Genomic DNA, 54,507 nt, shown 5'->3' with positions numbered 1-54,507 from the left:
AGTGCGGCTACGAGTCCCCGAAGTGGCTGGGGAAATGTCCGGGCTGCCAGGCATGGAACAGCTTTGTAGAGGAGATCGAAACCGTATCCAAAACGGCAGGTGTTCCTGCCTTTGCAAGTCGAACGAAAGAAAAAGCAGTTTCGATCATAAATATAGAAAGTAGTGAGGAAGCACGGGTCGTAACGGACAACAAGGAGCTGAACCGTGTCTTGGGCGGAGGGATCGTTCCGGGCTCTCTGATTCTGGTCGGGGGCGATCCGGGGATCGGGAAATCCACGCTGCTGCTGCAAACCTCCTATGAATTAGCGAAAAAGCAGCAAAAGGTGCTGTATATATCCGGCGAGGAATCGGTTAGGCAAACGAAGCTGAGAGCCGACCGTCTGCAGGCGGTGTCTCCATTATTATTCGTGCTCAGCGAAACGAATCTGGAGCATATCGAAGCGGTGATTGACGAGATCAACCCGGACTTTATGGTTATTGACTCGATCCAAACGGTGTTCCACCCGGCGGTTACTTCGGCTCCGGGCAGCGTGTCTCAGGTACGTGAATGTACGGGGCATTTTATGCGAATCGCCAAAATTAAAGGGATTGCAACGGTCCTGGTAGGCCATGTTACTAAGGAAGGCGCAATCGCCGGCCCACGTTTGCTGGAGCATATGGTTGACTGCGTGCTGTATTTCGAGGGGGAGCGTCATCATTCCTATCGGCTGCTGCGGGCGGTGAAGAACCGCTTCGGCTCGACGAATGAGATCGGAATCTTTGAAATGAGAGAAACGGGCCTGGTTGAAGTGAACAATCCGTCCGAGCTTTTTTTGTCCGAGCGTCCCCTGGGGGTAGCCGGCTCGACGGTTGTTGCCAGCATGGAAGGAACCAGACCGGTACTTGTGGAGCTTCAGGCTCTTGTGGCATCTACGAATTTTCCTTCTCCGAGAAGGATGGCAACCGGCGTCGATCATAACAGACTTAACCTCATGATCGCCGTGCTGGAGAAGCGAATGGGCATGTTCCTGCAAAATCAAGACGCCTACCTCAACGTCGCAGGCGGGGTGAAGCTCGATGAGCCGGCGGTAGACCTAGCTATCGCCGTATGTATCGCCTCTAGCCTGCGAGAGCAGCCTACGCGCCCCTACGACGTGATCTTCGGCGAGGTAGGGCTTACGGGCGAGGTTCGCGGGGTTTCCCGCGTCGATCAGCGCGTGCGCGAAGCGGAGAAGCTGGGCTTCAAGCGGGTCATTCTCCCCGAGAAAAGCCTGAAGGGCTGGACCCCGCCAAACGGCATCCAGATCATCGGTGTCAACACAGTGGCTGAAGCGCTCAAGGCCGCTTTCGAATAATATCCGCGGCTTCCTCTCCGGAAGCCGCACACTTACTAAATATCTGCATTTGGTTGAGCAGTTGCTTGGCGGAAGGGTCCATAGGAGTCCGTAGAGTTTACGTGCTGCCTTTGAAAACAAGTTTCACCCGCTATCGGTATTGAAATGAAACTTGTTTTCAAGAGCAGCCGGAGGAGCCTATGGAGCCCTGAAGCCACGTCGACTGTCGAACAACCAAATGCCTCCGGAGGGAACAACACATGAGCAAAGAAGAAGCGAAGCGGGATGTCATGAGCCAGCTCCTGCAGCTGGTCGCTCCCGGCACTGCGTTTCGCGAAGGCCTGGAGAATGTACTGCGGGCCAAGACCGGCGCTCTTATCGTCGTGGGCTACAGCCCAGAGGTGATGGAGCTCGTCGATGGGGGCTTTTCCATTAATTGCGATTTTTCCCCGAATTACTTATATGAGCTGGCCAAGATGGATGGTGCCATCATCCTGAGCGAGGACTTGAAGCGGATTCTATATGCCAACACACAGCTGATCCCTGATTCCTCCATTCCTTCGATTGAAACGGGGATTCGCCACCGAACGGCCGAGCGGGTAGCGAAGCAAACCTCCAAGCTGGTCGTATCGATCTCGCAGCGCAGAAACGTTATAACACTATACCAAGGTAACCTCCGCTATGCCCTGAAGGACATCGGCGTCATTCTCACGAAGGCGAACCAGGCAATTCAAACGCTGGAGAAATACAAATCCGTCCTGGATCAGGCCATGACCAACCTGGGTGCATCCGAATTCGAAGAGCTCGTCACCCTCCATGATGTCACGAATGTCATTCAGCGGGTAGAGATGGTGCTTCGCATTAAATCCGAAATCAAGCGCTACATTAATGAGCTTGGAACCGAAGGTCGACTAATCAGCATGCAGCTGGAGGAGCTTGTAGGCAATACGGAGCAGGAGGCACTGCTTCTTATCAAGGACTATGTGCGCGAGCAGCATGAAGATAAATTCAAGGAAATCATGCAATCCTTCCGACGGCTGGCTACGGATGAAATGCTGGATCATTATCATATCGCCAGACTTCTTGGGTACCCGAGTGCCCCTAATAGCGCAGAGGAAACCGTATCGCCGCGCGGCTACCGGGTGCTTCATAAGATTCCGCGTCTTCCCTCTGTCATTATCCAGAACCTGGTGGAACGCTTTCAAGAGCTTCCCCAGCTGATGACAGCTACAATCGATGATTTGGACGACGTGGATGGCATCGGCGAGGTACGGGCTCGGACGATAAAAGAGGGGCTGAAGCGGATTCAGGATCAGGTTCTTATCGATCGACATATTTAAGCTGGTTCAGGTTCTCATTGACAGACCTATATAACTTGCATACAATCAGAGGGTAGCCTAATATAATACATTAGATTGGGGTACAGTATAACCAGAGGTGGATAAAAAACATGATAGCGAAATCCCTCCCGAACTTGTTTACCGTAGGGAACTTGTTTTTAGGAATTATTTCGATCATTCTCGTCTTCAACAACAACCCTGAACTGGCAGCGATAATGGTTATTGTCGCCATGCTGCTGGACGGTTTGGACGGTCGGGTAGCGCGTGCGCTCAATGCGCAAAGCGAGTTCGGCAAGGAACTGGATTCACTCTCCGACGTCATTTCCTTTGGCGTTGCGCCGGCATTTATCATGTATGTTGTAGCGTTCAGCAGCATGAATCCGGCAGCGGCTTGGATCGTAACGGCAATTTTTCCGATCTGCGGCGCTCTGCGTTTGGCTCGGTTTAACGTTGTGGCCGGTACACCGGGATATTTTATCGGCTTGCCGATTCCTGCTGCAGGCGGTGTTCTTTGTACGCTGGCGCTGTTCCACAATGAGCTCAATACGTATGTATTGTTCTTATCGACGCTGCTGCTTTCCTACTTGATGGTCAGCACCGTGAAATACCCGAACTTCAAGAAGGTCGGCATTCCGAAGGCCGCGATCTGGATAACCCCGATCGTAGTCATTGTAGCGGTTGGACTGGCAATTATGTTCCCAGGACTGCTGTCGAAGATGATCTTCGTACCTCTTGTGCTTTATGCGCTGTACGGTTTAAAAAAAAACGTTGATCGGCTCTTCTTCCGCAAGCGAAAAGGAAAAGCATTAGACGAGGCGGAGTCCAAGACGACAACGCTGTAAATGACAATTGGATATGGTTTTTAGAAAATGAAAAGCATTTATTTTCCGGACACTCAGGTTCGGAGAATGAATGCTTTTTTGTTTTTTTCCGAACCACGATTAGGCAGGAAAGTTTTGGTTCATAATGATAACGAGTAAGTAATGAGTATAAGAAGGTACGGAGGTGATTCTATGTTGAAAAGATGGTTACAGCTACTGTTTGCAGTTATCGGCGGAGTACTTGGAGTACAATGGAGTAATACAATCGGACAGCCATTTTTTGCCTTCATAGAACCGGTATTGGGAATGGAACCTATCGGAGGACGGGCTTTGTGGATGTTTGCGCTGGGAGCTTTGTTGTTCTATTCGGTAAGCTCCGCTGTTGTCACTTATGTCATGCGTGTACTTCAAGAAGGAGAGGACCGCATCACATCAGTACCTGTGGCGGATCTGCTGGCAGGCACCATTGGCATGGCTGTGGGTCTGCTCGTATCGGCCTTGCTGCTGGATCCGCTTCGGGGGACGGCACTGTCGAATCCGCTGCTGCACGTGGTGGGAATCGGATTGTTCGCTTACGCCGGGTATCGGTTCGGAAGGACGAAGCGAGAGGAATTGATCGCTTTGCTTGGCAAGCCGCGGGGCTCAGGGCGCAATAACAACGGGGAGGCCAAAGGCTTCGAGGAGCATAAGATCCTAGATACCAGCGTTATTATTGACGGCCGCATTGCGGATATTTGCAAAACCGGGTTTATCGAAGGCACCTTGGTGATTCCCGAGTTCGTGCTGGAGGAGCTTCAGCATATCGCCGACTCCTCGGATCTCTTGAAGAGAAACCGCGGCCGGAGAGGTTTGGATATTTTGAATAAAATCCAAAAGGAGCTCGATGTGAAGGTTCTCATCTACGAAGGGGACTTCGAGGAAATTTCAGAGGTCGACAGCAAGCTCGTAAAGCTGGCTAAGGTGCTTCAGGGTAAGGTGATTACCAATGATTTCAACCTGAATAAGGTATGCGAGCTGCAGGGAGTATCGGTACTGAACATCAACGATCTGGCCAATGCGGTAAAACCTGTGGTCTTGCCGGGAGAAGAAATTCTTGTGCAGGTGATCAAAGACGGCAAGGAGCATGGACAAGGCGTCGCCTATCTGGATGACGGAACGATGATCGTTGTAGAAGGCGGTCGGGAGTTCATCGGCACTACGCTGGATGTCCTTGTAACGAGCGTGCTGCAGACATCGGCGGGACGAATGATTTTCGCCAAGCCCAAGCTATTGGAAAAAGCGCTCTAAAGCGGTATGATAAGAGAGATGCGCTTAGGGGCTTGCTGGGTAAGATCCTGAGCCAATACCGTAGTGGCAGGTGGCGAGGGAATGTCGGGTAAGCTCGGAATAGTGATCGTTGCGGCGGGCAAGGGCTCGCGCATGCGGTCGGAGGAAAGCAAGCAGTACTTAATGCTCGGCAGCAAGCCGATTCTAGTACATACGCTCGAATTATTTCAGGGCATGGATGCCGTGGACGAGATTGTGCTCGTAACTGGAGCGGAAGACATCCGGCGCTGTAAAGGCTATAAGGAGCAATACGGGTTACATAAGATTCAATCGATTGTAACCGGGGGAAAGGAACGGCAGGACTCCGTCCATCTGGGCTTGAAGTCGCTAGGCTCCCAGATCGAGTGGGTGATGGTCCATGATGGAGTCAGGCCGTTCGCTGCAGAGGAGCACATCCTGGCTTGCTGGGCGAAGGCGCAGGAGGCGGGGGCGGCTGTGCTCGCGGTGCCTGTGAAGGATACGATCAAGGTCGTAGATGCACAGGGAACGATTCAAGCGACTCCGGACCGGCGCAGCTTGTGGGCGATTCAAACCCCGCAAGCTTTTCGTCTTTCCTTGCTGCTGGAGGCATATGAGCATGCTTCGGCCGAAGGTTTTCTGGGGACGGACGACGCGATGCTCGTGGAGCGGCTGGGAACCGCGGTTCAGGTCGTCGAGGCCGATTATTACAATATCAAAATCACGACACCGGAGGATCTGCCCTGGGCGGAATGGATCCTTCAGAACGTCAGGGGAGAGAAGAAATCATGATTCGTGTAGGACAAGGCTTTGATGTGCATCAGCTGGTAGAAGGACGCAAATGCATCATTGGAGGGATAGAGATTCCCTACGAGAAAGGCTTGCTGGGGCATTCCGATGCGGACGTGCTGCTTCATGCGATTAGCGATGCCATCCTGGGCGCGCTTGGGCTTGGCGATATCGGCAAGCATTTCCCGGATACGGCATCGGAATTTAAGGATGCCGACAGCTATGAGCTGCTGGTGCATGTATGGGGACTGGCTAAGGAAGCGGGATATCGTCTAGGCAATGTGGATGCAACGATTATCGCCCAAAAGCCGAAGATGGCGCCGCACATTCCCGCGATGGTGGAGCGGATCGCTGCTGCCTTGGAAGCGGAGGAGCTGACCCAAGTGAATGTAAAGGCCACGACGACGGAGCAGCTCGGCTTCACGGGCCGTGGTGAAGGGATTGCATCGCAGGCGGTTGTCTGTCTGGTAAAAGGTGTGCTATCATAACAATTATTATTTTTTCGGGGAGCTAACCACTATGACCACGTTTCGTGTAAGATACGCACCGAGTCCGACAGGCCACCTGCATATCGGGGGCGCAAGGACCGCATTGTTTAACTACCTGATCGCCCGCAAGATGGGCGGACAATTCATCATCCGCTTCGAGGATACGGATCAAACCCGCCATGTCGAGTCGGGCGTGTCCAATCAGCTCGACGGCTTGAAGTGGCTTGGCGTCGAATGGGATGAGAGCGTCGATATCGGCGGACCCTACGGGCCGTATCGCCAGCTTGAGCGCCTCGAGTTGTACCGGCCGTTCGTGGATCAACTGCTCCGTGAAGGCAATGCATACCACTGCTATTGCTCCGAAGCCGATCTGGAGCAGGAGCGTGCGGAGCAGGAAGCGAAGGGCGAAATGCCTCGCTACTCGGGAAAGTGCCGTCACCTAACCGCCGAGCAGATAGAAGCGTTCCAGGCCGAGGGCCGCAAGCCGTCCATCCGTTTCCGTGTTCCGGAGGACCGCATCATCGGCTTCACGGATAAGATCCGCGAGGAGGTCGAGTTTGAAACCAACGGAATCGGCGACTTCATCATCGTACGGCCGGATGGCATTCCGACGTACAATTTTGCCGTGATTTTGGACGATCACTTGATGAAGATTACACTTGTCATTCGCGGGGAAGAGCATTTGACCAATACACCGCGGCAGATCATGATGTATGAAGCGCTCGGCCTGCCTGTACCTGAGTTTGCTCACCTTGCTCTCATCTTGAATCAAGACCGGAAGAAGATGAGCAAGCGCGATGAATCGATCATTCAATTTATCCAGCAGTATCAGGATCTCGGCTATTTGCCGGAGGCGGTCATGAACTTTATTGCCCTGCTCGGCTGGTCGCCAAAGGGCGAAGAAGAGATGTTTACCCGGGAAGAGCTGATCGAGCAGTTCGATTTGGATCGCATGTCCAAGAGCCCCGCCGTGTTCGACATGGATAAGCTGAACTGGATGAACAATCAGTACATCAAGAAGGCGGATACTGCCCGTATCGTAGCCTTAGCCGTACCTCACCTGCAAAGAGCGGGACGATTGCCGGAGACGCTGACGGCCGAGCAGCAGCAATGGGTTCATACGCTCGTAGCGCTGTATCAGGAGCAGCTCGGCTATGCAGCCCAAATCGTGCCTCTGTCCGAGCTCTTCTTCCGTGATGAGGTTACGTTCCAGGACGAGGAAGCGGCCGCCATGATGAAGGAGGAGCATGCTCCGATCGTGCTTGGCAGCTTCTTGACGCAGGTGGAGCAAGCGTCCGAGCTGAACGTGGATGCGCTGAAGGCCATGATGAAGGCTGTGCAAACGGAAACCGGCTATAAAGGAAAACAGCTGTTTATGACGATTCGTGTGGCGCTGACCGGGCAAATGCACGGTCCGGATCTGAATGTGACGCTGCATCTGCTGGGCAAGGAGACGGTAATCAGCCGCTTGAAGAAATTATTGTAAACCGAAACGGTTTCCGATATACTTGAACATAATATAGCAAAGGCGAAGACCGGGAAAGTACGCGATGCGAGGATTTTCAGAGAGGATTACGCAAGGTGGAAGTAGTCCAATCCTGTATCGACGGAAGTGCACCCGCGAGCCGTAAGGATGACCTGCCGTTCTAATGCAATAGTCCTTGCCGTACCGTTCACGATACGAACGATTCAAGATGAAGCGCCTCGACCGGGGTCGTACGCTTCAAGCAGAGTGGAACCGCGTCGTCACGCCTCTGCAGCCTTTGGGCTGTGGAGGCTTTTCTTTTTTTGCTTGGGAGAGAAGGTGGGGAAGATTTATGTTCAAGAGAATGAAGGAAGATATCGAAACCATATTCGAAAATGACCCCGCCGCGCGGAGCTGGTTCGAGGTAGTATTTACCTACTCCGGCTTGCATGCCTTATGGGCGCATCGGCTGGGGCACTGGTTCTATAAGAAACGCATGTTTACGATTGCGCGTATCATCTCTCAGACCAGCCGGTTTATGACTGGAATTGAGATTCATCCGGGCGCGGTGATCGGTCGGCGGTTTTTTATCGACCACGGCATGGGGGTAGTGATTGGGGAAACCTGCGAGATCGGAGACGATGTCCTCCTGTACCATGGAGTAACGCTGGGGGGAACCGGCAAGGAGAAGGGAAAGCGCCATCCGACGGTCGGCAACAATGTGGTCATTTCGGCTGGGGCGAAGGTGCTTGGCTCCTTCATGGTAGGAGATAACTCCAGGATAGGTGCGAATGCAGTTGTCTTATCGGAGGTTCCTCCGAACAGCACCGTGGTAGGGATACCAGGGCGTATTATTAAGCGGGACGGCGTGAGAGTGGGACGGCTGGACCATGCCAATCTGCCGGACCCGGTGATCGAAATGTTCCGTCAGCTGCAGCAGCAGCTTGACGAAGTGAAAGCGGCACAGACGCCGAAGGTAAAGCAAACTATTGGAGGAAACGATACTCATGACGCTTAAAGTGTACAATACGATGACTCGAACGAAGGAAGAGTTCAAGCCGATCGAGCCGGGCAAGGTGCGAATGTATGTTTGCGGGCCCACCGTATATGATTATATTCATATCGGGAATGCCAGACCAGTCATTTTCTTTGACGTTGTAAGGCGGTACTTGGAATCGATCGGCTATGACGTAAATTACGTGGTCAACTTTACAGATGTTGACGATAAGCTGATCCGCAAGGCGAATGAAATGGGATCCAGCGTACCTGATATTGCGAATCTCTTTATCCAGAAGTTTTATGAGGATACGAAGGGTCTGGGCGTGCAGGAGGCAACGCTGAATCCGCGGGTGACCGAGAACATTCAGGAAATCATTGCGTTTATCGCCGGCTTGGTGGAGAAGGGATATGCCTATGAAAGCGAGGGTGACGTCTATTTCCGTACCTCCCGGTTCCCGGAATACGGCAAGCTGTCCCATCAGAACATGGACGAACTGCAGTTCGGTATCCGGGTTGAGGTAGGCGAGCGCAAAGAAAACCCGCAGGACTTCGTGTTATGGAAGGGAGCGAAGCCGGGGGAGATCAGCTGGTCGAGCCCCTGGGGAGAAGGCCGCCCCGGCTGGCATATCGAATGCTCTGCAATGGTTCACAAGTATCTTGGGGATACCATCGACATTCACGGCGGCGGACAGGATCTGACGTTCCCGCATCATGAATGCGAGATTGCCCAGTCGGAATGTACGACCGGCCATCCGTTGGCCAACTACTGGATGCATAACGGCTTCGTCAACATCAACAATGAGAAAATGTCGAAGTCGCTGGGCAACGGGGTGAACGTGAACCAGCTGCTGAAGACGATTAGCCCTCAGATCATTCGTTATTTCATGTTATCCGGTCATTATCGGAATCCGCTGAACTTTAGCGACGACGCTGTTGAGCAGGCGAAGGGAAGTCTGCAGCGCATTGAGAACTGCTTAGCCGGGCTGAAGCATCGTTTGGCGGGAGCTGAAGCGGGAGAGGCGGAGCCCGCGGTGCAGGCTGCCGTTACAGGGGTCAAAGAGCAGTTCGAACAGAAGATGAACGACGATTTCAATACGCCGGATGCGATTACGGCCGTGTTCGAGCTTGTGAATGCGGCAAACCAATACATGGCGCAAGACACCGTGACTGCAGGCTCTCTGCAGCTGCTGCTTGATCAGTTTGCTGCGATGGATCGGGTATTGGGCATACTAGCGCAAGAAGAGCCAGCGCTCTTGGACGAGGAAATCGAGCAGCTGATAATCGAACGTACGGAGGCAAGAAAATCCAAGAACTGGGCTCGTGCGGACGAAATTCGGGATTTGCTTACCGAAAAGGGAATACTGCTGGAGGATACTCCTCAAGGCATTCGTTGGCGGAGAAAATAATGAAAAGTGATAACACGGCATTTCCGCCGCTGGACGGCAATTTGTTTGCGTTTCCCCCTTCCAAGGACCCCAAGCTCTTGAACCCGATCGTTCTAGCCTACTTAGGGGACGCCATTTATGAAGTGTTTGTTCGCCAATACGTCATCGGGCAGCCGAATCATCGCCCGAATCATTTGCACCGCGAGTCTACGCAGTTCGTCTCTGCGAAGGCGCAGGCTCGCGCTTTGACCGAGTGGCTCCCAAGGCTCACGGAGGAGGAGCTTGACATCGTGAAGCGGGGGCGCAACGCCAAATCCGGCACGACCGCCAAGAATGCGGATGTGCTGGAATACCGGCATAGCACGGCCTTTGAATGCCTGCTGGGCTACTTATATTACACAAAGCAATGGGAGCGGCTCCAAGAGCTGATGCTGCTTTCCCTAGAAAAGCACAATTCGAAAGAAAATCAATGAATCTATAAAGGAGGAGTGTTGTTTCATGGATGAGCAAGAAGTGCTGGCGGGAAAACACTCCGTGCTGGAAGCGCTGCGTTCCGGACGGAGCATCAACAAGATATGGATTGCCGAGCAGGCTCAGAAGCAGCTGACCCAGCCTATTATCGCCGAGGCCAAGCAGAACGGAGTCATCGTTCAGTTCGCCGATAAAAGGAAGCTGGATCAGATGGCTGCAGGCGTCCAGCATCAGGGTGTGGTAGCCCAAGTGGCGCCCCAAGCGTACGTGGAAGTGGACGACATTCTTGCCCGCGCCGCGGAGCGGGGAGAACAGCCGTTTATTCTCATTCTCGACGAGATCGAAGATCCGCACAACCTGGGATCCATTCTCCGGTCGGCCGATTGCACGGGAGTTCACGGCGTGATTATCCCGAAGCGGCGCTCGGTCGGATTAACGGCTACGGTATCCAAAACGTCGGCAGGGGCCGTCGAATATGTCCCTGTAGCAAGGGTGACGAATATTTCCCAGACCATAGAAGAGCTGAAAGAAAAGGGTGTATGGGTGGCCGGAGCGGATGTTGGGGCAACGCAGCCGATTTATGAGACGAATCTGAATTTGCCGCTCGCCATCGTTATCGGCAATGAGGCGAAAGGAATGGGGCGACTGATCAAGGAAAGATGCGACTTCCTGCTCAAGCTGCCCATGTTCGGGAAGATCAACTCCCTGAACGCTTCCGTTGCCGCATCCGTATTTATGTACGAGGTTGTGCGACAACGAATGGCCGCCCGATAGGGCGGCAGATTCCCTCGATGATTCAAGAAATTTTAATCGTAGACGGCTATAACATTATCGGCGCGTGGCCCGAGCTTCAGCGGCTGAAGGAGCTCAGTCTCGAGGAGGCCCGGGATCGGCTTATCGACATTATGGCGGAGTATCAGTCTTTTTCGGGGATGAAGGTGATCGTGGTCTTCGATGCATACTACGTGCCCGGGCTTGGCAAGAAGTATTTGCAGCGGAAGCTATCGGTCTACTATACCAAGGAAAAAGAGACAGCCGACGAATTGATAGAGCGCTTGGTTACTGAGAACATCGGCCGCCGCAAACAAATTTACGTGGCGACGAACGACATGACGGAGCAGCATGTCATTTTCGGCAAGGGGGCGGCGAGGCTTCCGTCCGGAGAGCTGCTGGTGAAGGTCCGTCAATCCAGACAGGAGATCAGGCAGCGAATTCACGAGAACAAAAATGTGCGCCCCGGTGCGGTGGAAGGCAGGCTGAAAGAGGACGTTCGCGACCTGCTCGAAAAATGGCGCAGAGGGCGGTAGAACGCTGTCAAATGTAGCTTTTACTAGCGGAAATCCGGTTGACGATAATAGATTACATAATGTATACTAATCCTATCTTTTCAAGAGTAGGGCCGGAGGGATTGTGGTGAGTGTCGACGTCAAAGAGTTGAGAATGTACGAATACGACCTCAAGGCCGACGAAGATCTTGTCGAAGCGGTCCGGGACGGTAACAGCGAAGCGCTCGAATACTTGATCAACAAGTACAGAAACTTTGTTCGTGCCAAGGCGCGTTCCTATTTTCTGATAGGCGCCGACAGAGAAGATATCGTGCAAGAAGGCATGATTGGCTTATACAAGTCCATCCGAGATTTCCGCGGCGACAAGCTCGCCTCCTTCAAGGCGTTCGCAGAGCTCTGTATCACACGCCAAATCATCACGGCTATCAAAACGGCTACTCGCCAGAAGCATATTCCTTTGAATTCCTATGTGTCGTTGGACAAGCCGATTTACGACGAGGATTCCGACCGGACATTGCTTGATGTCATTTGCGGATCCCGCGTTTCCGACCCTGAAGAGCTCATCATTAATCAAGAGGAGTTCAGCGGGTTAGAAGATAAGATGGGCGAAATTCTAAGCGATCTGGAGCGAAGAGTGTTGATGCTGTATCTGGACGGGCGCTCCTATCAGGAGATTGCTGTCGATCTGGACCGTCATGTCAAGTCGATTGATAACGCGCTTCAGCGGGTTAAGCGTAAGCTCGAGAAATATTTGGAAGTAAGAGACGCATAGTTTGGGCACCGTTGCTTGATGCAAGGTGCTTTTTTTGTGGGATGGAGTTCGAGATCCCCTTTGTCTGGGTTTAGAGGCGCGCTTTATGGTGAATACTGGAGAAAATGAGGCTTGAGGCGGCTCCTTGTTAATCTCTTTTCCTTGACATGGTGTTACGCGTGTGCTAAAGTGTTCAGGTAGCCTTAATCCGCGAGGCGTTTTTTTTGCTGATCGTTTAAGGTTGTAAATCTTAAGGCTAGACGTAGGAGGTGTACATCATGCGGGTAATTATCACGTTAGCGTGCACAAACTGCAAGCAAAGAAACTACGCAACTACCAAAAATAAGCGTAACCATCCAGACCGCATGGAGTTGAAGAAATTCTGTCGGTTCTGCAATGAGCAAACCGCTCATCGCGAAACCCGCTAAGTTTTTGGAGGTGTAGTTGTGTCCTTTTTGGCTAGAGTTAAGCAGGGATTCGGCAACACATTTTCCTTTTTTGCGGACAGCTGGTCCGAATTGAAAAAAGTAAAATGGCCTACGCGCAAGGAGCTGACAAGCTACACGCTGGTGGTGCTTTTTACAGTCGTCTTTGTGACGGTGTACTTCTACGTTCTGGACTTGGGTATTTCTGAGCTGATTCGCCTCGTGTTCGAATAATTTAAGTGTCGGGTGGCGAACGTATGGAAATGGAGAAAAGATGGTACGTCGTACATACCTATTCCGGGTATGAGAATAAAGTAAAGGCGAACTTGGAAAAGCGCGTCGAATCCATGGATATGAAGGACAAGATCTTTCGCGTGCTGGTTCCCATGGAAGAAGAGCTTGTGAATAAAGACGGCAAGAAGAAGACGGTGATGCGCAAGGTGTATCCCGGCTATGTTCTGGTGGAGATGATCCAAACGGACGATTCTTGGTATGTCGTGCGGAATACGCCTGGGGTGACGGGCTTTGTTGGTTCGACCGGTTCCGGTTCGAAGCCGACGGCTTTGCTGCCTGAGGAAGTAGAATCGATTCTCAAGCACATGGGCATGGAAGAGCCGAAGCCGAAGATCGACTTCGAGCTCAAGGATAGTGTGCGTGTGAAAGTCGGACCTTTTGCCAATTTTGTCGGATCCGTGGAAGAGATTCTGGTCGACAAGAGCAAACTCAAGGTTCACGTCAACATGTTCGGACGGGAGACTCCTCTGGAGCTCGACTACCACCAGGTAGAGAAGCTTTAGTTGATAGAACCCGGCCATACTACGTACGAGGAGGTGTCACACAATGGCAAAAAAGGTTATCAAAATGGTAAAGCTGCAGGTTCCTGCAGGTAAAGCAAATCCGGCGCCGCCAATCGGTCCTGCACTTGGTCAAGCAGGGGTTAACATCATGGCATTCTGTAAGGAGTTCAACGCTCGTACAGCAGACCAGGCTGGTTTGATCATTCCAGTTGTAATCTCGGTGTTCGAGGATCGTTCTTTCACGTTCGAAACAAAAACACCTCCAGCGGCTGTATTGCTTCGTGTAGCTGCCGGTATCGAAAAAGGTTCAGGCGAGCCTAACAAGAAGAAGGTTGCAACCGTAAAGCGTTCGAAAGTTCGCGAAATCGCTGAGCAAAAAATGCCTGACCTGAACGCTGCATCCGTAGAGGCTGCTATGCGTATGGTTGAAGGTACGGCTCGCAGCATGGGCGTAGTGATCGAAGACTAATTCGAGAGCTCGTCCTAAGATTCCGACGGCCGGTCCACCGGAGTAGGAACACACAGTGGGAGGATATTCCGCTAATACCACATAGGAGGAAAAGTGAATGCCGAAACACGGTAAGAAATACGTAGAAGCTGCCAAGCTGATCAACCCAGAGACTTTCTATGAGCCTGCTGAAGCGATCACATTGGTTAAGCAAGCTGCTCGCGCGAAATTCGACGAGACAGTAGAAGTGGCAGTACGTTTGGGCGTAGACCCTCGTAAACAAGACCAAGCTGTTCGTGGCGTTGTTGTATTACCGCACGGTACTGGTAAAACTCAACGTGTTCTTGTATTTGCTAAAGGCGACAAAGCCAAAGAAGCGGAAGCAGCTGGCGCTGATTTCGTAGGCGATCAAGACATGATCAACAAGATCCAGCAAGGCTGGTTCGAATTCGACGTTTGCGTAGCGACACCTGATATGATGAGTGAAGTAGGTAAGCTGGGTCGTATCCTGGGTGGTAAGGGCTTGATGCCTAACCCTAAAGCCGGTACGGTTACGTTTGACGTAGCTAAGGCTGTTCAGGAGATCAAAGCAGGTAAGATCGAATACCGTCTGGATAAAGCGGGTCAAATCCACGCTCCAATCGGTAAAGTATCTTTCGATGCTGAGAAGCTTGCTGAAAACTTCAAGGCGCTTGTGGATGCACTAAACCGTGCGAAGCCGGCTGCTGCGAAGGGTGTATACCTCAAGAACATTGCGGTATCCTCCACTATGGGTCCTGCAGCTCGCGTAAACGTACAAACCTTTAGATAAGCTGCGTTTGCAGCGTGGAATAGCTTGGCAGTTGACTTTCCGAAGTCGCCATGCTAATCTAACTAAGGTTCTGACAAACGAATATAACTTACCGAAGACAGCAGGTGCTTCGCAAGAAGCTTAATCTCCTGCCGAGGTGTTATGATATAAGATCGTATTTCTTTGCTTAATTGCGAGAATTCGTGTATCATCATGCCTTCGCCGAGTCTGCGGAGGCATTTTGCTTTTTCGGAGGCGAAATGTCTCGCAGACCGTGAACTCGAGCGGATCATGTACAAGGGTCTGGTAAGTTTTCCAGTTGTGGTTAAAAGTAAGTATTTTCAATTGTAGGAGGTGCAAGAATGGCAAACGCGAAAATCATCGAGCAGAAATCTCAACAGGTTGCGGAAGTAGTGGAGAAGCTGAAAGACAGCTCCTGCACAATCGTAACTGACTATCGCGGTCTTAACGTAGCTCAAGTTACTGAGCTCCGTAAGCAGCTTCGCGAAGCAGGCGTTGAATTCCAGGTTCTGAAGAACACTCTGGTACGCCGCGCAACAGCGGGTGCTGAATTGTCTGAGCTTGACGAGTACTTGAGCGGTCCAACCGCCATTGCTTTCAGTAAGGACGATATCGTAACTCCAGCCAAAATCTTGACGGATTTCGCTAAGAAGAACGACAAGCTGGAAGTAAAAGCTGGTGTTGTTGAAGGTCGAGTTGTTGATTACAGCCAAATCAAAGCACTGGCAGATCTGCCTTCCCGCGAAGGTCTCCTGTCCATGTTGCTCAGCGTGCTTCAAGCTCCTATGCGCAACTTCGCCCTTGCGGTTAAAGCTGTTGCAGAGAAGAACGAAGGCGGCGCTCAAGAAGCTTAATCGCTTCGAACTCGTAAGTTAAAACTAATCTATTACTATATTGGAGGTTCAACCATGAGCAAAGAGCAAATCTTGGAAGCCATTAAAGGCATGACTGTATTGGAACTGAACGATCTCGTGAAAGCAATCGAAGAAGAATTCGGCGTAACAGCAGCAGCTCCTGTAGCTGTAGTGGCTGGCGGCGCAGTTGCAGAAGTAGCTGAGCAAACTGAGTTCGACGTAATCTTGAACAACGCTGGTGCTTCCAAAATCAACGTTATCAAGGTTGTTCGCGAAATCACTGGTCTTGGTCTGAAAGAAGCAAAAGACCTGGTTGACGGCGCACCGAAGCCTTTGAAAGAGAAAATCGGCAAAGAAGAAGCAGAATCCATCAAAGCAAAGCTGGAAGAAGCTGGCGCTTCCGTAGAAGTGAAGTAATTCAAGCCTCAACCGCCCCTTGTAGAGCTAACCCTCTCCAAGGGGTTTTGCTTTAAGACCGAAATTGAGGAGGTGATCTAGTGTCGGAGCACTATTATTCGTCTAAGCCTTCGACGGCGCATGACATTCATACGATCGAAGAGACTCTTCGCGGCAAACGCTTCACCTTTCAGACGGACGCGGGTGTCTTCTCCAAGAAGGGAATCGATTTCGGATCGAAGCTCTTAATTGAAACCGTAACTTTAGAGCCTAATGCGAAAGTGCTGGATGTGGGATGCGGCTATGGGCCGATCGGCATTTCCTTAGCGACATTAGTCCCCCAAGGTCATGTAACGATGGTCGATATCAATGAGCGGGCTATTGCTCTAGCCAAAGACAATGCAGCGCGTAACCGTGTATCCCACGTTCGGGTTCTTCAGAGTGATACGCTGAATGAAGTGATGGATGAAACCTTTGATGCGGTCGTGACGAATCCTCCGATTCGGGCGGGTAAGGAGATCGTGCATCGAATTTTTGAGCAGGCTAGCAGGGTTCTTGTGGAAGGTGGAAGCCTGTGGGTCGTGATTCAGAAAAAACAAGGCGCGCCGTCAGCCTTCGCCAAGATGGAGACGCTGTTCTCTTCCGTGGAGGAAGTAGATAAGGACAAGGGTTATCGGATTCTCAAAGCTACCAAATAATTTGCAAGGAATATATCGTTTATCTAAAGGGCCTTGTAGTGGAATGAAGATAAACGATATATTCCTTACATGGAATTATCCTTGACTTGAATTTTTATATATGGTATTATCATATAATGTCAGTATAAACAATGGGATATTTGTCTTTAGTTTGCTAAAATGTCAAGAATTATTTTCATACCCAGGGTGAATAAAAATTTAACTTATTACGTATAATGTTTAAATTTTAAGTAAACCCTACCAAGTATGGAGAAAATTGCGGTGACATGAAATTTCGTCTAACCATGCGGCGCGGAAGCTTCCTTATGAAGAAATACTTCGGCGGTCCTACCTTACGAAGACTTCGGTTAGGGGCTTTTATTTTGTTCTATTGAGTAGACACGAGGGGTGAATCTAAGTTGGCGGGTCATCTTGTTCAATTAGGTCGACGTAAGCGCAGGTCATATGCTCGGATTCATGAGGTTTTGGAAGTTCCGAACCTGATTGAAATCCAACAGAAATCATATCAGTGGTTTCTTGATGAAGGATTGCGTGAAATGTTTCAGGATATTTCCCCGATACAGGATTTTACGGGGAATTTAGTGCTGGAATTCATCGACTATAGCTTAGGAGAGCCTAAGTATTCGGTAGACGAATCCAAAGAGCGTGACGTCACGTTTGCCGCACCGCTTCGAGTAAAGGTACGGTTGATTAATAAGGAAACCGGCGAGGTCAAAGAGCAAGAGGTCTTCATGGGAGACTTCCCTCTGATGACGGAAACCGGTACATTCATTATCAACGGCGCCGAACGGGTTATCGTCAGTCAGCTGGTTCGTTCTCCGAGTGTATACTTCAGCACGAAGGTTGATAAGAACGGAAAGAAAACATATACCGCTACCGTCATTCCAAATCGCGGTGCATGGCTCGAGCTCGAAACGGATGCGAAGGATATCATCTATGTAAGGATCGACCGTACACGCAAAATTCCGGTAACCGTGTTGCTGCGTGCTCTCGGTTTCGGTACGGATGCGGAAATCATAGATTTGCTGGGTGATGACGAGTACATTCGCAACACCCTGGATAAGGATAACACGGACTCTACGGATAAGGCTCTCATTGAGATTTACGAGCGTCTTCGTCCGGGTGAGCCTCCTACACTGGATAACGCGCGCAGCCTGCTCGTTGCCCGTTTCTTCGATCCGAAGCGCTATGATTTGGCAAATGTAGGTCGTTACAAGATTAATAAGAAGCTTCACATCAAGAATCGTTTGTTTAATCAACGCCTGGCTGAGACGCTAGTAAATCCGGAGACGGGTGAAATTCTAGCGGAAGCCGGCCAATTGATTGACCGTCGTTTGTTAGATGAGATTCTGCCGCATTTGGAAGATAACGTAGGCTTTAAGGAGTACGCTGTTGTCAACGGCGTTACGGAGTCCGATCGTATTCCGCTGCAGAGCATCAATGTATATTCGCCTCTGGAAGACGGCAAGATCGTCAAGGTGACGGCGAACGGGAAGATTGATAAGTCGGTCAAGCATATTACGCCTGCTGACATCATCGCTTCTATCAATTACTTTATTAACTTGTTGCACGGAATCGGCAACACGGATGATATCGACCACCTGGGTAACCGTCGTCTTCGTTCCGTAGGCGAACTGCTCCAGAACCAGTTCCGTATCGGTTTGTCCCGGATGGAGCGCGTGGTACGCGAGCGGATGTCGATTCAAGATGCCAATGTCATTACGCCTCAGGCTTTGATTAATATTCGTCCGGTTATCGCTTCGATCAAGGAGTTCTTCGGAAGCTCCCAGCTGTCGCAGTTTATGGACCAGACGAACCCGCTAGCCGAGCTTACGCATAAGCGTCGTTTGTCGGCACTCGGTCCCGGCGGCTTGACGAGAGAGCGCGCAGGCTTCGAAGTCCGCGACGTTCACCACTCCCACTATGGCCGTATGTGTCCAATCGAGACGCCGGAAGGTCCGAACATCGGTCTGATCAACTCCTTGTCCACGTTCGCGCGGATTAACGAATATGGCTTCATCGAAGCCCCATATCGTTGGGTTGATCCTAAGACGGGTCGTGTTACGGATCAGATTGCTTACCTGACAGCGGATGAAGAGGATAACTACGTTGTGGCTCAGGCGAACGCCGAGCTGGACGAAGAAGGCCGCTTCAAGAACGATACTGTTATCGTTCGTTACAAGGATGATAACCTCGTTCTACCTAAGGATCGCGTTGACTACATGGACGTATCGCCTAAACAGGTTGTATCCGTTGCAACAGCGCTCATTCCGTTCCTGGAGAATGACGACTCCAACCGTGCGCTCATGGGTTCCAACATGCAGCGGCAGGCCGTACCACTATTGATCCCTAAGGCGCCTCTCGTAGGTACCGGTATGGAGCATAAATCGGCTAAGGACTCTGGGGTTTGTATCGTTTCTAAGGTGAACGGCTTCGTAGAACGCGTCTCGGCGAATGAGATTTGGGTTCGTCGTCAGGATATGGTCGACGGCAAGCTTGTAACCGGCGATCTGGTGAAGCATAAGCTTCATAAGTTTATGCGCTCCAACCAAGGTACTTGCATCAACCAGCGTCCGATTTGCCGCAAGGGCGAGCAAGTTCGCGTCGGAGATATTCTAGCCGACGGTCCATCCACGGAGATGGGCGAATTGGCTCTTGGACGTAACGTCGTCGTTGCCTTTATGACTTGGGAAGGCTACAACTACGAGGATGCGATCCTGCTTAGCGAAAAGCTTGTGAAGGAAGATGTGTACACTTCCATTCACATTGAAGAATATGAGTCCGAAGCGCGGGATACCAAGCTGGGGCCGGAAGAAATTACACGCGACATCCCGAACGTAGGGGAAGATGCGCTGAAAAATCTCGACGAGCGCGGAATTATCCGCGTGGGTGCTGAGATTGCTGCCGGCGACATCCTTGTCGGTAAGGTAACGCCGAAAGGGGTAACCGAGCTGACGGCGGAAGAGCGTTTGCTCCATGCGATTTTCGGTGAGAAAGCACGTGAAGTCCGTGATACCTCCCTGCGTGTGCCTCACGGTACCGACGGTATCGTTGTTGACGTGAAGGTGTTCACCCGTGAGAACGGCGATGAGCTGCCTCCTGGTGTGAACCAGCTCGTACGTGTCTACATCGCTCAGAAGCGGAAGATTTCCGAAGGCGATAAGATGGCGGGACGTCACGGTAACAAAGGGGTTATCGCCCGTATTCTGGCCGAAGAGGACATGCCGTTCCTGCCGGACGGCACACCGGTGCAGGTTGTATTGAACCCGCTCGGGGTTCCTTCCCGGATGAACATCGGTCAGGTGCTTGAGCTTCACTTAGGTATGGCAGCGAAATATCTGGGTATTCATACAGCAACCCCGGTATTTGACGGCGCGCGCGAGTATGACGTGTTCGATACCATGGAAGAAGCCGGTATGCAGCGTAACGGGAAAACCCTCTTATACGACGGTCGTACAGGTGAGCCATTCGAACGCGAAGTTACCGTCGGCGTCATGTACATGATTAAGCTGGCGCACATGGTTGACGATAAGATCCATGCCCGCTCGACAGGTCCTTACTCGCTTGTTACGCAGCAGCCGCTGGGTGGTAAAGCGCAGTTCGGCGGTCAGCGCTTCGGTGAGATGGAGGTATGGGCGCTTGAAGCCTATGGTGCCGCTTATACACTTCAAGAGATCTTGACCGTCAAGTCTGACGACGTCGTAGGGCGCGTGAAGACTTATGAATCGATTGTCAAAGGTGAGAACGTTCCTGAGCCGGGCGTTCCGGAATCCTTCAAAGTATTGATCAAAGAGCTTCAAAGCTTGGGTATGGACGTGAAGATCCTGACCGAGAACGAAGAAGAGATCGAAATGAAGGAAGCGGACGATGATGATGAGGTAACAAGCGATAAGCTGAACCTTAATCTTGAAGGCGCGGAAATGGGTGTAGAATAACTTTTTACATGCTTGTTACACCACAAATGAGGAGGGTTGCTCCTTCATGGACGTCAACAACTTTGAATTTATGAAAATCGGCTTGGCCTCTCCGGATAAGATCCGGTCGTGGTCCCGAGGTGAAGTAAAAAAACCGGAGACGATTAACTACAGAACGCTGAAGCCGGAAAAAGAAGGCTTGTTCTGTGAGAAAATTTTCGGGCCGACCAAGGACTGGGAGTGCCATTGCGGTAAATATAAACGTGTACGTTATAAAGGCGTTGTCTGCGATCGCTGCGGCGTCGAAGTAACTCGTCAAAAGGTGCGTCGTGAGCGGATGGGTCACATCGAGCTCGCGGCCCCTGTATCGCATATTTGGTACTTCAAAGGAATTCCGAGCCGTATGGGTCTTGCACTCGATATGTCTCCCCGTTCCTTGGAAGAAATCATTTACTTCGCTTCCTACGTAGTGACGGATCCAGGAGATACACCTCTGGAGAAGAAGCAATTGCTCTCGGAGAAGGAATACCGCAGCTATCGTGAGAAGTACGGTTATGCTTTCCAAGCCGGTATGGGCGCTGAAGCAGTCAAGAAGCTCCTTATGGATATCGACATCGAGAAGGAAGTCGATATGCTCAAAGAAGAGCTAAAAACAGCGCAAGGTCAACGTCGTAACCGTGCGATCAAGCGTTTGGAGGTAATGGAAGCATTCCGGAACTCCAAAAACTTGCCTGAGTGGATGGTACTCGATGTGCTTCCGGTCATCCCGCCGGAGCTTCGTCCGATGGTTCAGCTCGATGGCGGTCGTTTCGCCACCTCCGACTTGAACGATCTGTACCGCCGCGTAATCAACCGGAACAACCGTCTGAAGCGACTGCTAGACCTCGGCGCACCGGACATCATTGTTCAGAACGAGAAGCGGATGCTGCAGGAAGCGGTCGACGCTTTGATCGACAACGGTCGTCGCGGCCGTCCTGTTACCGGACCGGGTAACCGTCCGCTGAAGTCCCTAAGCCACATGCTTAAGGGTAAGCAGGGTCGTTTCCGGCAAAACCTTCTGGGTAAACGTGTTGACTACTCCGGCCGTTCCGTTATCGTAGTAGGACCGAGCCTGAAGATGTATCAATGCGGTCTGCCGAAGGAAATGGCACTCGAATTGTTCAAGCCTTTCGTAATGAAGGAGCTTGTGAATAAAGGCTTGGCCCACAACATCAAGAGTGCGAAGCGCAAAGTAGAGCGCGTGAGCCCTGAGGTATGGGACGTTCTTGAAGAAGTCATTAAGGAGCATCCGGTTCTTCTGAACCGTGCCCCCACTTTGCACAGACTCGGGATTCAGGCGTTTGAGCCGATTCTCGTAGAAGGTCGTGCGATTAAGCTGCATCCGCTCGTATGTACAGCGTATAACGCTGACTTTGACGGGGACCAGATGGCCGTTCACGTACCATTGTCTGCGGAAGCGCAAGCGGAAGCACGAATTCTGATGCTTGCAGCAGGCAATATCTTGAACCCTAAGGACGGCAAGCCGGTTGTTACTCCGTCTCAGGATATGGTTCTCGGTAGCTTCTACTTGACGATGGACAGCAAGACTGCTAAGGGAGCAGGAACGATTCTTCGTACCGTTCATGAAGCCGTGTCCTTGTACCATCGCGGAGATGCATCCCTGCACGCGCGTGTTGCCATTCCGGCAAAAGCTTTGGGTAAAACCAGTTTTACTCCGGAGCAGCAGGAAGCGATGCTCGTAACAACGATCGGTAAGATTATCTTTAACGAAATCTATCCGGCCGATTTCCCATTCATTAACGAGCCTACAAAGCAAAATCTGTTGAACGGCATTCCTGACACCTTCTTTGTATTCGAGAAGGGCGGAGATATCCGCAAGAAGTTTGAGGAACTGCCGGAGCAGAAGGCGGTAGGTAAGGATTATCTGGGAACGATCATTGCAGAGTGCTTCCGTCGTTATCACACGACGCAGACATCCATCATTTTGGATAACATTAAACAGCTCGGCTTCACCTATTCAACCCGTGCGGGTATATCGATCGCCGTTGCCGACGTTACGGTACCGGAAGAGAAGGAACGCATCTTGGGAGAATCGGAAGAGAAGGTTCGGGTAGTTACGAATCAATATCGCCGCGGTCTCATTACGGACGAAGAGCGTTATGATCGCGTAATTGCCATCTGGAGTAAAGCGAAGGATGAAATCACGGATATCCTGATGAAATCCTTAGACAAATACAACTCCATCATGATGATGGTGGAATCCAAAGCGCGGGGTAACAAATCGCAGATCACCCAGCTGGGCGGTATGCGGGGTCTTATGGCCAACCCGTCCGGTAGAATTATCGAGTTGCCGATCAAATCGAACTTCCGTGAAGGTCTGACGGTATTGGAATACTTTATCTCCACGCACGGTGCACGGAAAGGTTTGGCTGATACGGCGCTTCGTACGGCGGACTCCGGTTACTTGACTCGTCGTCTCGTAGACGTTGCTCAAGACGTAATCGTTCGTGACGAAGATTGCGGTACGGATAAAGGCTTTATTGTTAGCCGTATTCAGGATGGCAAGGAAGTTATTGAGGATCTGTATGACCGTATTGAAGGACGCTATTCGTTCGAGACGATCCGTCATCCGCAAACCGGTGAAGTTATTGTGTCCAGAAACGAGCTAATTACATCTGGAATTGCAGATGCAATTGTTGACGCCGATATTCAGAAGCTGCAAATCCGTTCTGTTCTCAGCTGCCGCACGCGCCATGGCGTATGTAAGAAATGCTACGGACGTAACTTGGCTACAGGCCAGCATGTAGAGATCGGAGAAGCGGTCGGTATCATCGCAGCCCAGTCCATCGGGGAACCTGGAACTCAGCTCACGATGCGTACGTTCCATACCGGTGGTGTTGCCGGAGATGATATTACGCAAGGTCTTCCGCGGATTCAGGAGCTTTTCGAAGCTCGGAATCCAAAAGGGCAAGCGATCATCACCGAGATCGACGGTGTGGTTAAAGATATCCGTGAAGCGAAAGAGCGCCGCGAGATTGAAGTTAGCGGTGAAGCGGAATCCAAGGTATATTCCGTACCTTACGGCTCCCGTGTTCGTGTGACGGTCGGTCAGAACGTAGAGGCGGGCGACGAGCTCACCGAAGGTTCCATCGACCCGAAAGAAATGCTGCGCATCAAGGGGATCCGCGGCGTGCAGAACTATATCCTACAGGAAGTTCAGCGCGTATACCGGAACCAGGGCGTAGAAATCAACGACAAGCACGTTGAGGTTATGATTCGTCAGATGCTGCGGAAGATACGTATTGTGGATGCAGGGAATACTACTTTGCTTCCAGGATCGTTCGTTGACATTCATGAATATGAAGAAGCGAACAAGGTGGCGCTCTTTGCTGGAGAAGAGCCAGCAGTCGCTAAACCTGTTCTTCTCGGTATTACCAAAGCTTCTCTCGAGACGGACTCCTTCTTATCTGCAGCGTCCTTCCAAGAGACGACCCGCGTTCTCACGGACGCGGCGATCAAAGGTAAGGTTGACCAGTTGCTAGGTTTGAAAGAGAATGTTATTATCGGTAAGCTGATTCCTGCGGGTACAGGGATGTCGAGATATCGCAACATCCGTATCACCAACCCGAATGAGGATGAGACGGAAGCGGTAGAGAACGAAGTGGAAGCTGTAACCGTAGAGTAACAATGGGAACTGCTGGTCTTCTTGTGAATTTCCAAATAAATTCTTTGTGAAGACCAGCTGCTTTCCTTGACACTGCTTTTTCTAAGTGCTAATATATCAAAGTGTGCCATTTTATATGAATCACCTGTCCCTCTGAAAGGATGTTTCTATGTCTTATGAAGAAGTGAAACAGGCGGCTAATATAATTACCGGCACGAAGCAGGCAACCAAGGTCGTGGAGCTAGGCAAGGCCACGGAAGTGTTTGTTGCGAAAGATGCAGATCCGCGAATTACGATAAAGATGGTTAACCTCTGCAAGAAGTTGGGGGTTAAAGTAACATACGTGGAATCCATGAAAATGCTAGGTAAAGCGTGTGGAATTGAAGTAGGCGCTGCTATGGCGGCGGTAGTGAATGAATGAAGTCATCATGTTTTTGTCGTGAAAACTTGTTCTGAGTCTTGGCGGCAAAAACTTTTCCTTTGTTCATTTACGATTCGCCTGGATCTGTGGGCTTGGAATCAGAAAGGACTTATTTCTTAGAAGGAGGTGGCCACATGCCAACAATTAACCAGCTCGTTCGTAAAGGACGTCAAGCAAAAGTTGTAAAATCCAAATCCCCTGCTCTGCAAAAAGGCTTCAACGCCTTGAAGAGAGAAGCGACGGATTTGAGCGCTCCTCAAAAGCGTGGTGTATGTACTCGTGTAGGTACAATGACGCCGAAGAAACCGAACTCCGCTCTTCGTAAATATGCGCGTGTTCGTTTGACTAACCGTGTTGAGGTAACTGCTTATATCCCGGGTATCGGACACAACCTGCAAGAGCACAGCGTAGTGCTGATCCGCGGCGGTCGTGTTAAGGACCTTCCAGGGGTTCGTTACCACATAGTTCGTGGTGCGCTTGATACTGCAGGCGTGAACAACCGTAAGCAAGCTCGTTCCAAGTACGGCGCTAAGCGTCCGAAAGTGAAGAAGTAATACACTAGAATGACAGAATGAATTTTTTGAGAAAGGGGGATAACTATGCCTCGTAAAGGTCCAGTTACTCGCAGAGACGTATTGCCAGATCCAATTTATAATAGCAAATTGGTTACCCGTTTGATCAACAGAATGATGCTTGATGGTAAAAGAGGTACTGCACAACGCATCCTTTATAATGCCTTCAACCTGATTCAAGAGCGTACGGGTAAAGAACCAATGGAAGTGTTCGAAACAGCGATTAAGAACATCATGCCTGTTCTTGAAGTTAAAGCTCGCCGTGTTGGGGGTGCTAACTACCAAGTACCAGTAGAAGTTCGCGCTGAGCGCCGCACTACTTTGGGACTTCGTTGGCTTGTAAACTACTCCCGCCTGCGCGGTGAGAAGACGATGGAAGAAAGACTTGCTCAAGAAATCATCGACGCAAGCAACAACACTGGCGCATCGGTTAAGAAGCGCGAAGACACACACAAAATGGCAGAAGCCAACAAAGCGTTCGCGCACTATCGTTGGTAGAATCCAAATTCAAATTCCTAAGTGTAGGAAGGAGATTTCCTGATGGCAAGAGAGTTTTCTCTGAAGGATACACGTAACATCGGGATCATGGCGCATATCGATGCCGGTAAGACAACTACTACTGAGCGCATTCTGTTCTATACAGGCCGCGTGCACAAGATCGGTGAAGTTCACGAGGGTGCTGCGACAATGGACTGGATGGAGCAGGAGCAAGAACGTGGTATCACTATCACGTCCGCTGCTACTACAGCTCAGTGGAAGGGTCACCGTATCAATATTATCGACACCCCGGGTCACGTTGACTTCACAGTTGAGGTTGAGCGTTCCCTCCGCGTACTTGACGGCGCCGTAGGCGTATTCAGTGCGAAGGAAGGCGTTGAGCCTCAGTCCGAGACCGTTTGGAGACAAGCGGACCGCTACGGCGTTCCTCGGATCGCTTACGTTAACAAAATGGATATCATCGGTGCGGATTACCTTCAGGTAATCGAATCGATGCGTGAGAAGCTCGGTGCAAACGCAGTAGCTATCCAGCTGCCTATCGGTGCAGAGAACGACTTCAAAGGCGTAGTAGATATCGTTGAGCGTAGAGCATATGTTTACAAGGACGACCTGGGTAAAGACCCTGAGGAAGTCGAAATCCCTGCTGACCTCAAAGACAAGGTTGAAGAGCTTCGCCTTGAACTGGTAGAGAAAGTAGCGGAACTGGACGAAGAGCTCATGATGAAATATCTGGAAGGCGAAGAGCTTTCCGTCGAAGAAATCAAGAGCGGCCTTCGTAAAGGTGTAGTTAGCGTTAAGATCTTCCCAGTTATCTGCGGATCCTCTTACCGTAATAAGGGCGTTCAAATGATGTTGGATGCTGTGCTTGACTACTTGCCTTCTCCAATTGATGTTCCTGATATCAAAGGAACACTCGATGATGGTACAGAAGTCGTACGGAAATCTGCTGATAATGAACCGTTCTCTGCACTTGCTTTCAAGATCATGACGGATCCGTTTGTTGGTAAGCTGACATTCTTCCGCGTATATTCCGGTGTTCTGAACTCCGGATCTTACGTCTTGAATGGAACTAAAGGCAAGCGTGAGCGTATCGGTCGTATTCTTCAGATGCATGCCAACAGCCGTCAAGAAATCACGGAAGTTTATGCTGGTGATATTGCAGCTGCCGTTGGTTTGAAGGATACCGTTACAGGGGACACACTCTGTGATGAGAAGCATCCGGTAATCCTGGAATCGATGAACTTCCCTGAGCCGGTTATCCAGCTCGCGGTTGAGCCGAAGACCAAAGCAGACCAAGATAAGATGGGTGTAGCTTTGTCCAAGCTTTCTGAGGAAGATCCGACATTCCGTGCACATACAGATGAAGAAACAGGCCAAACGATCATCGCTGGTATGGGTGAGCTTCACCTTGAGATCATCGTTGACCGTATGCTTCGTGAATTCAAGGTAGAAACCAACGTGGGTAAACCACAGGTAGCATACCGCGAAACATTCAAGCAAGCGGCTAAAGTTGAAGGTAAGTTCGTACGCCAATCCGGTGGCCGTGGTCAATACGGACATTGTTGGGTTGAGTTCGAACCTCTTGAGCCAGGCACAGGGTTCCAATTCGAGAGCAAGGTTGTGGGTGGATCGATTCCTCGTGAATTTATCGCACCAATTCAAGCTGGTATCGAAGAATCCATGAAAAATGGTGTCTATGCAGGCTTCCCGCTTGTTGACATCAAAGCCGTGGTTGTTGACGGTTCCTACCATGATGTAGACTCCAGTGAAATGGCGTTTAAAATTGCCGGTTCTATGGCGCTTAAGGCAGCGGCTGAGAAGTGTAAGCCGGTTCTGCTTGAGCCAATCATGAAAGTAGAAGTAACCGTTCCGGAAGAATACATGGGCGATGTTATGGGCGACCTGAACTCCCGCCGCGGCCGTATCGAAGGTATGGACGCCAAGTTCGGTGCACAAATCATTCGTGCTAAGGTACCTCTTTCCGAAATGTTCGGATACTCCACGACGCTTCGTTCCCGTACGCAAGGTCGCGGTGTGTACTCCATGGAAATTTCTCATTATGAGGAAGTGCCTAAGTCGATTGCCGAAGAGATCGTGGCAAAAAACAAAGGCGCCTAATATAAAATTGTTACTTTGAGGAGGCATTCTATCTCATGGCAAAAGCGAAATTTGAACGCAATAAGCCGCACGTTAACATCGGTACTATCGGTCACGTTGACCATGGTAAAACAACTTTGACTGCGGCAATCACAACGGTTCTTTCCAAAAAATACGGCGGTGCTGCTGTAGCATTCGACCAAATTGACAAAGCTCCAGAAGAGCGCGAGCGCGGTATCACAATCTCCACTGCTCACGTTGAATACGAAACTCCTAACCGTCACTACGCACACGTTGACTGCCCAGGTCACGCCGACTACGTTAAGAACATGATCACTGGTGCAGCTCAAATGGACGGAGCGATCCTGGTTGTATCCGCAGCTGACGGCCCAATGCCACAGACTCGCGAGCACATCCTGCTCTCCCGTCAGGTAGGCGTACCTTACATCGTTGTGTTCCTGAACAAGTGTGACATGGTTGAAGACGAAGAGTTGCTCGAACTGGTTGAAATGGAAGTTCGCGACCTGCTGAACGAATATGAGTTCCCAGGCGACGACACTCCAATCGTTCGCGGCGCTGCTCGTGAAGCACTTCAAAACCCAGATGGTCCTTGGGCTGACAAGATCGTTGAGCTGTTCGAGCACATCGATACTTACATCCCAACTCCAGAGCGCGACACTGACAAGCCTTTCTTGATGCCGGTAGAGGACGTGTTCACGATCACTGGTCGTGGTACCGTTGCTACAGGTCGCGTAGAGCGCGGTGTTGTTAAAGTTGGTGACGAAGTTGAAATTATCGGTCTTCAAGAAGAAACTCGCAAATCCGTATGTACGGGTGTTGAGATGTTCCGTAAACTGCTTGACTCCGCTCAAGCTGGTGACAACATCGGCGCATTGCTTCGCGGTGTAGACCGTAAAGATATCGAGCGTGGACAAGTTATTGCGAAGCCAGGTTCCGTTAAGCCTCACACTAACTTTACAGCTCAAATCTACGTTCTGACTAAAGAAGAAGGTGGCCGTCACAAGCCTTTCTTCACTGGCTACCGTCCTCAGTTCTACTTCCGTACAACTGACGTTACTGGTATCATCAACCTGCCAGAAGGTACAGAGATGGTTATGCCTGGAGATAACATCTCCGTTACTGTAGAACTGATCTCCCCAATCGCGATCGAAGAAGGTACTCGCTTCGCGATTCGTGAAGGCGGACGTACAGTAGGCGCAGGCGCAGTTGCTTCAATCCAGAAGTAATTCGCCAACCTATATAATAGAAGAAACCCTTCACTTCGGTGGAGGGTTTTTCCTTTGTTTTTTAAAGTTTCTTCTATTATAATAAGTAAGTATTTTTCTTAGGCGAATGCATGAAAAAAAACTTGCATTATGTTTTCATTTTTTATATAATAGTGAACGTTGGTCTGTGACGTTGCGATGATGTGAGAGGTTGCTGACACACCCGGCCCCTTTGCCATAGGGACCGCGTCAGGAGATTTTCACGGAGTATGTCCGATACTAAATTGGGCGATAGAAGGAGGGAATACTATGGCAAAGCAAAAGATTCGTATTCGTTTGAAGGCTTATGATCACAGAGTTCTGGATCAGTCCGCTGAGAAGATTGTGGAAACAGCCAAGCGTTCCGGGGCAGGAGTATCTGGTCCGATTCCGCTTCCGACTGAGAAGCAAATTATCACGATCCTGCGTGCGGTTCATAAGTACAAGGACTCGCGCGAGCAGTTCGAGATGCGCACACATAAGCGTTTGATCGATATCGTGAATCCTACACCACAAACCGTAGACGCTTTGATGCGTTTGGATCTGCCATCCGGTGTGGATATTGAGATCAAACTGTAATAGATAGTAACAGCTCGTTAAATACAATGCATGAGAGGAAAAGAGGTGTCAACGATGACTAAAGGTATCTTAGGTAAGAAGCTTGGAATGACTCAAGTGTTCACTCCGGAAGGATTGGTTGTACCGGTTACTGTAATTCTGGCTGGTCCTAACACTGTATTCCAGAAGAAGGACTTGGAGAATGACGGGTACGAAGCAATCCAAATCGGTTTTGACGATAAGAAAGAGCAAAGAGCGAATAAACCTGAGTTGGGCCATGCGAAGAAAGCAGGCGCAACACCTAAGCGCTACGTTAAAGAAATTCGCGGCATTCAAATCGGTGACTACGAGGTAGGTCAGGAGCTTAAAGCTGACATCTTCGCAGCAGGCGAATTCGTTGACGTAACAGGCGTTTCCAAGGGTAAAGGGTTCCAAGGCGTAATTAAGAGACATAACCAATCCAGAGGTCCAATGACTCACGGTTCGCGTTACCACCGCGGTCCAGGTTCCATGGGTTCCATCCAAGCGAACCGCGTTCCGAAAGGTAAGAACCTGCCAGGACATATGGGTAAAGAAACAGTTACATTGCAGAACCTCGAAGTTATTCGTGTGGATGCAGAACGCAACGTAATTCTTGTAAAAGGCTCCATTCCGGGTCCTAAGAACAGCTACGTTACGGTTAAATCTTCGGTGAAAGCCTAAGAAAGCGAGAAAGGAGGATTAACAGATGCCAAAAGTAGCATTATATAACGTTAGTGGTGCCCAGGTTGGCGAAGTGGAATTGTCTGATTCCGTATTCGGTATCGAGCCGCACGTTCATGTTTTGAACGAAGCTGTACTGATGCAGCGTGCTTCCCTTCGTGCAGGTACTCATAAAACTAAAGGTCGTTCCGAAGTTCGCGGCGGTGGCCGTAAGCCTTGGAAGCAAAAAGGTACGGGTCGTGCGCGTCAAGGTAGTATCCGTGCTCCTCAATGGAAGGGTGGCGGAACCGTATTTGGTCCGACTCCGCGCAGCTATTCTTACAAGCTGCCTAAGAAAGTTCGTCGTTTGGCGATCAAATCTGCTTTGTCTTCTAAGGTAGTTGCTAGCAATATCATCGTATTGGATCAGCTGACTATGGCAGCTCCTAAGACGAAAGAATTCGCTGCAATCCTGGGTAACCTGAAGGTTGCGAGCAAAGCTTTGGTTGTAACAGCTTCGTATGAAGAGAATGTAGCATTGTCTGCACGCAACATTCCTGGTGTGAAGTTCGTAGTTGCTGACGGTATCAACGTTCTGGACGTAATGGTTCATGACAAGTTGATCATCACTAAGGACGCGGTGCAAAAGGTAGAGGAGGTGTTTGCGTAATGAAAAACCCTCGCGACATTATTAAGCGCCCGGTTATTACTGAACGTACTAGCGAAATGATGGCTGAGAAGAAATACGTTTTCGAAGTCGACATGCGCTCGAATAAAACGGAAATCAAGCAAGCGATCGAGTCCATTTTCAAAGTGAAGGTTACTGATGTTAATACTTTGAGAATGCCTGCAAAGCCGAAGCGTTATGGCCGTTACTCCGGTTATACTTCCGAGTGGAAGAAAGCTATCGTGAAGCTTAGCGCAGACAGCAAAGAATTGGAATTCTTTGAATCGGTTTAATAGAAACTTTTGAAGTAAGGAGGGAATCCACGTGCCAGTAAAAAAATATAAACCAACGTCTCCTGCAAGACGTGCGATGTCGGTTTCTACTTTCGAAGAAATCACAACATCCACACCGGAGAAATCGCTTCTTGCGCCTCTTAGCAAGAAAGCAGGCCGTAACAACCAAGGTAAAATCACGGTTCGTCATCAAGGCGGCGGTCACAAGCGTAAATACCGTATTATTGACTTTAAGCGGAACAAGGATGGAATACCAGGACGCGTTGCTACGATCGAATACGATCCGAACCGTTCGGCTAACATCGCTTTGATTCACTACGTGGACGGTGAGAAGCGTTATATCCTCGCTCCTAAAGGACTGAAGGTAGACGATCAAGTCGTTTCCGGACCAACTGCGGATATCAAAATCGGTAACGCGCTTCCGATGGAAAACATCCCGGTAGGTACAGTTATCCACAACATCGAGTTGAAACCAGGCAAAGGCGGACAATTGGTTCGTGCAGCCGGTACTGAAGCTCAGCTTCTCGGTAAAGAAGAAACTTACGTAACCGTTCGTTTGTCTTCCGGTGAAGTTCGCAAGATCCTGAAGGTTTGCCGCGCTACCATCGGTTCCGTAGGTAACGAAGACTACGAACTCGTGAAAATCGGTAAAGCCGGTCGTTCCCGTTGGCTTGGACAACGTCCAGAAGTTCGCGGTTCCGTAATGAACCCTAACGATCACCCTCACGGTGGTGGTGAAGGCCGTTCGCCAATCGGACGTAAATCTCCTATGTCTCCTTGGGGCAAGCCTACCCTTGGTTACAAGACACGGAAGAAAAACAAGCATTCCAACAAGTACATCGTTCGTCGTCGTACGAAGTAATATAACCACTCGTTTTAACGAAGGGAGGAAATACGCATGGGTCGCAGTTTGAAAAAGGGTCCTTTTATCGATGGTTACCTTTTGAAAAAAGTGGAAGACATGAATGAAGCAAGCAAGAAGCAAGTGATCAAGACTTGGTCTCGCCGCTCGACGATTTTCCCGCAATTCATCGGTCACACTTTTGCGGTTTATGATGGCAAGAAGCATGTACCTGTATATGTAACCGAAGATATGGTCGGACATAAGCTGGGTGAATTTGCTCCAACCCGTACTTACAAAGGTCACACTGATTCCGATAAGAAGACGGGCAAGCGATAAGATTGATTTCGATCGAATAGATTCAGCGTAAATGAAAGGAGGTACATCCATGCAACAAGCAAAAGCTATTGCAAGATATGTTCGTATCGCTCCTCGTAAAGCTCAACTCGTGGTTGATTTGATCCGCGGTAAGCAAGTAGGTGAAGCGATCGCCATCCTGCGCCACACTCCGAAGTCCGCTTCTCCGATCATCGAGAAGGTTCTGAACTCCGCGATTGCGAACGCAGAGCATAACTACTCTTTGGACGTAAACAACTTGGTCATTTCCCAGGCTTTCGTTGATCAAGGTCCGACTCTTAAGAGATTCCGTCCTCGCGCTATGGGTCGTGCGAGCCGCATCAATAAACGTACCAGCCACATCACATTAGTGGTATCTGAGAAATAAGGAGGGATAACGTGTGGGTCAAAAAGTAAACCCGGTAGGTCTTCGGATCGGTATCATCCGTGACTGGGAATCCAAATGGTACGCAGGTAAAGATTTCGGCGATCTTCTGATGGAAGACGTAAAAATCCGTGAGTACCTCAAGCAAAAGCTGAAAGACTCTGCTGTTTCTAAGTTTGAAATCGAGCGTGCAGCAAATCGCGTTAACGTAACTATCCATACAGCGAAGCCTGGTATGGTAATCGGTAAAGGCGGTTCCGAGGTAGAAGTGATTCGCGCCTACCTGACAAAGCTGACGAACGGCAAAAAGGTTCACATCAACATCCAAGAAATCAAAAGCCCTGATCTTGACGCTGTCCTCGTTGCAGAAAGCATTGCTCAGCAGCTGGAGCGCCGCGTATCTTTCCGTCGCGCACTGAAGCAAGCAATCCAAAGAACGATGAGAGCCGGAGCAAAGGGTATCAAGACATCGACAAGCGGTCGTCTGGGCGGTGCGGAAATCGCCAGAACGGAAGGATACAGCGAAGGTACGGTACCTCTTCATACATTGCGTGCGGACATCGACTATGGTACAGCAGAAGCTCATACCACATATGGTCGTATCGGCGTAAAAGTATGGATCTATCGTGGCGAAGTTCTTCCGGCGGCTAAGAAAAAGGCTGTTACGGAAGGAGGCAACTAATCATGTTAGTTCCAAAACGTGTAAAACATCGTAAAGAGCACCGCGGCAACATGCGCGGTAACGCAAAAGGCGGCGCTGAAGTACATTTCGGTGAATACGGTCTGCAGGCTCTGGAGCCGGCATGGGTTACCAACCGTCAGATCGAAGCTGCTCGTATCGCCATGACTCGTTACATCAAGCGTGGTGGTAAGGTATGGATCAAGATTTTCCCTGCCAAGCCAATCACTCAAAAGCCGCTTGAAGTCCGGATGGGTAGCGGTAAAGGTAACGTTGAAAAATGGGTTGCTGTTGTTAAGCCAGGTAAAGTACTGTTTGAACTTGCCGGCGTTAGCGAAGAAATTGCTCGCGAAGCAATGCGTCTTGCCTCCCACAAGCTTCCTATCAAGACGAAGTTTGTGAAAAGAGAAGAAGTAGGCGGTGAAGCAAATGAAGGCTAGTGAATTCCGCAACTTAACCACTGCTGAGATTGAACAAAAAATCAACGGATTTAAAGAGCAGCTCTTTAACCTCCGTTTTCAATTGGCTACTGGCCAGCTCGACAACCCGGTTCAAATTCGTGAGGTTCGTAAAGAAATCGCTCGCGCTAAGACCGTTTTGCGTGAAAGAGAATTGGGTATCACTAGTTAATTAGAGAGGAGGATCTCCGATGGCTGAACGCAACGAGCGTAAAACGCAAGTGGGCAAAGTCGTAAGCGACAAGATGGACAAAACCATCGTTGTAGCTGTAGAGACCTACAAGATGCACAGCTTGTACCACAAGCGTATTAAGTACACGAAGAAATTCAAAGCTCATGATGAGAACAATGAAGCGAAAATCGGCGACGTTGTAAGAATCATGGAAACTCGCCCGCTCTCCAAGGATAAGAACTGGAGATTGGTTGAGGTCGTAGAAAAAGCGGTTATCGTTTAATATAAGCAGCGTGAACCAATTCCGGAAGGAGGGAATACACAATGATTCAACCATTTACTCGACTGGCTGTGGCTGACAACTCTGGCGCGAAGCAACTGATGTGTATCCGTGTGTTGGGTGGTACGGGTCGTCGTACAGCTAACATTGGTGATTTGATCGTTTGTTCCGTGAAAGAAGCAACACCAGGTGGCGTTGTCAAAAAGGGTGATGTAGTTAAGGCGGTTGTTGTTCGTACAAGACGCGGATCGCGCCGTAAGGACGGATCTTACATCACTTTCGACGAGAATGCAGCAGTTGTCGTTAAGGAAGATAAGAGCCCGCGCGGCACTCGTATCTTCGGACCTGTTGCTCGTGAGCTTCGTGACAGAGACTTTATGAAGATCGTTTCTCTGGCTCCGGAAGTAATCTAATCAAGTGTTCAGTTCTCTCGTGAAAAGAGGTGTAAATCAAAATGCCAAAGCAACCAAAGAAACTTGAGTCCCATAACAATAAATTGCACGTGAAGAAAGATGACTCCGTTCTTGTGATCACTGGTAAAGACAAAGGCAAGAAAGGCCGCATTCTGGCAGCTTATCCTCGTCAAAACCGTGTACTGGTTGAAGGAGTGAACATGATCAAGAAGCACTCCAAGCCGACACAACAAAACCCTCAGGGTGGAATCATCGAGCAAGAAGCTCCAATCCATGTATCTAACGTTATGCTGGTTGACCCTAAGACTGGTGGACCAACTCGTGTAGGTTACAAAGTATTGGATAACGGCAAGAAAGTTCGCGTAGCGAAAAAATCCGGTGAAGTCATCGATTAATCGACTTAGGTAAGAAAGGAGGTCCTTGATTCATGGCAGCAAGAATGAAAGATCGTTTCTTGAACGAAATCACTCCTGCTTTGATGCAGAAGTTCAACTACACTTCTGTTATGCAGGTTCCGAAAATTGAGAAGGTTGTTATCAACATGGGTGTTGGTGAAGCAGTTTCCAACTCCAAGGTGCTGGATACAGCCGTTAACGATTTGCAGCTGATCGCTGGTCAAAAGCCGGTTATCACTAAAGCAAAGAAATCCATCGCAGGCTTCAAGCTTCGTGAAAATATGCCGATCGGTGTGAAGGTAACTCTTCGCGGCGACCGTATGTATCACTTCCTTGATAAATTATTCAACGTAGCTCTTCCACGTGTACGTGACTTCCGCGGTGTATCGACCAAAGCATTCGACGGTCGCGGTAACTATACACTGGGTCTGAAAGAGCAGTTGATCTTCCCAGAGATCGAGTACGATAAAGTGGATAAAGTGCGCGGTATGGATATCGTTATCGTAACAACGGCAAAAACGGACGAAGAGTCCCGTGAATTACTAAACCAATTAGGAATGCCGTTCGTGAAGTAATGACAGCGGCATTATCGGAGGTGAATAGGTAAGTGGCAAAAACTTCGATGAAGATTAAGCAGCAGCGTGCTCCCAAGTTCAAGGTTCAAGCTTATACGCGCTGTGAACGCTGTGGTCGTCCGCATTCCGTACTACGGAAATTCAAAATTTGCAGAATTTGTTTCCGCGAATTAGCATACAAAGGCCAGATCCCTGGCGTGAAAAAAGCTAGCTGGTAAAACCCAAAGTTTCGGGAAGGAGGTTTACACACATGGTTATGTCCGATCCAATTGCAGATATGCTTACACGCATCCGCAATGCTAACGTTGTTCGTCATGAGACTGTAGAAATCCCAGCTTCGAAGATCAAGCGCGAAATCGCTGAGATCCTGAAGAAGGAAGGCTTCATCCGTGACGCTGAATATATCGAAGACAACAAGCAAGGTATCATCCGCTTGTTCCTGAAATATGGCCCGAACCAAGAGCGCGTTATTTCCGGTCTGAAGAGAATCAGTAAGCCGGGATTGCGCGTGTACACGAAGAGCCAGGAGATCCCTCGCGTTCTCGGTGGCCTCGGTATCGCGATCATCTCTACGTCTAAGGGCGTAATGACCGATAAAGAAGCTCGTCAATCCAAATCCGGCGGAGAAGTTGTCTGCTACGTTTGGTAATTCCCATTTTCAAATGAACGGAGGTGCAACACATGTCCCGTATTGGTCGCAAACCAATTGCAATTCCTAGCGGAGTTAACGTCTCCCTTGATAATACAGTGATCACAGTGAAAGGACCGAAGGGTTCTTTGACTCGCGAGCTGCACAAAGATATGAAAATTACGGTTGAAGGTGAAGTTCTGAACGTAGAACGTCCATCCGACAATAAGCTGCATCGTTCCTTGCACGGTACTACACGCAGTGTGGTTCAGAACATGGTTAGCGGTGTAACGGAAGGTTTCGTTAAGAACCTTGAACTGGTTGGTGTAGGTTACCGTGCGAACAAGACTGGCAATAAGCTGGTTCTGAACGTTGGATACTCCCATCCTGTTGAGATCGAACCGGCTACTGGGATCGAATTCGAAGTTCCATCTAACACGAAGATTATCGTTAGAGGTATCGATAAGGAGCTCGTAGGCGCAACAGCTGCAAAAATTCGTTCCGTTCGTGAACCTGAGCCGTATAAAGGTAAAGGTATTAAATACGAAGGCGAGCGCATTCTTCGTAAAGAAGGTAAAGCTGGTAAGAAGAAATAAGGTAGCTTAAGGCGTTAAGCTAAACCCATTTCTCATCCGAATCGAAAGGAGTGACCCTCGAATGATTACTAAAGGCGATAAGAACAAAGCTCGTCTGAAAAGACATCTTCGCGTTCGTAAGAAAATTCAAGGAACGACTGAGCGTCCACGCCTCAACATTTTCCGTTCCTCTAAGCATATGTATGCTCAACTGATCGACGATGTAAAAGGTGTAACGATCGCTGCCGCTTCGACTCAGGACAAAGAACTGAGAGAGAACATCGGCAATGGCGGTAACGTTGAAGCCGCGACGAAAGTCGGTGCATTGATCGCTGAGCGTGCTAAGAAAGCCGGTGTGGTTTCTGTTGTTTTTGACCGCGGCGGATACTTGTACCATGGACGTGTTAAAGCTCTTGCCGACGCTGCTCGTGAAGCAGGTCTTGAATTCTAATCAAATTTACAAACAAGGAGGTAAAGGACTTGCGTATTGATCCCAATACTTTAGAGCTATCTGAAAAAGTGGTTAATATTAACCGCGTAGCGAAAGTAGTTAAAGGCGGTCGTCGTTTCAGCTTTAGCGCACTCGTAGTCGTGGGTGACGGTAAGGGCTGGGTAGGCGCTGGTATCGGTAAAGCTTCCGAGGTTCCTGATGCGATTCGCAAAGGCATCGAAGATGCGAAGAAAAACCTGATCCATGTTCCTATCGTAGGAACAACGATTCCTCACTTGGTCATTGGCCACTTTGGCGCTGGTGAAGTTCTTCTGAAGCCAGCTTCCAAGGGTACTGGCGTTATCGCCGGCGGACCTGTTCGCGCCGTGCTTGAACTTGCCGGTGTAGGCGACATTTTGACGAAGTCCCTTGGTTCTTCCAATTCCATGAATATGGTTAATGCTACCCTCGAAGGCTTGCAGCGTCTGAAGCGTGTAGAAGAAGTTGCTAAGCTTCGCGGCAAAACCGTAGAAGAACTTTTAGGTTAGGAGGGATACCATGGCTAAGCAATTGCAAATTACGCTCAAGCGCAGCCTGATCGGTCGTCCTGAAACGCAACGTAAAACTGTTGCCGCTCTTGGCCTTCGCAAACTGCATCAAACGGTTGCTCAACCTGATAATGCTGCTATTCGCGGTATGGTGAATCAGGTTATTCATCTGATCGAAGTAAAAGAAATCGAAGCATAAATCGCTTGATAAAAAGACTAGAGGAGGTGCAAACGATGAAATTGCATGAACTTTCTTCTGCACCAGGATCCCGTCATTCCCGTAAGCGCGTTGGTCGTGGTACTGGTAGCGGCATGGGTAAGACAGCAACTCGCGGTCACAAGGGTCAAAACGCTCGCTCCGGCGGTGGCGTTCGTCCTGGTTTCGAGGGTGGTCAAAACCCGCTTTATCGTCGCTTGCCGAAGCGTGGATTCAACAACCCATTCCGTGTGGAATATGCTGTTGTCAACGTTGAGGATCTGAACAAGTTCGCGGCAGGTACGGAAGTAACTCCAGAGGTTCTTGTTGAGTCCGGTATTGTAAAAAATACTTTGGACGGCATCAAGATTCTGGGTAACGGTGAAATCACGGTTAAGCTTAGCGTGAAAGCCAACAAATTCTCCCAATCTGCGGTAGAGAAAATCCAGGCTGCCGGCGGTCAAACCGAGGTGATTTAATGTTCCGTACCATATCCAATATTATGAGAGTAGACGATCTCCGGAAACGGATCATTTTCACCCTACTGGTTCTGATCGTCTACAGAATTGGTGCTTTTATTCCGGTACCTAACATCAACACAGATATACTTAAAATGCAAGACCAGGCAAACTCAAGCGATGTGTTTGGTTTGCTTAACACTTTCTCCGGTGGCGCCTTGTTCCAGTTCTCCATCTTTGCAATGGGGATCATGCCTTATATTACGGCCTCGATTATAGTTCAGCTATTGTCGATGGACGTAATCCCGGCATTTACACAGTGGGCTAAAGAAGGAGAAGTCGGTCGCAAGAAGTTAGCGCAGATTACTCGTTACGGCACGATCGTTCTTGGAATTATCCAAGCATTCGGTCTTGCGATCGGATTTAATAACATCTATAACGGATTGGTTATTAATCCAACGGTTACAACGTATGCTTTGATTGCTATCGTTTTAACGGCGGGTACTGCTTTTCTGATGTGGTTAGGGGAACAAATCACCGAGAACGGCATTGGAAATGGTATTTCCATTATCATCTTTGCGGGGATCGTGGCTGCCATTCCAACAGGCATTCAACACATCTATCAATCTCAGTTTACGGATGCCGGGGATGCGCTCTTCCTGAATATTATCAAGGTCGTCATTATTGCGATCGTGATCGTGGCGTTAATCGTTGGGGTTATCTTCGTACAGCAAGGTATTCGTAAGATACCGGTGCAGTACGCTAAACGAGTGGTAGGACGCAAGATGTTCGGCGGACAATCTACGCACATTCCTTTGAAGGTTAATGCGGCTGGAGTTATCCCTGTTATCTTTGCCTTATCGCTTCTGGTATTCCCACCGACGATCGCCAGCTTCTGGAGAGGGAATCCTGTTGCCGATTGGATTATTACGAACTTGAACTATACGCATCCTCTTGGTATGACCTTGTATGTCCTGCTCATTATCGGCTTCACTTTCTTCTACACCTTTGTTCAGATGAATCCTGAGCAAATGGCGGATCAAATGAAGAAGAACGGCGGCTACATCCCAGGTATTCGCCCGGGCAAGACAACATCGGTTTATTTAACCAGAGTGATGACCAGAATTACATTATCAGGAGCTCTTTTCTTGGCCGCGATCTCGATCATTCCAATGCTTTTCAGCAAATTGGCTGGATTGCCGGCATCGGTTAGTATCGGTGGAACTTCCTTGCTGATCGTAATCGGTGTTGGATTGGAAACGATGAAAACCATCGAAAGCCAATTGATCAAGCGTCACTATAAAGGGTTTATCAATAAATAGCAGATAGGTTCTGATAGTCGTTTCAAGCTATCGGCACCTATTGTGCTGTTAGCATCGAAAGATGCGATGGGGAGGAAGTCACGGTGAATATCATCTTTATGGGGCCTCCCGGAGCAGGGAAAGGTACCCAGGCGGAGAGAATCATTAACGAATTTCAGATTCCTCATATTTCGACAGGCGATGCATTTCGTCTGGCAATGAAGCAAGAGACGCCGCTTGGTGTCGAAGCGAAAAAGTATGTGGATCAAGGCTTGCTCGTACCTGATGAGATTACGGTCGGAATCGTTCGTGAGCGACTTCAGCAGCCGGATTGCAGTAAAGGATTCCTGCTCGATGGGTTCCCGAGAACGATTTCCCAAGCGGAGGCGCTTGATGAGATTGTAACTTCGATGGGAACGGCTATCGAACATGTGGTTAACTTGAAAGTAGATCGTGATTTGCTGCTTGCACGTTTAACAGGTCGTCGGATTTGTAAGTCCTGTGGAGCTACGTATCATATCTTGTTTAACCCCCCTGCACGTGACAATGTTTGCGACAAATGTTCTGGTGAACTGTACCAGCGTTCGGATGACACCGAAGAAAAAGTAGGTACTCGTTTGGATGAGTACATCAACAAAACGGCACCATTGCTTGAGTATTATCGTAACAAGGGAATATTGCGTGAGGTTAACGGTGAGCAAGAGATTAATACGGTTACTGCACAAATCAGTTCACTATTGCGAGGGCAAGCGTAATGATCATTTGTAAGTCTGCTGCTGAATTGGAGCTAATGAGAGAGGCGGGCCGGATTGTAGCCGAAACGCATCGACTCATGAAGGAAGCTGTTCAGCCCGATATTACAACCAAAGAGCTCGATCAAATCGCAGAAGACTATATTCGCAGTCAAGGCGCAATCCCATCTTTTAAAGGCTACAACGGTTTTCCTGGAAGTATCTGTGCTTCAGTCAATGATGAATTGGTTCACGGTATACCCAGCGGACGAAAGCTTAAAGATGGTGACATCATTAGTATCGACATCGGTGCTCAATTTCGAGGATATCATGGGGACTCGGCTTGGACCTACGCGGTAGGTAACGTATCGGATACGGCACTGAAGCTCCTGGAAGTGACGGAACGGTCTTTATTCGCAGGACTTGCCGAAGCGAAGCCGGACGCAAGGCTCTACACGATTTCTCATGCGATTCAAAAATGCATTGAAGATGAAGGATTTTCGGTTGTACGAGAGTATGTGGGTCACGGAATCGGAACGAAGCTGCACGAAGAGCCGCAAATTCCGAATTACGGGATCGCAGGCAGAGGACCGCGGCTTAAGCCCGGTATGGTGTTAGCGATTGAACCGATGGTCAACGTAGGAGAACGGTATGTCCGGACCCTCGAGGATGATTGGACGGTCGTCACAGTGGATGGCACACTGTGCGCTCATTTCGAGCACACCATAGCGATTACGTCCGACGGTTATGAAATTCTAACGCTCCCAAGAGCGTAGGAAGCATGATGTCAACGACACAAGCTCCTCAAATCGGACAAATCGTAAAGGTGAATCGGGGAAGTGGTTCCGGTATGTATGCTGTCATAATCAATGTCGTAGACCAACGATTTGTATGGATTGCCGACGGCTGCAAACGGAAGTTCGATAAGCCTAAAAAGAAAAATCTGCTTCATCTGGAGCTCCTGCCGGTGATTAGCTCCTACGTGAGAGAAAGCCTGCTGGAGACCGGTCGTGTCACCAACGGAAAACTGCGGGATCTGCTTATGAAGTATGCGAACAATTCACAACTGGAAGCACAAGAGAAAGGAGAATGACTGTGGCCAAAGAAGATGTAATTGAAGTTGAAGGTACAGTGATTGAACCTCTTCCGAATGCAATGTTTAAGGTAGAACTGGAGAACGGTCATAAGATACTTGCTCACGTATCCGGTAAAATCAGAATGCACTTTATTCGTATCCTTCCGGGGGATAAAGTGACAGTGGAGCTCTCGCCCTATGATTTGACCAGAGGCCGTATAACCTATCGTTTTAAATAAATCGGATCTAAGCTTACGAAGATAGTTTGCCCCAGGTAGACTAGAGGAGGGAAACACCATGAAGGTAAGACCATCGGTCAAGCCGATTTGCGAAAAATGCAAAGTCATTCGCCGCAAAGGTAACGTTATGGTAATCTGTGAAAACCCGAAGCATAAACAAAAACAAGGTTAAGGAGGTGCTTGCATAAATGGCACGTATTGCTGGTGTAGACTTGCCTCGTGACAAGCGCGTAATCATTGCGCTCACTTACATTTTTGGTATCGGCAACACAACGGCTCAAAAGATCATCGCTCAAACAGGGATCAGCGAGAACACTCGTGTTCGCGACCTGACAGAGGATGAAGTAAGCAAAATCCGTGATGTAATCGACAAAACCCTCAAGGTGGAAGGCGATCTTCGTCGTGAGATTTCCCTGAACATCAAGCGTTTGATCGAGATCGGCTGCTATCGTGGCGTTCGTCATCGTCGCGGCTTGCCTGTTCGTGGTCAACGTACTAAAACTAATGCTCGTACACGTAAAGGTCCTCGTCGTACGGTAGCTAACAAGAAGAAATAGTAAAGGGGGGAACTATTAAATGGCTAAACCTAAAAAAGTCGTTCGTACGAAACGTCGTGACCGGAAAAATATTGACTCTGGAGTGGCTCATATCCGCTCTACGTTCAACAATACGATCGTTACGATCACAGATCCTCATGGCAACGCAATCTCTTGGGCAAGCGCCGGTAACCTTGGCTTCAAGGGCTCCCGTAAGAGCACTCCGTTCGCTGCGCAGATGGCTGCTGAATCCGCTGCAAAAGCTGCAATGGAGCATGGCATGAAGGCTGTTGAAGTTATGGTTAAAGGACCGGGCGCAGGCCGCGAGGCAGCAATCCGTTCTCTTCAAGCAGCAGGTTTGGAAGTAAACCTGATTAAAGACGTGACTCCGATTCCTCATAACGGTTGCCGTCCTCCAAAACGCCGTCGTGTCTAATTAGGATTGCTAAGCTAGGTGGTATAAATATCCAAAAAGTGTGAATACTATTTGGATGGGAATACTACGCGTTTTATACGTCTTAAGTTATCCAGAGGGAAACGACGTTTGAAGGAGGGTTCTACCCATGATCGAAATCGAAAAGCCGAAAATAGAAACCGTAACTCTTAGTGAAGATGGCAGCTACGGCAAATTTGTCGTAGAGCCATTGGAGAGAGGCTACGGGACTACGCTTGGAAACTCGCTTCGCCGCATTCTGCTGTCATCTCTGCCGGGCGCTGCTGTAACGTCCGTGCAGATTGACGGCGTTTTGCATGAGTTCTCGACCGTTCCGGGTGTGATGGAAGACGTTACGGAGATTATCCTGAACCTGAAGGGACTGTCCCTTAAGATTCACTCCGACGAAGAGAAAGTGTTGGAGATTGATGCTGAGGGGGAAGGTGCTGTCGTAGCTGGAGATATCCGCGGGGATAGCGATGTAGAGATTCTGAATCCGGATCTGCATATTGCTACTTTGTCGTCAGATGCCCGGCTCCACATGAGAATTCATGCAAACCGGGGTCGCGGCTATGTACAGGCGGATAAGAATAAGAAGGAAGATCAGCCTATCGGCGTCATCCCGATCGATTCGATCTACACTCCAATCACCCGTGTCAACTACAGCGTCGAAAACACTCGCGTCGGCCAGGTGACCAACTATGACAAACTCACCCTCGAAGTCTGGACCGATGGAAGTATTCGTCCTGAAGAAGCGGTAAGCTTGGGCGCTAAAATCCTAACGGAGCATCTGATGCTGTTCGTTGGCTTGACTGACGAAGCGAAGGATGCAGAAATTATGGTGGAGAAAGAAGAGGATAAGAAGGAGAAAGTTCTCGAGATGACTATCGAGGAGCTGGATCTTTCCGTTCGTTCTTATAACTGCCTGAAGCGTGCCGGCATCAACACGGTACAAGAATTGATTACGAAAACCGAAGAAGACATGATGAAGGTTCGTAACTTGGGTCGCAAATCTCTCGAAGAAGTACAAGAAAAGCTCGAAGAGCTTGGCTTGGGGCTTCGGATGGAAGACTAGACCTCCTAGCTACGCTTCCTCATGATCAAGCAGAAGGAGGTTTGCAAACATGGCAGCATATAGAAAGCTGAACCGTGATTCCAGCTCGCGTAAAGCGTTGTTCCGCGATCTGGTAACGGATCTGTTCATACATGAGCGCATTCAAACAACCGAAGCAAAGGCGAAAGAATTGCGCTCCATCGCAGAAAAACTCATCACACTCGCAAAGCGCGGAGATCTCCACGCTCGTCGTCAAGTAGCTTCGTTCGTTCGTCGTGAAGCTGCTAACGAAAACCAAGATGCGATTCAAAAGCTGTTCTCCGATTTGGCTCCTCGCTACGCTGAGCGCCAAGGCGGTTACACACGCATTTTGAAGCTGGGCCCTCGTCGCGGCGATGCAGCGCCTATGGTATACTTGGAGCTAGTTGATCGAGCTTAAGAAGAACGGGGAAAGGGTGGACGGAATCGTTAGATTCCGATGAAGCCCTTTTTTTTGTAATTTTTTATCCGAAGCTCTATCTGTAGGATCGTTTTCCCTGGGGGGACTTTCTATCTAGGGGATGCGGTGGTTTACGTAAGGCATGGAGGCAAGCCGTGAGAAATATTTGCATGACGGTAAGCTATGACGGAACGGCGTATAACGGCTTTCAAGTTCAACCGGGTCTGAATACGATTCAGGGCCATTTGGAACACTCGATCAAACTACTGACGGGTGAGGACTTGAAAATTACGGCATCCGGAAGAACGGATGCGGGAGTACATGCCCGTTACCAGGTGTTTAATTTTATCACGCAATCCCAGATTCCCTTGAAGAATTGGTGTTTAGCAGTGAACACCAGACTTCCTGACGATATCCGCGTATGGAGTGCGATGGAGGTTCCCCTCGAATTTCATTCAAGACGTTCGGCTAAGAGGAAAACCTATCGTTACACCATTCGCCACGGCAGATACCCGAATCTGTTTCTCCGGCATTTGGAATATCATCACTATGCACCTTTGGATGTAGAGGCGATGAGAGAGGGGCTGCAGCACCTCGTAGGCGAGCATGATTTCACCTCGTACTGTTCTCCCCTTACCGCACCGGAAAAATCAAGAATCAGGACCATCTACGAGGCGAGGATTGAATGTGAGCCTGTAGATCCGGCCTGGAATTCTTATGCTATGCATATCTATTTGACCGGCAACGGTTTTTTATACAATATGGTGCGTATTATCGTTGGTACTTTGCTTCAAGTCGGGCAGGGGAAACGCTCCAGTGAGGAGATGCGAACGATTCTGGAGGGGAAGAGCCGCAAGCTGGCCGGACCGACCGCAGTTGCTCATGGTTTAATGCTATGGGAAGTATTTTACGATGAGCAAGCAAATAGTCCTTGAAAAGTCCAGAATAATGTAGTAAAATAACACTTGGTGTTTCTTGATCGGCTATCCCACGGCCCCGGGTCTTGAAACCGAACTGTATCAACTATTATGAACCATGACCGATATAGATTTAGGAGGAACATATTTCATGCGTACCACATACATGGCGAAGCCAAATGAAGTAGAGCGCAAATGGTACATCATCGATGCTACCGATAAGACCCTGGGCCGTCTGGCAAGTGAAGCGGCAAGCATTATCCGCGGCAAGCATAAGCCACAATTCACTCCGCACGTTGATGCAGGTGATTTTGTAATCATCATCAATGCAGAGAAGATTCATCTGACTGGTAAGAAACTGCAACAGAAGAAGTACTACAACCACTCCCTGTACTCGGGCGGTCTGAAAGTAACTACAGCTCAGGATATGATCAAGAACAAGCCTGAGCGTGTTCTGGAGCATGCGATCCATGGTATGCTTCCAAAAAATCGTCTCGGTAACGCTCTGAAGACGAAGTTGAAAGTATATGCAGGCGCTGAGCATCCGCATCAAGCACAACAACCAGAAGTTTGGGAACTTCGCGGTTAAAATAAAGGGAGGACTGTTTTGTGGCACAAGTACAATATTATGGCACTGGTCGTCGTAAGCACTCGGTAGCACGCGTTCGTTTGGTACCGGGCGAAGGCCGTATCGTTATCAATAAGCGTGAGTTGGATGAGTATTTTGGTTTGGAAACACTGAAGCTGATCGTGAAGCAACCATTAGCGTTGACTGAAACTATTGGTAAATATGATGTACTGGTTATCGCTCATGGTGGCGGTATTTCCGGACAAGCTGGAGCAATCCGTCATGGGATCTCCCGCGCACTCTTGAAGGCTGACCCGGAATTCCGCGGTTCCTTGAAGCGCGCAGGCTTCCTGACGCGTGACCCACGGATGAAGGAGCGTAAGAAGTACGGCTTGAAAGCCGCTCGTCGTGCGCCTCAGTTCTCCAAGCGTTAATTTTTCGATACCAGAAGAAACCTTCTTGTCTATATGGCGGGAAGGTTTTTTATTTCTGAAAAAAATGATAGTCACCTTTTCAAATGTTGAGAAATACAATAGGGTAGTGCCTATGAGAAAAATTTGATTTGACAAAAAGTAGCCACCGACTATAATTTATACTAATACAAACAAATCACATGATCATACTCGGATTTATTTTATAGGAGGCCTAATTCCATTATGAATTTATTTGAAAAGGAAAAGTTAATTAACACAGCCGCTGAGGAATTTGAAACCAAGAGTCCGGAGGAGCTAATTGCTTGGGCCGTTGAGAAATTCCCTAATATCACATTGGCCTGCAGCTTTGGTGCTGAAGATGTGGTGCTCGTTGATATGCTGCAGAAGATCAGCCCGAAGACGGATATCTTTTATCTGGATACGAACGTTCACTTTCAAGAGACTTATGAGACACGTGACCGACTTCAGCAGCATTATGGCGTTGAGTTCGTGCAAGTGCTCCCTAAGATCACTTTGGAAGAGCAGGCAAGTCAATTCGGTGACGAGCTGTGGAAATCCAATCCGAACCAATGCTGTAACATTCGGAAGGTAGATCCTTTGACGGATATCTTAAAAAATTATGATGCTTGGATTACAGGTATCCGCAGGGATCAAGCGGCTACTCGCGCCAATGCGAAGAAGGTTGAATACGATGTAAAGTTCGGACTTGTCAAGTTCAACCCGATTGCCGACTGGACTTCGGAAGATGTATGGAACTATATCCGTAATAATAACATCATCTATAACCCACTTCATGATAACCACTACCCTAGCATCGGCTGCTCCCATTGCACTCGCCAAGTAATGCCTGGTGAGGACCCACGAGCAGGACGTTGGTCCGGTCACGAGAAAACGGAATGCGGTCTTCATAAATAAGCGAAAGCTATATGGAGGGGTAAGTGAAATGGCAGAAACCATTCTTCCGCATGGCGGAACATTAATCAATCGGGTTGCTGAAGGGGCTCAGAGAGAACAGCTTCTTGAGCAAGCGAAGAGCTTATATCAGCTGAAGATTAATGCTTGGACGATCTCCGACTTGGATTTGATCGGCGTTGGTGCCTTTTCCCCACTTACTGGCTTCCTAGGTGAAAAAGATTATCGCTCGGTAGTAGAACGTATGCGTCTTGCTAACGGCACGGTATGGAGTATTCCCATTACGTTGGCCGTTGAAGCAGAGGTTGCCTCTAAGCTTCAGGAAGGGCAGCAAGTAGCTCTTGTAGGCGAGAACGACGGCGTTGTGTACGGTATTATCGACGTACAGAGCATCTACCAAATTGACCAAAAGAACGAAGCAGTGAAAGTATTTAAAACAGACAACGAGACCCACCCGGGAGTACAGAAGTTGTTCACGAGACCATCGACGTATGTAGGCGGACCGATTCAAGTGCTGAACCGGCCAAAGCCGGAGAAATTCGAGGATTTCTACTTCGATCCTGCCAAGACAAGGGAGATCTTTGCAGCAAAGGGCTGGAAGAGAGTTGTAGGCTTCCAAACAAGGAATCCGGTACACCGCGCTCATGAATACATTCAGAAATGCGCTATGGAAATTGTGGACGCCCTCTTCCTTAATCCATTGGTAGGGGAAACCAAATCGGACGATATTTCCGCGAACGTACGGATGCGCAGCTATCTGGTCCTGCTTGAGAATTACTATCCGAAGGATAGAGTGTTTCTGGGAGTGTTTCCCGCGGCAATGCGTTATGCAGGCCCACGGGAGGCGATTTTCCATGCCATGGTTCGTAAAAACTACGGCTGCACCCACTTTATCGTGGGCCGGGATCATGCAGGTGTAGGCGACTACTACGGAACCTATGAGGCGCAAGAGATCTTTAGTAACTTTACAAGCGATGAGCTCGGAATTACACCGCTTTTCTTCGAGCATAGCTTCTTCTGCACCAAATGCGGAAATATGGCCTCCAGCAAAACTTGTCCGCACGATAAAGCGGATCATATGCATCTCTCCGGCACGAAGGTAAGAGCTTTGTTGCGTAACGGCCAATGCCCGCCGCCTGAATTCACTCGTCCGGAAGTGGCCAAGGTGCTGATCGAGGGCATGAAGGAACCTGAGTACCACGTATAAGCACTAAGGTATAATTGTCCACCCTGTCCCATATAGATGAGTATTGACTCTATGGGGATGTGAGGTGGATTTTTTCATGTTCGGAAGGAAGAAAAGGGTCGTCGTCTGGTTAACGGCTCACAGCGGTTTAAAGCTGGCTATGTCAGCTATGCTGATAGCCTTAATGGTATTCATGTTTACGTACGAGCTTCCTGCAACGAAAACTTGGACCTATTGGACGATGCCGCTCTCGGGCAAGACGATTGCGCTGGATGCGGGTCATGGCGGCCCTGACGGGGGCGCGGCAAGTAAGGATGGAGTCATTGAGAAGGATATTAATCTTGCCATTACGCTGCATCTGAGAGACTATTTGCAGCAGGCCGGCGCCATGGTTGTCCTCACCAGAGAAGAGGATAAGGATCTGGCTGACCCGAATACGAAGGGGTATAGCAAACGTAAGACGGAGGATCTGTTAAAGCGGGCTGAGTTGATTAATCAGAAAAAGGCGGATTTATTCTTAAGTATTCACATGAATGCGATTCCTTCCAGCCGATGGTCCGGCGCCCAGACGTTCTATACCTCCAACCATAAAGACAACAGGACATTGGCCACTTTAGTGCAGGAAGAGATAAAGCGGAACTTGAAAAATACGGACCGGCTCGCGAAACCGTTAGACAATGGAATGTACCTGCTGAAAACCCTTCAAATGCCGAGCACTTTAATCGAGGTCGGCTTCCTCTCCAATCCTGAGGAGTCAAGACTGCTAAGAGACCCTGCGTACCAGAAGAAGGTGGCTGCCTCCATCTATCAGGGGATCTTGCGATACTACTCAGGCGAGAAGGTTAGCGAAAGTTAATTTTGTGGTATAATACTCCTCAGGAATGAGTACATACAATGGCTGAGGTGACGGTGTGGTTACAAGAGAGCAATTATTAGAAGCAATCGGACATATTCAAGATATCGAATTTGGCGTTCCGCTAACTGCATTGTACTTGGTGCGTGACATCATGGTGAAAGGGGATCATGTGTCCGCGACCGTTATCCTTTCAAAGGACGATGAGAATTATAAAAATCAATTGCAGCACGATATTACGAATGCCTTCTTAGAGGTGGGCGCCGGCAATGTACATCTTCGGTTTCGGGTGATGTCGGATTACGAGCGGAATGAAGCGGCTAAGAGAAAACAAGAGGTAACGAGCGAACCTGCACCTGCAGCCAAAGCACAATCCATTCTGGACCCGGGATCCGGTGTTTCCTTCATTGCCATTGCAAGCGGTAAGGGCGGCGTAGGGAAGTCGACGGTTACTGTAAATTTAGCCGTGGCTTTAGCCCGGCTGGGCAAAAAGGTCGGTTTGGTGGACGCGGATATTTACGGTTTCAGCGTACCGGATATGATGGGGATTGAAGGGCGTCCGAATGTGGTAGAAAATCGGATTATCCCTGTTGAGCGCTTTGGTGTCAAAGTAATTTCCATGGGCTTCTTCGTCGAAGAGAATACCCCCGTCATATGGCGTGGACCTATGCTCGGCAAAATGCTCCGCAACTTCTTCAACGAAGTGGAATGGGGGGAGCTGGATTATTTGCTGCTTGACCTGCCGCCGGGTACCGGTGATGTGGCATTAGACGTTCACCAGATGATTCCGCAGAGTAAGGAGATTATTGTTACGACACCTCATGCGACGGCTGCTTTCGTAGCCGCCAGAGCGGGCGCAATGGCGCTTCATACCGACCATGAAATTCTAGGGGTAGTAGAGAATATGGCTTATTATTCCTGCTCCTCCTGCGGCAATAAGGATTATATCTTCGGCCGCGGCGGCGGCGCTAAATTGGCGGAAGAGCTGCATTCCCAGCTATTAGCGCAAATTCCATTAGGCGTACCGGATAACCATGTGTCGGAACCGGATTACAGCCCATCTGTTTATAAAGCAGATAGTGCTACGGGACAGATTTACTTGGATATGGCCCGCCAAGTTATTGAAAAAGCATAGCTCATAAAAAAGGACTGGCTTGGGGCCAGTCCTTTTTTATGAGCTTATGATGATTCCTCTTTCTTCTTTTTCTCATCTCCGCCGCCATCTCCGCCGCTATCGGATCCGCCGCTGGAGCCGCCACCTTGGCTTCCTCCGCCACCGCCTTGGCCTCCGCCACCTTGACCTCCACCGCTTTGGCCGCCGCCGCCCTGGCCTTCACTGCCGCCACCTTGACCGCCACCGCCTTGGCCACCGCCTTGGCCACTTTGCATAGCTTTCGGCTTGGATTCATTCTCTAAGACCTTCTTCATCAGGTTCATCATTTCAACCCGGAAGAGAGGGCTTTGTAACGATTCCTGAATAGCCGTTTGCATTTGCTGCTTGTACTGCGGACTCTTCATGGTGTCAAGCAGCATGGCTTGAAACTCCGCACCCTTCATAGCATTTAATAATTGCACTTGGTATTCGGGATCCTTCATCAAATCCTTTTGCAGCTGCTTCGTTTCCTTTTGGATCGCCTTGGCGAATTGACCGGCGAACAGTGGATCAGTGATCATGTTGTTCAAAAACTTTGTACTGTTCGTATCCACCAGCACATCTTTTACTGCAAGCTGAAGCTGTCTTGTATCACCTGCAGATAACATTTGAATTTTTGTATTGTTCCTTGTGTTGGCATCTTGAATGGCCTTGATCCCGTCTTCTGTCTTAAGAATATCGAGTACCATCGATTTGGTTTCCTTATAGCCGCCGGCACCATTGGTCGTTGAGGCTTGAGTGTCGGAGCCGCAGGCAGTCATAAGACACACCATTGCAAACGCAGGCACAAGTCTGATCCATTTGGCTTTCATCAGAACAAGGCTCCTTTCCTTCGGTTTGTACTTAGTATGGATTAAGAGGACTTGTTTCAATCAAGCCTATATTGGCTTTTTCAGGTGAAGGTTGGTACAATTAAGTGTTGATAAACGAGTCTATGGGGGTACATAAAGTGACATTGCGTAAATGGTTTTATTTATTCTGGACAACGTTGGTTATCGGTTCCATAGCTGCGTTAGCGGCAGGGCTACTATTACAGGCAACTGATCAAAGTATGACACTAGCCGGCAAGGAAATAGGGTTCAACATCATAAACATGCTGCTGGCCGGAGCTACCATAAGTGTGTTAAGTCAGATGGGCTTTTTTGCTTATTTGATCGTCCGCTTTATTATGATGGGAATGATCAGGAACAAGCTGACCTGGGATTTAATCCAGTTAATACTGGTAGGCATTGTGTTAGTTGACTTGGTGTACTTCCGCTACTCTGGCTCTACCGGGCAAGAAGGCTGGGCCATCTTTCTAGTGCTTCCAGTTACTTTAGTAGTCCTGTCTTGGATCGTTGCCGCCCGAAAGGTAAAAATAACGAATAAATCGGCTTGGATTCCGACATTTTTCTTCCTTGTGTTTGTAACGGCATTGGAAGCTTTGCCGTCCATCCGTTTAAACAACGCAGCCTCCACCTTTTTTATGCTGGTCCCCTTATATCTTTGCAACGTATGGCAAATTTTAATCCTAACGAAAATTGTAGAAACCAAAAAAGAGCCGGCGTAACGGCTCTTCACTTTTTACGTATATAGTTTTAATGGATTCGTTTCATGGTTTGATCTTCCACGGGAGGCTTGTTATCCACTGTAGTCTGCTTCATGAGCTCACTGACGGAAACGAACTCATAGCCTTTAGCTCGAAGCTCATCGATAATTCTAGGGAGAGCCTCGTGCGTCTGCTTGGACGAATCGCTGGCATGCATTAGAATGATATCCCCGGGATGAGCCTTAGATACAACACGATTGACAATGGTATCGACACCCTTGTTCAGCCAATCCTGTGAATCGGTATCCCACTGCACGACGGTATAATTCAGCTCGTTAGCGATACGAAGCACGCGCTTGTCGAAATCTCCGTTCGGAAGTCGAATGAGGTTTGGTGCTTTTCCGGTAACCTCACCGAGTATCTGATGGGCCGTCTGAATTTGCGTGCGGATTTCCTCGTCGGTCAGGCTGCTGTAATTCACATGTTTGTGCCCGTGGCTGCCGATTTCCCATCCGCCCTGAGTAATTTTGCTTACAATGTCCGGATGGCTCTTGCTCCAAGGAGAAGATAAGAAGAAAGTCGCCTTAGTTACTTTCTTATCCTGAAGCACTTTAAGAATGGGCTCCGTGCGCTTCTCACCCCAGCTGATATCGAAGGTCAGAGCCACCAATTTTTTATCGGTCGGTACACTGTAGATGGCGGCAGGAGTGCTTGGGGAGAACACAGTGACATTCTCTCTCTCGGAATACACGATGCCAATGGCGAATACAAAGGCTACGACAATGATGAGGGCTTGTTTTAATTTTTTGCCGTTCATTACATAAAAATAATTCACGTTCCCTGTCCTCCTTATGCCTAACGTCAAGAAAGGCTTGTTTTCATTATCTGATACTAAAATGTATGCTCGTACCATCAACATATGCTCACTTATTTAGAAGGGGGAACGGCCGACAATGAATTTATCCGCTGCATTATCGCAACTGAAAGTTATGAAGCATTACTTAATTGCATCCGCACTTGTATTTGTGATCGGGATTGTATTGGGGGCAACCAGTTCCGAGCAGTTTCAGGCATTTCTCGACGCACAGCTCGCAGCTCTTAAACAGATCTCGAAGGCGGTAGAAGAAACGGAGCAGCCACAATGGACGCTGTTTTGGGTCATATTTTGGAACAATGCGTCGAAATCACTATTAATTATCGCGCTTGGGGTGTTCATTGGAATTTTCCCCCTTTTCTTTCTAATCGGGAACGGGCTTCTTTTGGGATATATCGGGGCAGTCAGTGTTAAGCAGGATTCCTTATGGGCGCTGATCAAAGGGATCGTTCCCCACGGCATTTTGGAAATTCCGGCGATTATCGTGGCCAGTGCGTTAGGGCTGAGACTCGGTCTCTTGATCCTCAAAAATCTATTCGCGTTAGTAAGCCCGGCACGTTCTTCCAAGTCGAGGGAGCAGCTGAAGGTATTTATGAAGTCATTGGTTCCTTTAGCCATAATGCTCGTCGTTATCCTATTCTTAGCGGCTGTCATTGAAAGCACCGTTACCCTCTGGCTGGTTAAGGGTTAAAAAAATCTTCCAACACAGACTAATAAAATATCCAAAATCTGTGCATAACAGTAAGGCATAACACTGATTTGGATGAATAAGGCATGCATAAAAGCCCAGAATTTACTGAAACCATGAACAACGAGCTTTGATGGTATGCCTTTTTTGTTGTCTGTAAACTGAAGATTTGGTTATTGAAAGGGGCCGCCAAAGGGATGATTGGTTTTCTATTTAATGAGCGTGAGTGCAGAGAGCTTGATTACGTGCTTCGCAAAGAATTGGACGAAATGCTCTTTGATCTTAACGATAAAAGAATCGATACCGACATAAAAACAGCGATTGAGTCCCGTTACAAGGTGATCTTCCGTATGTATGCACGACTTGCTTCGCCTAAGGAAATCTCGAGATATGCGAGAAATCGAATGCATCATTAAAAATTCTTTATCGAGGGCTTGACTTCTAAGATTGGTTTATGATAAATTATCTTTCGTTCGCTAAACGGGACAAGCATTCGCAAGGGTGCTTGAGTCATTGCTAAGTATTTCCTTAAAAAAAGTGCTTGCAAGTATATAGGCGAATATGATATATTGATAAAGTCGCCGCTGAAACGGATGACAACAAACGACAGCAATTGCCCTTTGAAAACTGAACAACGAGAGAGTGAAATACAACGGATCGAAAGATTCGTGCTAGCTTTGAATGAGCAAGTCGAACTTTACTTTATTGGAGAGTTTGATCCTGGCTCAGGACGAACGCTGGCGGCGTGCCTAATACATGCAAGTCG

Annotated in this window: 71 protein-coding genes, 1 rRNA gene and 1 other annotated feature (2 of these 73 cut by a window edge); of the genes, 70 read left to right on the top strand and 2 right to left on the bottom strand. The window is 49.1% G+C overall.

Annotated elements, in window-relative coordinates:
- From radA to salA, 66 genes are all read left to right on the top strand, one after another.
- Positions 1–1,334, top strand: the 3' portion of a protein-coding gene (gene radA, locus QMO62_RS16770; protein WP_284642756.1) for a DNA repair protein RadA. 34 nt of this gene lie to the left of the window's left edge; the window shows 1,334 of its 1,368 coding nt (coding positions 35–1,368); its start codon lies beyond the left edge, outside the window; its stop codon occupies positions 1,332–1,334.
- 239 nt (positions 1,335–1,573) lie between these two features.
- Positions 1,574–2,653: a DNA integrity scanning diadenylate cyclase DisA gene (gene disA, locus QMO62_RS16765; RefSeq protein ID WP_284642755.1), complete on the top strand. Its 1,080-nt coding sequence runs from the start codon at positions 1,574–1,576 to the stop codon at positions 2,651–2,653.
- Between the two features lie 110 nt (positions 2,654–2,763).
- Positions 2,764–3,495, top strand: a complete 732-nt coding sequence (gene pssA, locus QMO62_RS16760; protein ID WP_284642754.1) for a CDP-diacylglycerol--serine O-phosphatidyltransferase — start codon at positions 2,764–2,766, stop codon at positions 3,493–3,495.
- A gap of 171 nt (positions 3,496–3,666) precedes the next feature.
- Positions 3,667–4,761 carry a PIN/TRAM domain-containing protein gene (locus QMO62_RS16755; protein WP_284642753.1) on the top strand — a complete coding sequence of 365 codons (1,095 nt, stop codon included), beginning with the start codon at positions 3,667–3,669 and terminating at the stop codon, positions 4,759–4,761.
- Between the two features lie 81 nt (positions 4,762–4,842).
- A complete protein-coding gene (ispD, locus tag QMO62_RS16750; protein WP_284642752.1) occupies positions 4,843–5,550 on the top strand; it encodes a 2-C-methyl-D-erythritol 4-phosphate cytidylyltransferase in 708 nt (235 codons plus the stop codon).
- A complete protein-coding gene (ispF, locus tag QMO62_RS16745) occupies positions 5,547–6,035 on the top strand; it encodes a 2-C-methyl-D-erythritol 2,4-cyclodiphosphate synthase (protein ID WP_284642751.1) in 489 nt (162 codons plus the stop codon). Before ispD ends, ispF begins: the two co-directional genes overlap by 4 nt.
- Before the next feature lie 31 nt (positions 6,036–6,066).
- A complete protein-coding gene (gene gltX / locus QMO62_RS16740) occupies positions 6,067–7,521 on the top strand; it encodes a glutamate--tRNA ligase (RefSeq protein WP_284642750.1) in 1,455 nt (484 codons plus the stop codon).
- A 331-nt stretch (positions 7,522–7,852) separates the two neighbouring features.
- Entirely contained in the window at positions 7,853–8,518 is a 666-nt protein-coding gene (gene epsC, locus QMO62_RS16735; protein WP_284642749.1) for a serine O-acetyltransferase EpsC, read from the top strand.
- The gene (gene cysS / locus QMO62_RS16730) at positions 8,508–9,905 is read left to right on the top strand and encodes a cysteine--tRNA ligase (protein WP_284642748.1); all 1,398 of its coding nucleotides are present in this window, start codon (positions 8,508–8,510) and stop codon (positions 9,903–9,905) included. Before epsC ends, cysS begins: the two co-directional genes overlap by 11 nt.
- A complete protein-coding gene (locus QMO62_RS16725) occupies positions 9,905–10,357 on the top strand; it encodes a Mini-ribonuclease 3 (protein WP_284642747.1) in 453 nt (150 codons plus the stop codon). Before cysS ends, QMO62_RS16725 begins: the two co-directional genes overlap by 1 nt.
- 25 nt (positions 10,358–10,382) lie before the next feature.
- Positions 10,383–11,129: a 23S rRNA (guanosine(2251)-2'-O)-methyltransferase RlmB gene (gene rlmB / locus QMO62_RS16720; protein WP_284642746.1), complete on the top strand. Its 747-nt coding sequence runs from the start codon at positions 10,383–10,385 to the stop codon at positions 11,127–11,129.
- A gap of 17 nt (positions 11,130–11,146) precedes the next feature.
- Entirely contained in the window at positions 11,147–11,662 is a 516-nt protein-coding gene (locus QMO62_RS16715; protein WP_284642744.1) for an NYN domain-containing protein, read from the top strand.
- Between the two features lie 106 nt (positions 11,663–11,768).
- Positions 11,769–12,413 (top strand): RNA polymerase sporulation sigma factor SigH, encoded by a 645-nt coding sequence (gene sigH / locus QMO62_RS16710; RefSeq protein WP_284642743.1) that lies wholly within the window; start codon positions 11,769–11,771, stop codon positions 12,411–12,413.
- Positions 12,414–12,670: 257 nt separating this feature from the next.
- Positions 12,671–12,820, top strand: a complete 150-nt coding sequence (gene rpmG / locus QMO62_RS16705) for a 50S ribosomal protein L33 (RefSeq protein ID WP_284642742.1) — start codon at positions 12,671–12,673, stop codon at positions 12,818–12,820.
- Positions 12,821–12,838: 18 nt separating this feature from the next.
- A complete protein-coding gene (gene secE / locus QMO62_RS16700) occupies positions 12,839–13,051 on the top strand; it encodes a preprotein translocase subunit SecE (protein WP_284642741.1) in 213 nt (70 codons plus the stop codon).
- A 29-nt stretch (positions 13,052–13,080) separates the two neighbouring features.
- A complete protein-coding gene (gene nusG, locus QMO62_RS16695; protein ID WP_284644967.1) occupies positions 13,081–13,614 on the top strand; it encodes a transcription termination/antitermination protein NusG in 534 nt (177 codons plus the stop codon).
- A gap of 43 nt (positions 13,615–13,657) precedes the next feature.
- Positions 13,658–14,083 carry a 50S ribosomal protein L11 gene (gene rplK, locus QMO62_RS16690; RefSeq protein WP_284642740.1) on the top strand — a complete coding sequence of 142 codons (426 nt, stop codon included), beginning with the start codon at positions 13,658–13,660 and terminating at the stop codon, positions 14,081–14,083.
- 97 nt (positions 14,084–14,180) lie between these two features.
- Positions 14,181–14,873: a 50S ribosomal protein L1 gene (gene rplA, locus QMO62_RS16685; RefSeq protein ID WP_284642739.1), complete on the top strand. Its 693-nt coding sequence runs from the start codon at positions 14,181–14,183 to the stop codon at positions 14,871–14,873.
- A 73-nt stretch (positions 14,874–14,946) separates the two neighbouring features.
- Positions 14,947–15,106: a sequence feature (ribosomal protein L10 leader region), on the top strand.
- 108 nt (positions 15,107–15,214) lie between these two features.
- Positions 15,215–15,727: a 50S ribosomal protein L10 gene (gene rplJ / locus QMO62_RS16680; RefSeq protein WP_284642738.1), complete on the top strand. Its 513-nt coding sequence runs from the start codon at positions 15,215–15,217 to the stop codon at positions 15,725–15,727.
- Positions 15,728–15,781: 54 nt separating this feature from the next.
- The gene (gene rplL / locus QMO62_RS16675; protein ID WP_284642736.1) at positions 15,782–16,144 is read left to right on the top strand and encodes a 50S ribosomal protein L7/L12; all 363 of its coding nucleotides are present in this window, start codon (positions 15,782–15,784) and stop codon (positions 16,142–16,144) included.
- Between the two features lie 80 nt (positions 16,145–16,224).
- Positions 16,225–16,821 carry a class I SAM-dependent methyltransferase gene (locus QMO62_RS16670; RefSeq protein WP_284642735.1) on the top strand — a complete coding sequence of 199 codons (597 nt, stop codon included), beginning with the start codon at positions 16,225–16,227 and terminating at the stop codon, positions 16,819–16,821.
- Between the two features lie 398 nt (positions 16,822–17,219).
- On the top strand, positions 17,220–20,756 hold the full coding sequence (gene rpoB / locus QMO62_RS16665) for a DNA-directed RNA polymerase subunit beta (protein WP_284642733.1): 3,537 nt from the start codon (positions 17,220–17,222) through the stop codon (positions 20,754–20,756).
- 46 nt (positions 20,757–20,802) lie between these two features.
- Positions 20,803–24,420, top strand: a complete 3,618-nt coding sequence (rpoC, locus tag QMO62_RS16660; protein ID WP_284642732.1) for a DNA-directed RNA polymerase subunit beta' — start codon at positions 20,803–20,805, stop codon at positions 24,418–24,420.
- A 148-nt stretch (positions 24,421–24,568) separates the two neighbouring features.
- The gene (locus QMO62_RS16655) at positions 24,569–24,820 is read left to right on the top strand and encodes a ribosomal L7Ae/L30e/S12e/Gadd45 family protein (protein ID WP_284642731.1); all 252 of its coding nucleotides are present in this window, start codon (positions 24,569–24,571) and stop codon (positions 24,818–24,820) included.
- A gap of 134 nt (positions 24,821–24,954) precedes the next feature.
- Positions 24,955–25,374 (top strand): 30S ribosomal protein S12, encoded by a 420-nt coding sequence (gene rpsL / locus QMO62_RS16650; protein WP_284642729.1) that lies wholly within the window; start codon positions 24,955–24,957, stop codon positions 25,372–25,374.
- Between the two features lie 45 nt (positions 25,375–25,419).
- Positions 25,420–25,890, top strand: a complete 471-nt coding sequence (gene rpsG / locus QMO62_RS16645; protein ID WP_284642728.1) for a 30S ribosomal protein S7 — start codon at positions 25,420–25,422, stop codon at positions 25,888–25,890.
- 42 nt (positions 25,891–25,932) lie between these two features.
- Positions 25,933–28,008, top strand: coding sequence for an elongation factor G (fusA, locus tag QMO62_RS16640; protein ID WP_284642727.1), 2,076 nt, complete (start codon positions 25,933–25,935; stop codon positions 28,006–28,008).
- Positions 28,009–28,043: 35 nt separating this feature from the next.
- A complete protein-coding gene (tuf, locus tag QMO62_RS16635; RefSeq protein ID WP_284642726.1) occupies positions 28,044–29,234 on the top strand; it encodes an elongation factor Tu in 1,191 nt (396 codons plus the stop codon).
- A gap of 288 nt (positions 29,235–29,522) precedes the next feature.
- Positions 29,523–29,831: a 30S ribosomal protein S10 gene (rpsJ, locus tag QMO62_RS16630; RefSeq protein ID WP_006212922.1), complete on the top strand. Its 309-nt coding sequence runs from the start codon at positions 29,523–29,525 to the stop codon at positions 29,829–29,831.
- A 54-nt stretch (positions 29,832–29,885) separates the two neighbouring features.
- The gene (rplC, locus tag QMO62_RS16625) at positions 29,886–30,512 is read left to right on the top strand and encodes a 50S ribosomal protein L3 (protein WP_284642724.1); all 627 of its coding nucleotides are present in this window, start codon (positions 29,886–29,888) and stop codon (positions 30,510–30,512) included.
- 25 nt (positions 30,513–30,537) lie between these two features.
- On the top strand, positions 30,538–31,161 hold the full coding sequence (rplD, locus tag QMO62_RS16620; RefSeq protein ID WP_284642723.1) for a 50S ribosomal protein L4: 624 nt from the start codon (positions 30,538–30,540) through the stop codon (positions 31,159–31,161).
- Complete coding sequence (gene rplW, locus QMO62_RS16615) at positions 31,161–31,451, top strand: 50S ribosomal protein L23 (RefSeq protein ID WP_284642722.1); 291 nt, start codon at positions 31,161–31,163, stop codon at positions 31,449–31,451. The genes rplD and rplW overlap by 1 nt, the downstream gene beginning before the upstream one ends.
- Before the next feature lie 31 nt (positions 31,452–31,482).
- Positions 31,483–32,313: a 50S ribosomal protein L2 gene (gene rplB, locus QMO62_RS16610; protein WP_284642721.1), complete on the top strand. Its 831-nt coding sequence runs from the start codon at positions 31,483–31,485 to the stop codon at positions 32,311–32,313.
- Positions 32,314–32,349: 36 nt separating this feature from the next.
- On the top strand, positions 32,350–32,631 hold the full coding sequence (rpsS, locus tag QMO62_RS16605) for a 30S ribosomal protein S19 (protein ID WP_284642720.1): 282 nt from the start codon (positions 32,350–32,352) through the stop codon (positions 32,629–32,631).
- 49 nt (positions 32,632–32,680) lie between these two features.
- Entirely contained in the window at positions 32,681–33,016 is a 336-nt protein-coding gene (rplV, locus tag QMO62_RS16600) for a 50S ribosomal protein L22 (protein WP_284642719.1), read from the top strand.
- A gap of 13 nt (positions 33,017–33,029) precedes the next feature.
- A complete protein-coding gene (gene rpsC, locus QMO62_RS16595) occupies positions 33,030–33,695 on the top strand; it encodes a 30S ribosomal protein S3 (RefSeq protein WP_284642718.1) in 666 nt (221 codons plus the stop codon).
- A 2-nt stretch (positions 33,696–33,697) separates the two neighbouring features.
- Complete coding sequence (rplP, locus tag QMO62_RS16590) at positions 33,698–34,132, top strand: 50S ribosomal protein L16 (protein WP_284642717.1); 435 nt, start codon at positions 33,698–33,700, stop codon at positions 34,130–34,132.
- The gene (gene rpmC, locus QMO62_RS16585; protein ID WP_284642716.1) at positions 34,122–34,322 is read left to right on the top strand and encodes a 50S ribosomal protein L29; all 201 of its coding nucleotides are present in this window, start codon (positions 34,122–34,124) and stop codon (positions 34,320–34,322) included. Before rplP ends, rpmC begins: the two co-directional genes overlap by 11 nt.
- Before the next feature lie 19 nt (positions 34,323–34,341).
- On the top strand, positions 34,342–34,605 hold the full coding sequence (rpsQ, locus tag QMO62_RS16580; RefSeq protein WP_284642715.1) for a 30S ribosomal protein S17: 264 nt from the start codon (positions 34,342–34,344) through the stop codon (positions 34,603–34,605).
- A gap of 41 nt (positions 34,606–34,646) precedes the next feature.
- The gene (gene rplN, locus QMO62_RS16575; protein ID WP_284642714.1) at positions 34,647–35,015 is read left to right on the top strand and encodes a 50S ribosomal protein L14; all 369 of its coding nucleotides are present in this window, start codon (positions 34,647–34,649) and stop codon (positions 35,013–35,015) included.
- Positions 35,016–35,056: 41 nt separating this feature from the next.
- Complete coding sequence (rplX, locus tag QMO62_RS16570; RefSeq protein ID WP_284642713.1) at positions 35,057–35,410, top strand: 50S ribosomal protein L24; 354 nt, start codon at positions 35,057–35,059, stop codon at positions 35,408–35,410.
- Between the two features lie 32 nt (positions 35,411–35,442).
- Positions 35,443–35,985: a 50S ribosomal protein L5 gene (gene rplE, locus QMO62_RS16565; RefSeq protein ID WP_284642712.1), complete on the top strand. Its 543-nt coding sequence runs from the start codon at positions 35,443–35,445 to the stop codon at positions 35,983–35,985.
- Positions 35,986–36,017: 32 nt separating this feature from the next.
- Positions 36,018–36,203 carry a type Z 30S ribosomal protein S14 gene (locus QMO62_RS16560; protein ID WP_113022649.1) on the top strand — a complete coding sequence of 62 codons (186 nt, stop codon included), beginning with the start codon at positions 36,018–36,020 and terminating at the stop codon, positions 36,201–36,203.
- Between the two features lie 32 nt (positions 36,204–36,235).
- Positions 36,236–36,634, top strand: a complete 399-nt coding sequence (gene rpsH, locus QMO62_RS16555) for a 30S ribosomal protein S8 (protein ID WP_284642711.1) — start codon at positions 36,236–36,238, stop codon at positions 36,632–36,634.
- A gap of 32 nt (positions 36,635–36,666) precedes the next feature.
- Entirely contained in the window at positions 36,667–37,209 is a 543-nt protein-coding gene (gene rplF, locus QMO62_RS16550; RefSeq protein WP_284642710.1) for a 50S ribosomal protein L6, read from the top strand.
- A gap of 61 nt (positions 37,210–37,270) precedes the next feature.
- Positions 37,271–37,639, top strand: coding sequence for a 50S ribosomal protein L18 (gene rplR / locus QMO62_RS16545; RefSeq protein ID WP_284642709.1), 369 nt, complete (start codon positions 37,271–37,273; stop codon positions 37,637–37,639).
- Positions 37,640–37,668: 29 nt separating this feature from the next.
- On the top strand, positions 37,669–38,166 hold the full coding sequence (rpsE, locus tag QMO62_RS16540) for a 30S ribosomal protein S5 (RefSeq protein ID WP_284642708.1): 498 nt from the start codon (positions 37,669–37,671) through the stop codon (positions 38,164–38,166).
- 10 nt (positions 38,167–38,176) lie between these two features.
- Positions 38,177–38,365 (top strand): 50S ribosomal protein L30, encoded by a 189-nt coding sequence (gene rpmD / locus QMO62_RS16535; protein ID WP_284642707.1) that lies wholly within the window; start codon positions 38,177–38,179, stop codon positions 38,363–38,365.
- 35 nt (positions 38,366–38,400) lie between these two features.
- Positions 38,401–38,841: a 50S ribosomal protein L15 gene (gene rplO / locus QMO62_RS16530; protein ID WP_284642706.1), complete on the top strand. Its 441-nt coding sequence runs from the start codon at positions 38,401–38,403 to the stop codon at positions 38,839–38,841.
- Positions 38,841–40,142: a preprotein translocase subunit SecY gene (secY, locus tag QMO62_RS16525; protein ID WP_284642705.1), complete on the top strand. Its 1,302-nt coding sequence runs from the start codon at positions 38,841–38,843 to the stop codon at positions 40,140–40,142. The genes rplO and secY overlap by 1 nt, the downstream gene beginning before the upstream one ends.
- Before the next feature lie 83 nt (positions 40,143–40,225).
- On the top strand, positions 40,226–40,876 hold the full coding sequence (locus QMO62_RS16520; protein ID WP_284642704.1) for an adenylate kinase: 651 nt from the start codon (positions 40,226–40,228) through the stop codon (positions 40,874–40,876).
- On the top strand, positions 40,876–41,628 hold the full coding sequence (map, locus tag QMO62_RS16515; RefSeq protein WP_284642703.1) for a type I methionyl aminopeptidase: 753 nt from the start codon (positions 40,876–40,878) through the stop codon (positions 41,626–41,628). Before QMO62_RS16520 ends, map begins: the two co-directional genes overlap by 1 nt.
- 8 nt (positions 41,629–41,636) lie before the next feature.
- Positions 41,637–41,945: a KOW domain-containing RNA-binding protein gene (locus QMO62_RS16510; protein ID WP_284644966.1), complete on the top strand. Its 309-nt coding sequence runs from the start codon at positions 41,637–41,639 to the stop codon at positions 41,943–41,945.
- Positions 41,946–41,947: 2 nt separating this feature from the next.
- Positions 41,948–42,166 (top strand): translation initiation factor IF-1, encoded by a 219-nt coding sequence (infA, locus tag QMO62_RS16505; RefSeq protein WP_009676800.1) that lies wholly within the window; start codon positions 41,948–41,950, stop codon positions 42,164–42,166.
- Positions 42,167–42,224: 58 nt separating this feature from the next.
- Positions 42,225–42,338, top strand: a complete 114-nt coding sequence (gene rpmJ, locus QMO62_RS16500) for a 50S ribosomal protein L36 (protein ID WP_003333770.1) — start codon at positions 42,225–42,227, stop codon at positions 42,336–42,338.
- Positions 42,339–42,354: 16 nt separating this feature from the next.
- Positions 42,355–42,723 carry a 30S ribosomal protein S13 gene (gene rpsM / locus QMO62_RS16495; protein ID WP_284642611.1) on the top strand — a complete coding sequence of 123 codons (369 nt, stop codon included), beginning with the start codon at positions 42,355–42,357 and terminating at the stop codon, positions 42,721–42,723.
- A 19-nt stretch (positions 42,724–42,742) separates the two neighbouring features.
- The gene (gene rpsK, locus QMO62_RS16490) at positions 42,743–43,138 is read left to right on the top strand and encodes a 30S ribosomal protein S11 (protein ID WP_013921137.1); all 396 of its coding nucleotides are present in this window, start codon (positions 42,743–42,745) and stop codon (positions 43,136–43,138) included.
- Positions 43,139–43,265: 127 nt separating this feature from the next.
- Complete coding sequence (locus QMO62_RS16485; RefSeq protein WP_284642602.1) at positions 43,266–44,210, top strand: DNA-directed RNA polymerase subunit alpha; 945 nt, start codon at positions 43,266–43,268, stop codon at positions 44,208–44,210.
- A 49-nt stretch (positions 44,211–44,259) separates the two neighbouring features.
- Positions 44,260–44,628, top strand: a complete 369-nt coding sequence (gene rplQ / locus QMO62_RS16480) for a 50S ribosomal protein L17 (protein ID WP_284642599.1) — start codon at positions 44,260–44,262, stop codon at positions 44,626–44,628.
- A 155-nt stretch (positions 44,629–44,783) separates the two neighbouring features.
- Positions 44,784–45,563: a tRNA pseudouridine(38-40) synthase TruA gene (gene truA, locus QMO62_RS16475; RefSeq protein ID WP_284642597.1), complete on the top strand. Its 780-nt coding sequence runs from the start codon at positions 44,784–44,786 to the stop codon at positions 45,561–45,563.
- A 133-nt stretch (positions 45,564–45,696) separates the two neighbouring features.
- A complete protein-coding gene (gene rplM, locus QMO62_RS16470) occupies positions 45,697–46,134 on the top strand; it encodes a 50S ribosomal protein L13 (protein ID WP_284642595.1) in 438 nt (145 codons plus the stop codon).
- Positions 46,135–46,154: 20 nt separating this feature from the next.
- On the top strand, positions 46,155–46,547 hold the full coding sequence (rpsI, locus tag QMO62_RS16465; RefSeq protein WP_284642593.1) for a 30S ribosomal protein S9: 393 nt from the start codon (positions 46,155–46,157) through the stop codon (positions 46,545–46,547).
- 222 nt (positions 46,548–46,769) lie between these two features.
- Positions 46,770–47,462 carry a phosphoadenylyl-sulfate reductase gene (locus QMO62_RS16460; RefSeq protein WP_284642591.1) on the top strand — a complete coding sequence of 231 codons (693 nt, stop codon included), beginning with the start codon at positions 46,770–46,772 and terminating at the stop codon, positions 47,460–47,462.
- 28 nt (positions 47,463–47,490) lie between these two features.
- Complete coding sequence (gene sat, locus QMO62_RS16455) at positions 47,491–48,666, top strand: sulfate adenylyltransferase (RefSeq protein ID WP_284642589.1); 1,176 nt, start codon at positions 47,491–47,493, stop codon at positions 48,664–48,666.
- A 76-nt stretch (positions 48,667–48,742) separates the two neighbouring features.
- Complete coding sequence (gene cwlD / locus QMO62_RS16450; RefSeq protein ID WP_284642587.1) at positions 48,743–49,501, top strand: N-acetylmuramoyl-L-alanine amidase CwlD; 759 nt, start codon at positions 48,743–48,745, stop codon at positions 49,499–49,501.
- A 55-nt stretch (positions 49,502–49,556) separates the two neighbouring features.
- Positions 49,557–50,633: an iron-sulfur carrier protein/transcriptional regulator SalA gene (gene salA, locus QMO62_RS16445; protein ID WP_284642584.1), complete on the top strand. Its 1,077-nt coding sequence runs from the start codon at positions 49,557–49,559 to the stop codon at positions 50,631–50,633.
- A 44-nt stretch (positions 50,634–50,677) separates the two neighbouring features.
- Here the strand turns inward: salA and gerD are convergent, their stop codons facing one another.
- On the bottom strand, positions 50,678–51,463 hold the full coding sequence (gene gerD, locus QMO62_RS16440; protein ID WP_284642582.1) for a spore germination lipoprotein GerD: 786 nt from the start codon (positions 51,461–51,463) through the stop codon (positions 50,678–50,680).
- 137 nt (positions 51,464–51,600) lie between these two features.
- Here gerD and QMO62_RS16435 point away from each other — a divergent pair, with 137 nt between their 5' ends.
- Complete coding sequence (locus QMO62_RS16435; protein WP_284642579.1) at positions 51,601–52,200, top strand: KinB-signaling pathway activation protein; 600 nt, start codon at positions 51,601–51,603, stop codon at positions 52,198–52,200.
- Between the two features lie 28 nt (positions 52,201–52,228).
- Here QMO62_RS16435 and pdaB read toward each other — a convergent pair whose 3' ends face one another.
- On the bottom strand, positions 52,229–53,014 hold the full coding sequence (gene pdaB, locus QMO62_RS16430; protein WP_284642577.1) for a polysaccharide deacetylase family sporulation protein PdaB: 786 nt from the start codon (positions 53,012–53,014) through the stop codon (positions 52,229–52,231).
- Between the two features lie 118 nt (positions 53,015–53,132).
- On the opposite strand from pdaB, the gene QMO62_RS16425 reads away from it, so the two are divergent.
- The 3 genes from QMO62_RS16425 to QMO62_RS16415 form a co-directional block, all read left to right on the top strand.
- A complete protein-coding gene (locus QMO62_RS16425; protein ID WP_284642575.1) occupies positions 53,133–53,744 on the top strand; it encodes a stage II sporulation protein M in 612 nt (203 codons plus the stop codon).
- Between the two features lie 194 nt (positions 53,745–53,938).
- The gene (locus tag QMO62_RS16420; RefSeq protein ID WP_284642573.1) at positions 53,939–54,157 is read left to right on the top strand and encodes a hypothetical protein; all 219 of its coding nucleotides are present in this window, start codon (positions 53,939–53,941) and stop codon (positions 54,155–54,157) included.
- Between the two features lie 286 nt (positions 54,158–54,443).
- Positions 54,444–54,507: ribosomal RNA gene (locus QMO62_RS16415) — 16S ribosomal RNA — on the top strand; it runs 1,471 nt beyond the window's last position.

The organism is Paenibacillus silviterrae (assembly GCF_030167925.1).
Taxonomy (GTDB): Bacteria; Bacillota; Bacilli; order Paenibacillales; family NBRC-103111; genus Paenibacillus_G; species Paenibacillus_G silviterrae.
This window is presented reverse-complemented; position numbering and strand designations above follow the sequence as displayed.

What these genes read in the sequence shown, in the direction of transcription:
- rplQ (WP_284642599.1), top strand. Translation starts at nt 44,260, where the DNA reads ATGGCAGCATATAGAAAGCTGAACCGTGATTCCAGCTCGCGTAAAGCG.
- rplF (WP_284642710.1), top strand. Translation starts at nt 36,667, where the DNA reads ATGTCCCGTATTGGTCGCAAACCAATTGCAATTCCTAGCGGAGTTAAC.
- QMO62_RS16485 (WP_284642602.1), top strand. Translation starts at nt 43,266, where the DNA reads ATGATCGAAATCGAAAAGCCGAAAATAGAAACCGTAACTCTTAGTGAA.
- rplO (WP_284642706.1), top strand. Translation starts at nt 38,401, where the DNA reads ATGAAATTGCATGAACTTTCTTCTGCACCAGGATCCCGTCATTCCCGT.
- ispD (WP_284642752.1), top strand. Translation starts at nt 4,843, where the DNA reads ATGTCGGGTAAGCTCGGAATAGTGATCGTTGCGGCGGGCAAGGGCTCG.
- QMO62_RS16655 (WP_284642731.1), top strand. Translation starts at nt 24,569, where the DNA reads ATGTCTTATGAAGAAGTGAAACAGGCGGCTAATATAATTACCGGCACG.
- rpsH (WP_284642711.1), top strand. Translation starts at nt 36,236, where the DNA reads ATGGTTATGTCCGATCCAATTGCAGATATGCTTACACGCATCCGCAAT.
- pssA (WP_284642754.1), top strand. Translation starts at nt 2,764, where the DNA reads ATGATAGCGAAATCCCTCCCGAACTTGTTTACCGTAGGGAACTTGTTT.
- ispF (WP_284642751.1), top strand. Translation starts at nt 5,547, where the DNA reads ATGATTCGTGTAGGACAAGGCTTTGATGTGCATCAGCTGGTAGAAGGA.
- QMO62_RS16755 (WP_284642753.1), top strand. Translation starts at nt 3,667, where the DNA reads ATGTTGAAAAGATGGTTACAGCTACTGTTTGCAGTTATCGGCGGAGTA.
- rplR (WP_284642709.1), top strand. Translation starts at nt 37,271, where the DNA reads ATGATTACTAAAGGCGATAAGAACAAAGCTCGTCTGAAAAGACATCTT.
- QMO62_RS16510 (WP_284644966.1), top strand. Translation starts at nt 41,637, where the DNA reads ATGTCAACGACACAAGCTCCTCAAATCGGACAAATCGTAAAGGTGAAT.
- rplC (WP_284642724.1), top strand. Translation starts at nt 29,886, where the DNA reads ATGACTAAAGGTATCTTAGGTAAGAAGCTTGGAATGACTCAAGTGTTC.
- rpsM (WP_284642611.1), top strand. Translation starts at nt 42,355, where the DNA reads ATGGCACGTATTGCTGGTGTAGACTTGCCTCGTGACAAGCGCGTAATC.
- rpsL (WP_284642729.1), top strand. Translation starts at nt 24,955, where the DNA reads ATGCCAACAATTAACCAGCTCGTTCGTAAAGGACGTCAAGCAAAAGTT.
- epsC (WP_284642749.1), top strand. Translation starts at nt 7,853, where the DNA reads ATGTTCAAGAGAATGAAGGAAGATATCGAAACCATATTCGAAAATGAC.
- rpoC (WP_284642732.1), top strand. Translation starts at nt 20,803, where the DNA reads ATGGACGTCAACAACTTTGAATTTATGAAAATCGGCTTGGCCTCTCCG.
- gerD (WP_284642582.1), bottom strand. Translation starts at nt 51,463, where the DNA reads ATGAAAGCCAAATGGATCAGACTTGTGCCTGCGTTTGCAATGGTGTGT.
- rpmD (WP_284642707.1), top strand. Translation starts at nt 38,177, where the DNA reads ATGGCTAAGCAATTGCAAATTACGCTCAAGCGCAGCCTGATCGGTCGT.
- rpsG (WP_284642728.1), top strand. Translation starts at nt 25,420, where the DNA reads ATGCCTCGTAAAGGTCCAGTTACTCGCAGAGACGTATTGCCAGATCCA.
- rlmB (WP_284642746.1), top strand. Translation starts at nt 10,383, where the DNA reads ATGGATGAGCAAGAAGTGCTGGCGGGAAAACACTCCGTGCTGGAAGCG.
- rplL (WP_284642736.1), top strand. Translation starts at nt 15,782, where the DNA reads ATGAGCAAAGAGCAAATCTTGGAAGCCATTAAAGGCATGACTGTATTG.
- nusG (WP_284644967.1), top strand. Translation starts at nt 13,081, where the DNA reads ATGGAGAAAAGATGGTACGTCGTACATACCTATTCCGGGTATGAGAAT.
- gltX (WP_284642750.1), top strand. Translation starts at nt 6,067, where the DNA reads ATGACCACGTTTCGTGTAAGATACGCACCGAGTCCGACAGGCCACCTG.
- QMO62_RS16460 (WP_284642591.1), top strand. Translation starts at nt 46,770, where the DNA reads ATGAATTTATTTGAAAAGGAAAAGTTAATTAACACAGCCGCTGAGGAA.
- rplP (WP_284642717.1), top strand. Translation starts at nt 33,698, where the DNA reads ATGTTAGTTCCAAAACGTGTAAAACATCGTAAAGAGCACCGCGGCAAC.
- rpmG (WP_284642742.1), top strand. Translation starts at nt 12,671, where the DNA reads ATGCGGGTAATTATCACGTTAGCGTGCACAAACTGCAAGCAAAGAAAC.
- rplN (WP_284642714.1), top strand. Translation starts at nt 34,647, where the DNA reads ATGATTCAACCATTTACTCGACTGGCTGTGGCTGACAACTCTGGCGCG.
- cysS (WP_284642748.1), top strand. Translation starts at nt 8,508, where the DNA reads ATGACGCTTAAAGTGTACAATACGATGACTCGAACGAAGGAAGAGTTC.
- rplV (WP_284642719.1), top strand. Translation starts at nt 32,681, where the DNA reads ATGCAACAAGCAAAAGCTATTGCAAGATATGTTCGTATCGCTCCTCGT.
- QMO62_RS16425 (WP_284642575.1), top strand. Translation starts at nt 53,133, where the DNA reads ATGAATTTATCCGCTGCATTATCGCAACTGAAAGTTATGAAGCATTAC.
- rplD (WP_284642723.1), top strand. Translation starts at nt 30,538, where the DNA reads ATGCCAAAAGTAGCATTATATAACGTTAGTGGTGCCCAGGTTGGCGAA.
- rplE (WP_284642712.1), top strand. Translation starts at nt 35,443, where the DNA reads ATGGCAGCAAGAATGAAAGATCGTTTCTTGAACGAAATCACTCCTGCT.
- sat (WP_284642589.1), top strand. Translation starts at nt 47,491, where the DNA reads ATGGCAGAAACCATTCTTCCGCATGGCGGAACATTAATCAATCGGGTT.
- rplX (WP_284642713.1), top strand. Translation starts at nt 35,057, where the DNA reads ATGCCAAAGCAACCAAAGAAACTTGAGTCCCATAACAATAAATTGCAC.
- QMO62_RS16715 (WP_284642744.1), top strand. Translation starts at nt 11,147, where the DNA reads ATGATTCAAGAAATTTTAATCGTAGACGGCTATAACATTATCGGCGCG.
- QMO62_RS16725 (WP_284642747.1), top strand. Translation starts at nt 9,905, where the DNA reads ATGAAAAGTGATAACACGGCATTTCCGCCGCTGGACGGCAATTTGTTT.
- rplA (WP_284642739.1), top strand. Translation starts at nt 14,181, where the DNA reads ATGCCGAAACACGGTAAGAAATACGTAGAAGCTGCCAAGCTGATCAAC.
- secY (WP_284642705.1), top strand. Translation starts at nt 38,841, where the DNA reads ATGTTCCGTACCATATCCAATATTATGAGAGTAGACGATCTCCGGAAA.
- rpsS (WP_284642720.1), top strand. Translation starts at nt 32,350, where the DNA reads ATGGGTCGCAGTTTGAAAAAGGGTCCTTTTATCGATGGTTACCTTTTG.
- rplJ (WP_284642738.1), top strand. Translation starts at nt 15,215, where the DNA reads ATGGCAAACGCGAAAATCATCGAGCAGAAATCTCAACAGGTTGCGGAA.
- tuf (WP_284642726.1), top strand. Translation starts at nt 28,044, where the DNA reads ATGGCAAAAGCGAAATTTGAACGCAATAAGCCGCACGTTAACATCGGT.
- disA (WP_284642755.1), top strand. Translation starts at nt 1,574, where the DNA reads ATGAGCAAAGAAGAAGCGAAGCGGGATGTCATGAGCCAGCTCCTGCAG.
- rplM (WP_284642595.1), top strand. Translation starts at nt 45,697, where the DNA reads ATGCGTACCACATACATGGCGAAGCCAAATGAAGTAGAGCGCAAATGG.
- QMO62_RS16420 (WP_284642573.1), top strand. Translation starts at nt 53,939, where the DNA reads ATGATTGGTTTTCTATTTAATGAGCGTGAGTGCAGAGAGCTTGATTAC.
- rplW (WP_284642722.1), top strand. Translation starts at nt 31,161, where the DNA reads ATGAAAAACCCTCGCGACATTATTAAGCGCCCGGTTATTACTGAACGT.
- rpsQ (WP_284642715.1), top strand. Translation starts at nt 34,342, where the DNA reads ATGGCTGAACGCAACGAGCGTAAAACGCAAGTGGGCAAAGTCGTAAGC.
- rpmC (WP_284642716.1), top strand. Translation starts at nt 34,122, where the DNA reads ATGAAGGCTAGTGAATTCCGCAACTTAACCACTGCTGAGATTGAACAA.
- rplK (WP_284642740.1), top strand. Translation starts at nt 13,658, where the DNA reads ATGGCAAAAAAGGTTATCAAAATGGTAAAGCTGCAGGTTCCTGCAGGT.
- rpmJ (WP_003333770.1), top strand. Translation starts at nt 42,225, where the DNA reads ATGAAGGTAAGACCATCGGTCAAGCCGATTTGCGAAAAATGCAAAGTC.
- rpsK (WP_013921137.1), top strand. Translation starts at nt 42,743, where the DNA reads ATGGCTAAACCTAAAAAAGTCGTTCGTACGAAACGTCGTGACCGGAAA.
- cwlD (WP_284642587.1), top strand. Translation starts at nt 48,743, where the DNA reads ATGTTCGGAAGGAAGAAAAGGGTCGTCGTCTGGTTAACGGCTCACAGC.
- rpsJ (WP_006212922.1), top strand. Translation starts at nt 29,523, where the DNA reads ATGGCAAAGCAAAAGATTCGTATTCGTTTGAAGGCTTATGATCACAGA.
- fusA (WP_284642727.1), top strand. Translation starts at nt 25,933, where the DNA reads ATGGCAAGAGAGTTTTCTCTGAAGGATACACGTAACATCGGGATCATG.
- map (WP_284642703.1), top strand. Translation starts at nt 40,876, where the DNA reads ATGATCATTTGTAAGTCTGCTGCTGAATTGGAGCTAATGAGAGAGGCG.